The organism is Pseudomonas sp. GM33, from assembly GCF_000282295.1.
Taxonomy (GTDB): domain Bacteria; phylum Pseudomonadota; class Gammaproteobacteria; order Pseudomonadales; family Pseudomonadaceae; genus Aquipseudomonas; species Aquipseudomonas laurylsulfatiphila.
Genome location: NZ_AKJO01000119.1, coordinates 1 through 56,155, shown reverse-complemented (window position 1 = coordinate 56,155; position 56,155 = coordinate 1). Strand labels below are relative to the sequence as shown.

Below are 56,155 nucleotides of genomic sequence, written 5' to 3'. Positions count from 1 at the left end.
AGCAAGCCCAGGGCTTCGCGCGGATGGCTTTGCCAGAGGCTTTCGGCGCGGGCGGCAATGTCGGCGGGCAGGGACTCGGGCTTGAGGTCCAGGCCAAACGCCTGCTGCGGCAAGGGGCGCACGGCTTTGACGTCGAGGGTCGGTCGCCGGCTGACGAACGCCTGCACCCAGTCGCGATAGCGCCAGATCAACAGGCCGACAGCACCGATGACGATGCCCCACAGCGCGATTTCAATCAGGTTCGCCAAGGCTCTGAAGTGCTGTCCCTCAAACAGCTGCAACAGAGACTTCAACCATTGCGGTGTCTGCCCGTCGCCCGACGCTTGCGCGCCCGGCGGGTCTTCGCTGAAGCGATAGCGTGTCACCGCTTCCCGGTTCTTGAAGGGTGGCTGTTCGAGGATCGTCTTGATGCCGTCCCTGGCGACCTGAGTGTTCAGGGGCTGGTCCAGCAGGCGCGGGCTGTCGGGTGAAATGGCCGGTTCGGCGGCCCACACGCTGTGTGCAGGTGACATCAGCAACATCACGGCGATCAACAGCACGCCGCTTGCACTGATCAGACGCTGGCGCATCCGGCGGAACACCAGTTCGATATCCCAGGCCTCCAGCACGGTGCGTCGGTTCAAATAAAGGCTGAAACCGCAGGCGACATAGATCGGTTCCCAGACCACCAGCACCAGTGCATAAAACAGGTTGGTCAGGTGTTCCAGCCAGCGCCAGTCCTGGGTGGCCGCAGAGATCAGCGACTGCCAGCTCCAGTCCAGCGCGACCTGTTGTGGCAGCAGCAGATAGAACAACACCATCAAGCCGATCCACAGCGCGCCTTCCAGGTGCGCGCCGATGATCGTCAGCCAGCGTGCGGCACCGGCGTCCCGCTGCAACAGCACCTCTAAACGCTGCTGGCGCTGTTGTCCGTCGAGGCCTTCGAGTTGCGCCACCGGCATCACGAAACTGCGCTGCAGACTCAGGCGTCGCCAGGTCAGGCTGGCCAGCAATTGCCCTTTGAGCAGTCGCGGCCATTGCCGCAGGGCCTGCTTGAGCGTGGGGGGTTCGCCAAACATGGCTTTGGACAAGATGTACAAGGGCAGGCGGTCGAATGCCGGTTTCAACCACCAGAAAATCAACACGGCGAGAGACGGTGAGTCCCAGAGCCCCCAACTGAGCAACGCGAACAGCGGCAACGTGAGCAACGCCCAACTGGTCATCAGCAAGCGTCGGTGGCGTTGGCTCAGGAGCACGCCGAGGTCCATGGCTTCCCAGGTCGAGCGCGGGCGAATGACCACGCTGGCGTCATTCAGGCGCATGGCGGCGACGTCCGGCGAATACGAGATAAACCACCACCAGCAACCAGAGCGCCGCGCCGACCAGGTACTTGGTCTGGGGCGACGGGCGAGTCATCGATGACCAGTAGGCTTCGATAAACGCCGCGATCAACAGGAACAGCATGACTCCGCAGATCAGCAGCACGCTCTTGCGCGCTGCCAATCGCAAGGACTCGGCACGGGGCAGGCGCCCCGGGGCGACCAACGCCCAGCCCAGCTTCAGACCGGCGGCGCCTGCCAGGGCGATGGCGCTGAGTTCGAAAGCGCCATGGCCGATCACGAATGACCAGAAGGTCTGCCCGTAGCCGACGTAGGTCAGGTGCCCGGCCACCGCACCGATCATCAGACCGTTGTAAATCAGGAAGAACACACTGCCCAGGCCGAACAGCAAACCGCTGGCGAAGGTCTGAAAGGCAATGCCGATGTTGTGCATGATGTAGTAACCGAACATCACCCAGTCTTCACTGGCGGCCCGTTCCGCCGTGCGCCCGAGGTGACCGGCAACGGGGTCGTACATGCTTTGCATTTCGCTGACCTGTTCGGCGGGGATCAGGTTGTAGATCAGGTCCGGGGACAGGTACACCAGCACCGCGAAACCGGCCAGGCTGACAAAGAACATCAGGCTGGCGGCGAGCACGAAGCGCCACTGTTCGCGCACCAGGCGCGGGAAATCCGCGAGGATGAAAGCCAGCGCATTGGCCCCCAGGCGGCTGCGGTGACGGTAAAGCTGTTGATGCCCGCGCAGCACCTGTTGCTGCAACGAGTCGATCAGAAAACTGCTGTAGCCACGCTCCCGTGCCAGTGCCAGGTGTTGGCACAGGCGTCGGTAGTCCTTCGGGAAACTGCCGGCGTCGGTGATCTTGCCGTCCCGTTCCAATTGCTCGAGCAGCCCGCAGAAACGGTCCCACTCGGCTTTGTGCCGACGTTCGAAAAGGCTTTGTTTCATGTCGGCCCCAACAAGCCGCGGGCGATGCCGTTGAGCTCGGTCACCGCCTGCGCGGCCGGGACGTGCAAGGGTTGGGCGAGAATGGCGGCCAGTTCATCGGCCCGCGCCCGGGAGAGTTCGCCCTGGCGCTCGGCAAACCCGAGGATGGCCCGTTGCTCGCTGAGCGTCAGGGCAAATGTCGTGCGACGGGGTTGGGCTTCGGGGAGTTCGGGGCGGGTGTGCGAGTGTTCGCGGTAGATCACCAGGGTCCCGGCGGCGATATCGCCAAGGCGCTTGAAGTGGGGGTGTTGCAGGCAGCTGATGGCCCCGAGGAAGTAACCGAAGGGCAACAGGTCGACAACGCGCAGCAGGTTGCGCAGCAGCGAAGCGGACCAGCCGACCGGGGTGCCATCGTCGTGCACCACCCGCAGTCCCATCCATTGCTTGCCCGGCGAGCGCCCCTGGTTGAGCACCTCGAACAGCACCATGTACCACCAGCTCACCCCGAACAGCAGGATCGACCCGAGCCCGGCGCCCAATTTGCCGAGCATCGCCAGCGCAATGAACAGCACACCAAGGACCAGGCCGCGCAAAGCAAGATCGATGGCGAACGCCAGCGCACGAACCATCAACCCGGCCGGGCGCAGTGGCAGGTCGACGCCCTCCGGCGTTTCGACCTGGTACCGCGTATCCAGTGGCGGTGACAGCGGCGCATTCCCTGGCAGTGCTGTGGTCTCGAGCATGGGTAACCTGACGATGTGGTCTGGATCGGGATTCTCTGTCTATCCGATGCTAGCAGCCTATTCGAGGGGCGGGGGCGCCGGAAAACGACATAACCCTGTATTGCATGGCGAGCCGCGCAAGGTGCTTGAATGACAGACTGCTGGCCGTGGCGGGAGGTGAACGCCTAGACTTTGCCGATCTTCAGTTCAGGAATCGCCCGTGACCTCCATCTTCTGGTACGACTACGAAACCACTGGCATCAATCCCCGTTGCGACCGTCCGTTGCAAATGGCCGGCCTGCGCACCGACTTCGATCTCAATGAAATCGACGAGCCGGTCAATCTTTACTGCCAGCCCAGCGACGACATCCTGCCGCATCCGGCCGCTTGTGCGATCACGGGAATCACGCCCGGGCAACTGCAGGCGCAGGGCTTGAGCGAAGCCGATTTCATGACACGGGTGCATGCCCAGCTCGCGGCACCGGGCACCTGTGGCGCGGGGTACAACACGCTGCGTTTCGATGACGAGATGACGCGCTACAGCCTGTACCGAAACTTTTTCGATCCTTATGCGCGGGAATGGCAGGGTGGCAACAGCCGCTGGGACCTGATCGATGTGGTGCGCGCCGCTTATGCCTTGCGCCCCGATGGCCTGCAATGGCCAACGGACGACGAAGGGCGGGTCACGCTCAAACTCGAGCGCCTGACCGCGGCCAATGGCATCGATCATGGCAATGCCCACGAAGCGCTGTCGGACGTTCGCGCGACGATTGCCCTGGCGCGCCTCATTCGGGAAAAACAGCCAAAGCTCTACGCCTGGCTGTTTCAACTGCGCAGCAAGCAAAAAGTCATGGACCAGATACGCCTGTTGCAACCGCTGGTGCATGTTTCCGGGCGCTTTTCGGCGGCGCGCAGCTATGTGGGGGTGGTGTTGCCGCTGGCCTGGCACCCACGCAACAAGAACGCCCTGATCGTCTGTGACCTGCACCTCGATCCCCAGGGCCTGCTCGACCTGGATGCCGAAAGTTTGCGTCAGCGCTTGTATACCCGCCACGACGAACTGGCCGAGGGGGAGTTGCCGGTGCCGTTGAAGTTGATTCACATCAACAAGTGCCCGGTAGTGGCCCCGTTGTCGGTACTTCGCCAGGAGGATCAGCAGCGCCTGGGGCTGGATATGGCGCTGTATCAGCAGCGGGTGTTGCGGCTAAATGACGCGCGGAAAGTTTGGCTGGATAAAGTCCTGGCGATTTATGCCCGCGAAGATTTTTCCCAGAGCCAGGATCCGGAGCAACAGTTATACGATGGATTCATCGGTGATCGGGATCGGCGTTTGTGCGAACAAGTCAGAACCGTTGACCCGATGCAGTTGGCACAAGAGCAGTGGCCTTTCGATGACGAACGCTTGCCTGAATTATTGTTTCGATATCGCGCACGCAACTTTCCCGATACGTTGAATGCCGAGGAGCAAGAGCGCTGGCGAATATTCTGTCAGAAGCGTTTGTCAGACCCCGGATGGGGGGCGCCAAATACCCTCGAAAGTTTTGTAGAGGCCGCGGCCCAATTGAGCGTTAGTGCCTCTGCGTTTCAGCAGGGGGTGCTCGGTGAGTGGCAGGATTATGTCCAGGGACTGCGTCAGCGTTTGCATCTTTGAAATCGAACCTGCCGGTGCTTAAACACCGCGCATAAAAAAACGCCAGCATTTGCTGGCGTTCTTTTTTTGTCACGGATCCGTCTGCGACAAGCTCTGAGGCTTAGCCCAGCAGGGTCGCCCAGCCTTCTACCACGTCGCCGCCCCACTTGGCTTTCCACTCTTTCAGAGTCTTGTGGTTGCCACCTTTGGTTTCGATGACTTCGCCGTTGTGCGGGTTTTTGTATTGTTTAACTTTGCGAGCACGCTTGGTGCCGGTAGTTTTCACTGCGCCGCCGCGTGGTGCCTTGGTTTTCGACTCTGGATCCAACAGCGCGATGATGTCACGCAGGGACTTGGAGTATTCACCCATCAAGGTGCGCAGTTTGCCTTCGAATTCCAGCTCGGTTTGCAGTTTGTCGTCTTGGGACAGGTTCTTCAAACGGGCTTGCAGCTCTTTGATAGCTTCTTCGGTGGCGCGATATTCGTTGATCAAGGACATGGGAACTACCTTATGTTGTGCGCTGGATGGCAGGTGACAGTGCGGCAATAATAGTCACGGTGTTTCATCAAGTAAACATTTAAGCCCACTTTATTTAATTTAATTGCTGTGTCTTGGGCGCACATTGGTAATTCCGTTATTAGTGTGATCCACGTCCGTCGGATATACATAATTTAACAAAAGCCCGGCACCGCTAGAGCATCCGGACGAACCGGCACGGGTGTTGTCCCTCCAGCCGCACCGACCTTCCGGCAGGGTAAATCGTCAACAATACTGCAGTTTTGCTGCGCAATCGCTAGAATGGCGGCCTTTGCGAAGTTCTGGAGTTTCCCCCTCATGCGCACTTTTCGTCTGGTGATTTCTTGCCCGGACCGTGTTGGCATCGTTGCCAAAGTCAGTAACTTTCTGGCATCACACAACGGTTGGATCACTGAAGCGAGCCATCACTCGGACAATCTCAGTGGCTGGTTCTTCATGCGTCACGAAATCCGTGCCGACTCCCTGCCATTTGGTATCGAAGCGTTGCGCGAAGCCTTTGCCCCGATCGCCGAAGAGTTCTCGATGGACTGGCGCATCACCGATACCGAACAAAAGAAGCGTGTCGTGCTGATGGCCAGTCGCGAGTCGCACTGTCTGGCGGACTTGCTGCATCGCTGGCACAGCGATGAACTGGACTGCGAAATCTCCTGCGTGATTTCCAACCATGATGACTTGCGCAGCATGGTGGAGTGGCACGGCATTCCGTATTACCACGTCCCGGTCAATCCCCAGGACAAGCAGCCGGCTTTCGCCGAGGTATCGCGCCTGGTCAAACAGCACGACGCCGAAGTGGTGGTGCTGGCCCGCTACATGCAGATCCTGCCGCCCGAGTTGTGCAGCGAATATGCGCACAAGGTGATCAACATTCACCACAGCTTCCTGCCGTCGTTCGTCGGTGCCAAGCCGTATCACCAGGCCTCCCTGCGCGGTGTGAAGCTGATCGGCGCGACCTGCCACTATGTGACCGAAGAGCTGGATGCCGGCCCGATCATCGAGCAGGACGTGGTGCGTGTCAGCCACAGCGACAGCATTGAAGACATGGTGCGTTTCGGCCGCGATGTCGAGAAGATGGTACTGGCCCGTGGTCTGCGTTATCACCTGGAAGACCGGGTGCTGGTGCACGGCAACAAAACCGTCGTCTTCTGATAGACGCACGACGCGGTTGAAATTCGAAGGGCCTGGGCGTTCAATCGCTCCAGGCCCTTCGCCGTTTCTGCACCGAGGACATGACCATGGCCGATCCACTGGACAAAGCCACATCCAAGGCTCCCGCCACGCTGGGCGAGGGTTGCCTGAGCCGCTACGACCCGGATGACATGGGGCCTGAAGACGGTACGGAGTTTCCGGGGGCGGCTGAGTTGTGGGAGCAGCTGCAGCAGGAGTCTGACGGATTAAAAAGATCGCAGCCTGCGGCAGCTCCTACATGACACGCATTCTCCCTGTAGGCGCTGCCGCAGGCTGCGATCTTTTCAGGTCTGCCTGATTTTCATCAATTTCATCAACAGCGGCCGCCCCAGCATCAGCAAAAACACCGGCCCACCCACCAGCAAGTAGAAGTAATACGTCACCGCCCGCCAAATCAGAATCGCCGCGGCTGCCGTGGACTTCCCGACCATGGGTGCCAATAGCGCCGCCGACGTCAGTTCCGCCGCCCCGGCTCCACCTGGCAGAAGGCTGAATTGCCCGGCGCTGAGCGCCAGCATCTGGATCAGAAAACTCCAGGCCCACTGCAAGTCCGCGCCGAGCCCGCGCAATGCCAGATAGAGCACGCTGTAGCGCAGGAGCCAATGCACACAGGTCAGGACGAAAACCTTGATCAAGGTCTGCACGGGCAATTTCAGCGTGTCGGTAAACGCCGTCAGAAACTGCAGGAGTTTGCGCGCCCAACGCATTCGCGTGGCTGCCTTGACATTGACTCGGGCGAGCCATCGACCGCTCAGGCGAATCAACGAGCGGTGATAGCGGGCGACCATGGCGCAGGTGATCAAGCCGCCGAACAGCGAAACAGCGCTGACCATCAGCATCCATTCCATGCGCTGGCTGAGGTGCTGGAACAGGGCGTAAACAAGAATCCCGCTCAGGGCGCAGAGGAAAAACAGCAAGTCGCTCAGTTGGTCCATGGCAAATACGGCACTGCCCCTGGCCGGACGCACGCCGTGACGCGCCAGCAACGCCATGATCGTCAGCGGCCCGCCACTGCCGCCGGGCGTGGCGCAGTAGGCAAATTCGGCGGCCATCACCACGCCAAGGCTCCTGAGCCGGCCGACCTTGTGGCATTGATCCCCCAGTAACAGGCGCAAACGCAGGGTATTAACGCCCCAGCACAGCAGGATCATGCCGAACATGATCAACAGCCACGGCAGCGGAAAAGCGCTCAGCCGGGAACCGATTTCGCTGCCGCCCAACAGCAGTGGAATCAGCACTGCGGCGAGCAGGCCGACGAGCAACAGCAGGGCGCGGCTCATGCGGCGCAGCCCATTCGGTTGTTTTGCAGCCCCAGCCACTGGGACTTGGTCATCGCAACGCGTCCATTATCGAGCAGGCGCTCGAGGGTTCTCAGCCAGTATCGGTGCGAGAACTCGTGGCGCATGTCCACCGGGTGCAAGCCCAGGCGAATCACCGGCGCGTGCTGCCAGCGTTGTTCACGGCGATCGCTGACGAGCTTCGATACACCCCGGCGCCAGGCACTGCGCGCACTCCAGACCAGACCCGGCGCCTCGATCGCGGTGAAATCCGGTAAACGGTATAAATGCTGCGAGTCGCTGGTGTAACTCAACGGCAGTTGGCGCAATGCCTGGCGAGTACCCTGGCTCATCAACCAGGCCGGGGCGACGAACCCTTCCAGCGGCCAGTCATGCCGGTGGAACATCTCGATGCCCGAACGCAGGCGGGCGAGGGCGTCTTCCTGTGACAAACGATAAAACTCGCCTTCTTGGGTGTAGACCCGACGCATGAACCAGTCGCGGGGATTGAGGGGCATCGGCCCCTCGTCGCAATGGAAATAGCCATGCAGGGCCAGTTCGTCGCCCTGGGCGACCCTGGCACTGAGCTGGCGGCAAAACCGCGGATGGGCGTCCAGATTGTTGTGTTTGTGGTAATCCGGAATCACCAGCCAAGTGATCGGCACGCCCCCCAAGGCGTCGACGGCTTTGACGAACGGTTGGTAATCGGCCCAGGTGGGTGGTGCCACGTCGTGCAGTACCAGCAGTAAAGCGGGCCTGTTCATGGGCTCAACCATTGGCTGTCAGCGGCCATTGGCTGCCGAGCACGGCGTGGTAGTGGCACAGCAAACTGGTGACCACCGTGTCCCAGGCGTAATGTCGTTCGACGTGTAACCGCGCTTGGCGACCCAGCGCCACGCTGCCCGAGCCGAACAGTTCTCGAACAGCGCTGGCCATCGCGGCTGGATCGTTCGGCGCGCAGAGTCGGCCGCAGTCCTCGGTGACGATTTCCTCGAAAGCCCCGGCCGCCACGGCCACCACCGGAATACCGCTGGCCATGGCTTCGAGTATCACCAGACCGAAGGTTTCCTGATCGCCGGCGTGGAGCAATGCGTCGGCGCTGGCCATCAGGCGGGCCACCTGCGGCGCCGGGCAGAACTCGTCGATCACCGTCACATTGGACGGCACGGCCGTTGGCATCGATGAGCCAACCAGCAGCAGGTGATAGCGTCGGCCCAGGCGTTTCATGCAGTCGAGCAGCACTGGCAGGTTTTTTTCCTTGGAGCCGCGCCCGGCGAAGATCAGCAGCCGGGTGTTGTCGTCCAGACCCAACTCGGCCCGCAGCCCGGGATCTCTGGCATCGGGATTGAAGGTTTGCAGGTCGACGCCCAAGGGTTGTACGAACACATTTCTGACCCCGAGCCCGGTGAGTTTGTCGGCCATGACCCGACTGGGCGCCAGCACCCGGTCGAAGTTGCCGTACAGCTTGCTGACATAAGCCTCGACATTGTTGGTCACCCAGTTGCCCATACGGTTGCTGACCAGCAGCGGCAGGTCCGAGTGGTAGAAACCTATGACCGGTACATCGAGTTGCCGCCGTGCATCCAGCGCTGCCCAAGCGGTGAGGTAGGGATCGCCGACCTCGATCAGGTCAGGTTGCAAAACCTGCAGGACATTGCGCCAGGGCGCGAGACGCAGCGGGAAGCGATAGCCTTTGCCGAAAGGCAGGGCAGGGGCTGGAACGGTGAAGATGCCATCCTGCTCGCTCAAGGACGATCCGGGGATCAGCAAACTGTGGCGAATGCCCGGCTTGATGCCCAGGCGACGGTGCTTTGCATCCAGATAAGTGCGCACGCCACCACTGGCAGGGGCGTAGAACATGGTGATGTCAGCGATATGCACGATGAACGATCCTCCGGTCCCGGTACTCCCTTGGTTGACCTTTATGAAGGATAGATGTTCGGTTGGGGTTGTGCGGGTGGGGTGTCAGCGGGTTTTGTAGTGTTTGACAGGCCGCCTTCGCGGGCAAGCCCGCTCCCACAGGTATTTTGAGTGTTCACACAATTTGTGCTTCACCCGGACTCCTGTGGGAGCGGGCTTGCCCGCGAAGGGGCCCGCAAGAGCGCCTCAGATCCTGAAACTTCCCACCAGCTGCTTCAGTCGAGCCGCCTGCTGCTCAAGGTCCGAGCACGCGCGCAAGGTCGATTGCAGGTTTTCCACGCCTTCCTGGTTCAGCGTGTTGATCTCGGTGATGTCGACGTTGATCGACTCCACCACGGCGGTCTGTTCTTCGGTCGCGGTGGCCACCGACTGGTTCATGCCGTCGATTTCCCCGATACGCAAGGTCACGCTGTTCAGACGTTCACCGGCGAGGTTGGCGATTTCCACACTGTCCTGGCTGTGGCGCTGACTGTCGCTCATGGTGCTCACCGATTCCCGGGCACCGACTTGCAGCTCCTCGATCATGGTTTGCACCTGTTGCGCCGATTCCTGTGTGCGGTGTGCCAGGTTGCGCACCTCGTCCGCCACCACGGCAAAACCTCGACCGGCTTCACCGGCGCGGGCGGCTTCGATCGCGGCATTGAGTGCCAGCAAGTTGGTTTGCTGGGAAATGCTGGTGATCACTTCGAGAATCTGCCCGATGTTCACCGTTTTACTGTTCAGCGATTCGATGTTGGTGCTCGAGGTGCTGAGCATGCTCGACAGTTGATTCATCGCCACGATGCTGCGGTCCACCACTTGCTGGCCGTCTTCGGCCAGGCTGCGGGCATCGCTGGCCTGGCTCGAAGCCTGCGCCGCGTTGCGGGCGATTTCCTGGGCAGCGGCGCCGAGCTGGTTAATGGCAGCGGCGACACTGCTGGTGCGCGAGGCTTGCTGGTCGGAGTTGAACATCGACGAGTTGGAAGCCGCGACCACTCGCAAGGCCACTTCGTTGACTTGCCCGGTGGCCGAGGACACTTCGCGGATCGAGCCGTGAATGCGCTCGACGAAACGGTTGAACGCAGTGCCGAGGGTGCCGAATTCGTCATTGTTCTGGATGGTCAGGCGTTTGGTCAGATCACCTTCGCCGTCGGCGATGTCGGCCATGGCGCGGGTCATGACGTGCAACGGCTGGATCAGGATGCGAATCAACATGCCGAGCAGGGCGATGATGATGGCCACGGCAATGATGGTTGCAACCACAGCCGAGGTGCGGAACTCGCTGAGCATCGAGTAGGCTTTTTCCTTGTCGACCGACAGACCGATGTACCAGTTGACCGAAGGCAAGCCCTTGATCGGGGTAAAGTTGACAATGCGAGTCTTGCCGTCGACGTCCACTTCGCTGAAGCCGTTGCCGATGCGCGGGGTAACTTTCGGATACGCCTCGCTCAGGGATTTCATCACCAGCGCTTTGTCCGGGTGAACCAGGATCTTGCCGTCGGCGCTGACCAGAAACGCATAGCCCATGCCATCAAAGTCGCGGGCGCTGAGGGTCGCGATCAGGGTTTGCAGGCTCAGGTCGCCACCCACCACGCCGACGCTCTGTCCGGCTTTTTTCGAAGCCGTGGCCATCGAGATGATCAGTTGACCGGTTGCCGCATCGATGTAGGGTTCGGTCAGGGTCGGCGTGCTGCTGTTTTCGGCGCCTTTGTACCAGGGGCGAACACGCGGATCGAAACCGTCGGGCATCTTCGCGTCCGGACGAATGGTGAAGTGCCCGGTGGCATCACCCAGGTAGGACGCCATGAAAGTCGACGTCAGGGTTTTCTGCTCAAGCAGGCTGGCGACATTGGCTTGTTCGGGGTTGATGGCGATGTTTTGCGAGAGGTTCTCGATCAGCAAGATACGCCCGGCCAGCCAGGTCTGGATGTTGTTGGCGGTGACGTCACCCATCTCGTTGAGGTAGTTGTTGAGGTCCTCGCGGATGGCATTGCGCTGCAAATAGTCGTTGTACAGCGTGAATGAGGCGAAGGCGGCAATAACAATGAGGGCGGCGGCAAGCAGGATTTTATGGCTGAAACGCAGATTTTTGTTCATGGCTTGGGGTTCCGCTAAGGTCTTAATGTCCAGCGCGTGCTTTTATAAAGGGACGCACGACGGGCAAGGTTGAAAGCAATTGAATTTTCCGACTCTCCTTAGGGAAATTTCCTACCAGATCGTGTCTGACTGCTTTGTCGTTATCTCTATCGGCCGTGTAGGACCAAAGATTAATCATGGGTGACCAAATGCCTGACTCACTGCAACTCGTAATCGGCGCCGACCTCAAGGGGCAGCCGATTGCCCAGGCCATGCGCCTGGCCAATCGCCACGGTTTGATCGCGGGCGCGACCGGCACCGGAAAAACCGTGACGTTGCAACGAATGGCCGAAGCGTTCAGCGATGCCGGTGTGGCGGTGTTCGCCGCCGACATCAAGGGTGACCTGTGCGGCCTTGGCGCCGCGGGCAGCCCCCAGGGCAAGGTCGCCGAGCGGATTGCGGGGATGCCGTGGCTCAACCACAAGCCTCAGGCTTATCCGGTGACGTTGTGGGACGTACAGGGTCAGTCCGGTCATCCTTTACGCACAACCTTGAGTGAAATGGGGCCGCTGCTGCTGGGCAGCCTGCTGGAACTGACCGACAGTCAGCAGTCGGCGCTGTACGCGGCGTTCAAGGTGGCGGACCGCGAAGGCCTGTTGTTGCTCGATCTCAAGGATCTGAAGGCGTTGCTCAATCACCTGCGGGACCACCCCGAGTTACTGGGCGACGATGCGGCATTGATGACCACCGGCTCCAGCCAGGCGCTGCTGCGACGTCTTGCAACCCTGGAGCAACAGGGCGCCGAAGCCTTGTTCGGCGAGCCGGCGCTGCAACTCGAAGACATCCTCCAACCCACTGCCGATGGCCGCGGGCGCATCCATTTGCTGGATGCCAGCCGTCTGGTGCATGAAGCGCCGAAAGTCTACGCGACGTTCCTGCTGTGGCTGCTGGCCGAGCTGTTCGAGCAACTGCCGGAGCGTGGCGATGCCGACAAACCCTTGCTGGCGCTGTTCTTCGACGAGGCCCACTTGTTGTTCAACGGCACGCCGCAGGCATTGCGTGATCGCCTGGAACAAGTCGTGAGGCTGATTCGTTCAAAAGGCGTGGGCGTGTATTTCGTCACCCAGTCGCCGGGTGACCTGCCGGACGATGTGCTGGCTCAGCTGGGCTTGCGCATCCAGCACGGTCTGCGTGCGTTTACCGCCAAGGAGCAAAAGTCCCTGCGCGCAGTGGCCGAAGGTTTCCGGCCGAATCCGGCGTTCGATACGTTGTCGGTGTTGACCGAACTCGGGATCGGTGAAGCACTGGTCGGCACGCTGCAGGAAAAAGGCACCCCGGAAATGGTGCAGCGGGTGCTGGTCGCGCCGCCGCAATCGCGGATCGGGCCTTTGACCGGTGCCGAGCGTACGGCGCTGATTGCCGGTTCGCCGTTGCGGGGACGTTATGACAAGCCGATTGACCGCGAATCGGCCTATGAAGTGCTGATGGGGCGCAAGGGCCTGGCGCCCGAGCCCGAGGCGGAACAGGGCAAACAGGAACCGAGTTTCACCGAACAGGCCGGCGAATTCCTCGGTACGGCAGCAGGGAAGGCGCTGAAATCGGCGATGCAACAGGCGGCGAACCAGCTTGGCCGACAGTTGGTGCGCGGCTTGATGGGCTCATTGCTGGGCGGCAGCAAACGCCGCTAGCTTGAGCGAACACAGTCAATGTGGGAGCGGGCTTGCTCGCGAATGCGGTGTGTTATTCAACGAAAATGTCGATTGGTAAACCCATTCGCGAGCAAGCCCGCTCCCACATGGTTTCTGTGTCAGGTTCTGGTCTTGGCGTGCGCCGCCAGTCGCTCCAGCGCTGCCCGCAGATTCGGGTCGCTGATCCCGTCGGCCGTGGCCTGGATGGTCGCGGCCGCATCGTCCGACAGGTCCATGGTATGCCCGACCGCGCCGCGCTGGACGGTCGGTGGCTGCACCTTGAACAGGATTCGCGTCAGGTTGGCGAACTCGTCGAACAGTTGCAGTTGCCGCTGCAGGCGCTTCTGCTGGTAGCGCAGGCGGGTTGCCCAATGACCGTCGGTGACAATCAGCAACAAACTGCCTTCGCGCCAGGACGCCACGTGGCAATGCTCGCGAGCGGCGGGTTGCAATTGGCTTTCGAGCAAACGTTGCAAATGACCCAGGCGTTGAGCGTGGCCGAGAATGGCTTTCAGCGGCTTGGCTTCGCGTAATAGAACGGCGGGTACTTTGGCCGTAAGTGGGCGAAATGCCATGATCAGACACCTGAAGTAACAGAGGCGCCATGGTAGCAGAAAGCGCCGGATGCACCCGCCCATTGCTTTTGTGGGCGCTTTACCCATTAAATCAACAACTAACTTCTGCCTTGAACGGCTTGAAGTTGAGCAAAACGCCCCTATTTTAAGTGAGCCCCGTCAAAGCGCTGTGCCAGCATCGTGGAATATCGCCACTTTCCTCACCACCGTTTCCGGGTAGAATGCTCGTTCGCATGCGGCCATGAGGGCTGCACGGGCGACTCACGGGGCCGCCCTCCATCCCTTTAGTGTGGAAGATCCTGCCGATATGTTTGCGCCTTTGTTAAAGAAACTTTTTGGAAGCAAGAACGAGCGTGAAGTCAAACGCATGCTCAAGACGGTGCAACTCGTCAATGCCTTCGAAGAGCAAATGGTGGCCCTTTCGGACGATCAATTGCGTGCCAAGACCAGCGAGTTCAAGGCCCGCATCGCCAAAGGGGAATCCCTCGACAAGCTCCTGCCAGAAGCCTTTGCGGTCGCCCGCGAAGCCGGCAAGCGTGTCATGGGCATGCGCCACTTCGATGTCCAGCTGATCGGCGGCATGACCTTGCATGAAGGCATGATCGCGGAAATGCGTACCGGTGAAGGCAAGACCCTGGTGGCAACACTGGGCGTTTACCTCAACGCACTGTCCGGCAACGGCGTGCACGTTGTGACGGTGAACGACTACCTGGCCCGCCGTGACGCCAACTGGATGCGCCCGCTGTATGAATTCCTCGGCCTGACGGTCGGCGTTGTCACGCCGTTCCAGCCGCCGGAAGAGAAGCGTGCTGCCTACGCCGCCGACATCACCTACGGCACCAACAACGAATTCGGGTTCGATTACCTGCGCGACAACATGGCGTTCAGCATGGAAGAAAAATTCCAGCGCGAACTCAATTTCGCCGTGATCGACGAAGTCGACTCCATCCTCATCGACGAAGCCCGTACGCCGCTGATCATCTCCGGTCAGGCCGAGGACAGCTCCAAGCTGTACATCGAGGTCAACAAGCTGATCCCGCAGCTCAAGCTGCACGTTGAAGAAGTCGAAGGCGAAGTGACCCAGGCCGGTCACTACACCGTCGACGAGAAGACCCGTCAGGTCGAACTCAACGAAGCCGGTCACCAGTACGTCGAAGAAACGCTGACCCGCATCGGCCTGCTGGCTGAAGGCGAAAGCCTGTACTCGGCGCACAACCTGAGCCTGCTGACTCACGTCTACGCCGGCCTGCGTGCGCACAAGCTGTTCCATCGCAACGTCGAATACATCGTGCAGGACGGTCAGGTCGTACTGGTCGACGAACACACCGGCCGTACCATGCCGGGTCGCCGTTTGTCCGAAGGCCTGCACCAGGCCATCGAAGCCAAGGAAAACCTGAACATCCAGGCCGAAAGCCAGACGCTGGCGTCGACCACCTTCCAGAACTACTTCCGTCTGTACAACAAACTGTCCGGCATGACCGGTACGGCCGACACCGAAGCGTTCGAGTTCCACCAGATCTATGGCCTGCAGGTCATGGTGATTCCGCCGAACAAGCCGCTGGCCCGTAAAGACTACAACGACCTGGTGTTCCTGACCGCCGACGAGAAATACGCGGCAATCGTGGCCGACATCAAGGAAAGCATGGCCGCCGGTCGCCCGGTGCTGGTGGGTACCGCCACCATCGAAACCTCCGAGCACATGTCCAACCTGCTCGTGAAGGAAGGCATCGAACACAAGGTTCTGAACGCCAAGTTCCACGAAAAGGAAGCCGAGATCATTGCCCAGGCCGGTCGCCCGGGTGCGCTGACCATCGCCACCAACATGGCCGGTCGTGGTACCGACATCCTGTTGGGCGGTAACTGGGAAGTGGAAGTGGCTTCCCTGGAAAACCCGACCCCTGAGCAGATTGCCCAGATCAAGGCCGACTGGCAGAAGCGTCACCAGCAAGTGCTCGAATCGGGTGGTTTGCAGGTGATTGCGTCCGAGCGTCACGAATCGCGCCGTATCGACAACCAGCTGCGTGGTCGTGCCGGTCGTCAGGGCGACGCCGGTTCCAGCCGTTTCTACCTGTCGCTGGAAGACAGCCTGATGCGCATCTTCGCCTCTGACCGGGTGAAGAACTTCATGAAGGCCCTGGGCATGCAGCCTGGCGAGGCGATCGAGCACCGCATGGTGACCAACGCCATTGAAAAGGCCCAGCGCAAGGTTGAAGGCCGCAACTTCGACATCCGCAAGCAATTGCTCGAGTTCGACGACGTCAACAACGAACAGCGTAAAGTGATCTATCACATGCGTAACACGTTGCTGGCCGCTGACAACATCGGCGAGACCATCGCTGACTTCCGTCAGGACGTGCTCAACGCCACCGTCAGCGCACACATTCCTCCGCAATCGCTGCCTGAACAGTGGGACGTGGCCGGTCTGGAAGCTGCGTTGCAGAGCGACTTCGGTGTGACACTGCCGATCCAGCAATGGCTCGACGAAGACGATCACCTGTACGAAGAAACCCTGCGCGAGAAGCTCATGAACGAGCTCGTCGCGGCGTACAACGAGAAAGAAGACCAGGCGGGCGCCGAAGCGCTGCGCACCTTCGAGAAGCAAATCGTTCTGCGCGTTCTGGACGACCTGTGGAAAGACCACCTGTCGACCATGGACCACCTGCGTCACGGTATCCACTTGCGTGGTTATGCCCAGAAGAACCCGAAACAGGAATACAAGCGCGAGTCGTTCACCCTGTTCTCCGAGTTGCTGGACTCGATCAAGCGCGACTCGATCCGTGTGCTGTCCCACGTTCAGGTTCGCCGCGAAGATCCTATCGAGGAAGAGCAGCGCCTGCGCCAGGAAGCCGAGGCATTGGCCGCTCGCATGCAGTTCCTGCATGAAGAAGCGCCAGGCCTGGAGCAACCGGAAGTGCTGGGTGAAGAGGTCGATGTGGCGCTCGCCGCTGCCCCGGTTCGCAGCGAGCACAAGCTGGGTCGCAATGAGCTGTGCTACTGCGGTTCGGGCAAGAAGTTCAAGCATTGCCACGGGCAGATCCAGTAAAACCCGTTTCAATCGCTGAAATACCCGCGCCGCGACCGGCTTCTGCCGTCGCGGCGTTTTACCATTCGAACCACCGTCTTCCTGAAGCGGTGCTGACATCATTTATAAAGGAGCGCATTCATGGCTGTTGGTCTTGGTCCTTTGCCAACGTTGCACCCGGTTGCCGGTTTTGAACTCGGTATCGCCTCGGCTGGCATCAAGCGCCCGGGGCGCAAGGATGTTGTGGTCATGCGCTGTGTTGAAGGCTCCACGGTAGCCGGCGTGTTCACCCTGAACGCCTTTTGCGCCGCCCCGGTGATCCTGGCCAGGCAACGCGTGCAAGGCCCTGTGCGTTACCTGCTGACCAACACCGGCAATGCCAACGCCGGTACCGGCGAGCCAGGCCTGGCCGCCGCCGAGCGCACGTGCGCCAAACTGGCCGAGCTGACCGGTGTCGATGCCAGCCAGGTGCTGCCGTACTCCACCGGTGTGATCGGCGAACCGTTGCCTGTGGAGAAAATCGAGGGTGCGCTGCAAGCGGCTCTTGACGACCTGTCGATCCACAACTGGGAAGCTGCCGCCACCGGCATCATGACCACCGACACCCTGCCCAAAGGTGCCAGCCGTCAGTTCCAGCACGACGGCGTGACCGTCACCGTGACCGGCATCAGCAAAGGCGCCGGCATGATTCGCCCGAACATGGCGACCATGCTCGGTTACATCGCGACCGACGCCAAAGTCTCCCGCGATGTGTTGCAAAACCTGATGCTCGATGGTGCCAACAAGTCGTTCAACCGCATCACCATCGATGGCGATACGTCGACCAACGACTGCTGCATGCTGATCGCCACCGGTCAGGCTGCGCTGCCGGAAATCACCCGCGCCGAGGGCGAACTGTTCGCCAAGTTGAAGCAGGCGGTGTTCGAAGTGTGCATGGACGTGGCCCAGGCCATCGTTCGCGACGGCGAAGGCGCGACCAAGTTCGTGACCGTTGAAGTCAACGGCGGCGGCAATCACCAGGAGTGCCTGGATGTCGGCTACACCGTGGCTCACTCGCCGCTGATCAAAACGGCGCTGTTTGCTTCCGACCCGAACTGGGGCCGTATCCTGGCCGCCGTTGGCCGTGCCGGTGTGCCGGACCTGGACGTGAGCAAGATCGACGTGTTCCTCGGTGACGTGTGCATTGCCAGCCGTGGCGCGCGCGCCGCGACCTACACCGAAGCCCAGGGCGCGGCGGTGATGCAGCAGGAAGAAATCACCATTCGTATCGAGCTGGGTCGTGGCGATTGCAGCGAAACCATCTGGACCACCGACCTGTCCCACGAGTACGTGAAGATCAACGCCGAGTACCGTACGTAAGACCGAGTCGCTCCATTCGCGAGCAAGCCCGCTCCCACAGTGTTCAATGGTGACACTGTGGGAGCGGGCTTGCTCGCGAAGGCTGACGACCAGACGCTAGATATTCTGGCTTGTTACCCTGACGAGAAGGCACCCCGAACATGAGCCTGCACCTGATCATCGGCGACAAACTGCATTCCTCCTGGTCCCTGCGCGGCGCTCTGGCCCTCGATCTGGCTGGCGCGGCCTACACCGAAGAACTGATCAAGCTGAACCAGCCGGACACCCGCGAGCGTCTGCTCAAGCATTCGCCGACCGCCAAGGTCCCGCTGCTGAAGACCGAACACGGCACCATCGCCGACTCCCTGGCGATTGCCGAATACCTGGCAGAACGGTTCCCCGACGCGAACCTGTGGCCCAAAGACACCGCCGCCCGTGCCCAGGCGCGTTCAGCGTGCGCACAAATGCACAGCGGCTTTTTCGCCATGCGCGGCAACATGCCGTTCGACCTGAGCCATGACGCCCCTTTGTCGCCGGTTCCGGCTGACGTTCAGGGCGACATTGAACGCATGTCGGCGCTGTGGGCCGAGTGCCGTGCCGCCGCGACCGAGAGCGGTCCGTACCTGTTTGGCCGCCTCACGTTGGCCGACGCGTTCTTTGCACCCATCGCCGTGCGCCTGCGCACCTATCGGGTGAAGCTGTCCGCGGCTGACGAAGCCTATGTTGAAACCCTCTACCAATGGCCGGCGTTCAAGGCCTGGCAGAAGGCCGGACTGGAGGAGCTGGAAAAGTGAAGCGAGTTCATGTCGCCGCCGCCGTCATCCGCGATGGCAATGGCCAGATCCTGATCGCCCGCCGTGCCGATTCACAGCACCAGGGCGGCCTGTGGGAGTTTCCCGGGGGCAAGGTCGAGGCCGACGAGTCGGTCGAAACCGCACTGGCCCGCGAGCTCCATGAAGAGCTGGGCATCGTGGTCGACGCGGCGCGCCCGCTGATCAAGGTCCGGCACGATTACCCGGACAAGCAGGTGTTGCTGGATGTCTGGGAAGTCTCGGCGTTTAGCGGCGAGCCCCACGGCGCCGAAGGCCAACCCCTGGCCTGGGTGTCGCCCCGGGATCTATCGGGTTACGAGTTCCCGGCGGCCAATCGGCCGATCGTCGCGGCGGCCCGATTGTCATCGCAGTACCTGATTACCCCGGAAGACCTGGAAACCCCGGCGTTGCTGCGTGGCATCCAGAAGGCCATTGCCGGTGGCATCAAACTTATCCAGTTGCGCGCACCGAACGGTTACGATCCCAAGTATCGCGACCTGGCTGTCGATGCGGTGGGCCTGTGCGCCGGCAAGGCACAATTGATGATCAAGGGGCCGTTCGAATGGTTGGGGGATTTCCCGTCCGCGGGTTGGCACATCACTTCGGCGCAGTTGCGCAAATACGCAGCGGCTGGCCGACCGCTACCGGCTTCGCGCTGGCTGGCGGCCTCGTGCCATAACGCTGAAGAACTGGCGCTGGCCGAACAGATGGGGGTGGATTTCGTGACTCTGTCGCCGGTTCAACCCACTCTGACTCACCCGGGTGCCGAGCCGTTGGGTTGGGAACAGGCGTCGAGCTTGATCGAGGGCTTCAGCAAGCCGGTGTTCCTGCTGGGTGGCGTTGGCCCGGCCGAGGTCGAGAAAGCCTGGGCGGCGGGTGCGCAGGGTGTGGCGGGGATTCGGGCGTTCTGGCCTGAGGCCTGATTCTGTGCTGTAGCTTCTGACGCCTTCGCGAGCAGGCTCGCTCCCACAGTGGATTTGTGGCGCACACAAAACCTGTGGGAGCGGCGGTGCGACGATTCGACTTGCTCGCGAAGGGGCCCTGACAGACGCCGGCTAAACCTCAGGCTTCGCCGCCGGCTGCCATAGAATCTCCGCCACGCCCTGACGCTTGGCAATCAGCCGCGCCACCACAAACAACAAATCCGACAACCGATTGATGTACGCCAGGCCAACCCCGGCCAACGGCTCAATCGCATTCAATTGCTGACACCGTCGCTCGGCACTGCGCGCCAGGCTTCGGCAAACATGGGCCTGGGCAATCAACGCTGAACCGCCGGGCAAGATGAAGTTTTCCAGTGGTCCCAACTCTTCATTCCACACATCGATTGCCGCTTCCAGGCGCTCGATTTCCGCTGCATTCAAGGCCTGATACACCGGCATTGCCAACTCACCGCCCAGATCAAACAATCGATGCTGGCAAGGCGCCAAAACCTCGATCACTTCCTGCAAACCTGCAACAGTATCCGTTTGTGCCGCCAACCCGGCCAGCAACACGCCCATCTGACTGTTGAGCGTATCGACTTCGCCAATAGCCTCGATCCGCGGGTGATCCTTGGGGACGCGACGGCCATCGCCCAGCCCGGTCTCGCCTTTGTCGCCAGTGCGGGTGTAAATTTTCGACAAACGAAAGCCCATGGTTACCTCGATAGCAGATTGAGTTCTTGCGTGACAGGTGGCGTGCTCGCCAGGGGCAGGCGCAAGGTGAAGCAAGTGCCTTGGCCAAGGGTCGATTGCACTTCCATCTGCCCCTTGTGGTTATTGGTGATGATGAAGTACGACACCGACAGCCCAAGTCCGGTGCCCTGGCCGATTTCCTTGGTGGTGAAGAAGGGTTCGAAGGTGCGTTTGCGCACGCTTTCACTCATGCCGATGCCGTTGTCCTCGACCTGGATTTCCGCCCACGGCGGGTTCAGCCGGGTGCGCAGAATGATCCGCCCCGGCTCGCTGTCGTCCTCGCGCTGGTGAATGGCTTGCGCAGCGTTTTTCAGCAGGTTGAGCAGTACTTGCTCCAGTTCGTTGGCGGTGCCGGGGACCGGGCCCAGCGCCGGGTCGAACTGACGAATGATGGCCTGGCCCTTGAAGTCGAAGCCGATCGCCAGGTCGAAATCGTTGCCGGCGATTTCCACCGCTTGATCAATCAGGGCGGGCAGGTCGCACGGGGCCATCTGGCGGGTGCTGCGACGGCTGAAACTGAGCATGTGGGTGACGATTTTGGCGGCCCTGGCACCGGCCTGCTGGATGCCGTCGAGCAACTGTGGCACTTCGCGGATTTTCAGATACTGATTGACCGTATCCAGTTCGATGCCGGCCTGTTCGGCCACTTCAAGGTTCTTCGGCAGGTCGGGGGACAGGCGTCGGCGAATGTTTTGCACGTTGTGCAGGATCGCACCCAGCGGATTGTTGATCTCGTGAGCCATGCCGGCGGCAAGACCGCCTACCGACAGCATTTTCTCCGACTGCACCATCATTTCTTCCAGGGACAGGCGCTGGGTGATGTCGTCGATCCGGATCACTACGCCACGCCCGGCACCGCCCATCAGCGGATAGAAAGTCAGGGCATAGTGGCGGGGCTCGTCGTCCTTGAGCCAGGTGACACGTTCGATTTTGGCCACAGTATGCTGCTCGACCGTTTCCTTGAGTTGCGGCAAGAACGGCTTGAGCGGTTCGAAGGCGAGGAAGATGGGCTGGTTCAGGGCTTCATCGAGGCGTGTGCCGGACAGGGCACTCGCTTCCTGGTTCCATTGAGTCACGTAGAGCTGTTCATCGAGGGCGATCAGCGCCGACGGCATGGAGTCGATGATGCTGTTGAGGTAGTTCTGGAAGCCGGTGAGTTTTTTCTCGATCTTGCTGCGCACCTGGACTTCGAGCTCCAGTTTGCGGTTGGTATGACGGGTTTCTTCCGCCAGGCCCTGGGCCTGGTCGTAAGCGGCCTGGGAGTCGTCCCGAGCCCGCTTGAGTTGCTGCTCCCTGGCCTCGATCCGCGAGAGCATGGTGTTGAACGCCTCGGCGAGGCTGCCGATTTCATCGTGGTTTCCTCGTGAAGCGCGCAGTGCGTAGTTTTCTTCACGGGTGACCTGCCGCGACAACTCTTCGAGCTGGTGGATCGGCCGGGTGATCAGGCGCTTGATCTGGCGGGCAATGATCAGCCACAGCAGTACGCTGAAGATCAGAATCCCCAGGCTGGCCGTCAGGGTCCCGGTGTAGAACGCCACTGGCAGTTCACTGCTGGCGACCAACAGCAAATGTCCCGGTGCCGAGCCGGGGCGGGGCAGGGTGATGACTTGATTGGTGCGAAACTCGGTGGCCTGCCAGTCTTCGATATGCCGGAAACGCTTGGGCAGCTCCAGATTGTCGCCATGCTGCAGTTGCGCCAATCGCTCACCCTGTCCGTCATACAGGGCTGCCGCGCGCAATGGCGAATAGCTGTTGAGTTCATTCAGCAGGCGCTCGGCGCTTTGCGGTGACGCCAGGGCTTCGGAGGCCAGGCTCGGGTTGGATACCAGTCGGCCGATGGTCTGCAGGGCCTGGGGCGCCATGCTTTCCTGGGAGATGTAGTACGCGGCGCTGATAAAGGTCAGGTTGGCAACCAGCAGGACGGTGACCATCAGTACCAGCAGGGCGGCCAGCAGTTTCTGGCCGACGGGCAGGTTTTCAAGGCGCTGGCGCAATGGCATCGGATTCATCGCAAACAAGGAACAAGTGGCCAGCGTAGCCGCTGCTCAGTCGCTGGGCAATCCAAGGCTTTGCAGGCGAGCGATCAACCTTGCCTGAAGTTGATTGAGGTGAGGCAGGTTCAGTTGATGCCGCCCGGCCACTTTGCAGGCGTAGCCCAGCAGGTAGCTGATTTCCGTGCGGCGCTGGCTCGTGACGTCCTGATGCATCGACGAGTAGTTGGCCGCGGTGGCGTGAATCACCCGTTCAACTTCCTGCTGCAGGTTTTCAGCCGCCGCGGGCTGACCGCAACGTTCGAGCAACTCCACCAGTTCACCGCACAGGGTGGCCACTTCGCACTGATGTTGCTGCAAGCCGCCGTTGCGGCAATCGTGCAGCACCGTCAGCGGGTTGATCGCACAGTTGAGGGCCAGCTTACGCCACAGCCTGGTCAGAATATCGGTGCTCCACTCGTGAGGGATGCCGGCAGCGCTCAAGTCATCGAGCCAGATCGGCGCGACCGGATGGCTCGCATCTCCCAGCCAGGTGAAGCCATGGCCAGCAAACACCACGCGCCAATCGCCATCGCGGAAGGCGCCTTCGGTGCTCGAGGCATAGATGCATCGTGCCTGGGGAACCTGTGCGGCCACCGCGTCCTGACTACCCAGGCCATTTTGCAGCAGGATCAGCTCGGCGCCGGGGGCCAGGCGTGACGCCAGTCGGGCCACCGCGCTTTCGGTATCGTAGGCTTTGCACGCCACCAACAGGCGGTTGATCGGCTGACGGCTGTCCGCTGTTTCGGCGGGCACGGCGTAGTGTTGCGCCTGGCCGTGTTCCACCAGTGTCAATCCGCCTGCAGCCTCATAGGCCTGCAGTCTCGCGGTGTCCCGCAGGATAAGCCTGACCGGTACGCCAGCCCGTGCCAGGCGTGTGGCCCATAAAGTGCCGAGGCTGCCGGCGCCGAGTACATGCCAGGTGGTGGACATCAGCTTTTTGCTCTGTTTAAGGCGTGCATCGGCAGCTCACAGTGAATGATGGGAAAGACCCGTTATAATCAGCGCGGATTTTAACCGCAAGCCAGGCGTGCTCCATCGGTGCGCCTTTAAATTTGGAGAGATTACATGCCGTCGTTCGACGTGGTATCCGAACTGGACAAACACGAAGTCACCAACGCGGTCGAGAACGCCGTCAAGGAACTCGATCGTCGTTATGACCTGAAAGGCAAAGGCAGCTTCGAGTTCAAGGAAAAAGACCTGACCGTCAACCTGACCGCGGAAGCGGATTTCCAGCTCGAAGCGATGATTGAGATCCTCAAGCTGGCTCTGGTCAAGCGCAAAATCGACGTGCAGTGCCTCGAAGTCAAGGATGCCTTCGCGTCGGGCAAGCTGATGAAACAGGAAGCTGTCCTCAAGGAAGGCATCGACAAGGAACTGGCGAAGAAAATCGTCGCTCACGTCAAAGATGCCAAGCTCAAGGTCCAGGCCGCCATTCAGGGCGAGCAGGTTCGTATTACCGGCAAGAAGCGTGATGACCTGCAAGAAGCCATTGCTGTGCTGCGGGCCAAGGAGTTCGGTATGCCGCTGCAGTTCAACAACTTCCGCGACTGACCTTGAAAGCGGGAACCTCCTGGCGTTTGTGACGTCGGAGGCCCAAGCAACGGCAGAAACGATTGAACCCGTCGCGGTTCGATCTTTCTGCCGCTTTTTTTTACGCAAGCCGCATAGCCGGAAAACAGGAGAAAGTAGATGGACTTAAGCGCTGAGGTAGACAACCTGGTCAAGGTATCCCAAACCTGGATCCCGATGATCATGGAATACGGCAGTCGCGTACTGCTGGCGGTCATCACCCTGGCCATCGGCTGGTGGCTGATCAACAAGGTCACGAAAAAGCTCGGCGGTCTGATTGCATTGCGCAATGCCGACCTGGCGCTGCAGGGCTTTATCAGCAGCCTGGCGAACATCATCCTCAAGATCCTGCTGGTCGTCAGCGTGGCCTCGATGATCGGTGTGGAAACCACTTCGTTTGTGGCAGCGATTGGTGCGGCGGGCCTGGCCATTGGCCTGGCTTTGCAGGGCAGCCTGGCGAACTTCGCCGGCGGCGTGTTGATTTTGCTGTTCCGCCCGTTTCGTATCGGCGACTGGATCGAGGCTCAGGGGGTTGCCGGTACCGTCGACAGCATCCAGATTTTCCATACCGTACTGCGCACCGGTGACAACAAGACCATCATCGTGCCCAACGGAAATCTGTCGAACGGCATTATCACCAACACCAATCGCCAGCCGACCCGCAAAGTGGTGTTTGATGTAGGCGTCGATTATGAAGCGGACTTGCAGAAAGCCCGGCAAGTGTTGCTGGAGTTGGCCAAGGATCCGCGTGTATTGACTGACCCGGAACCTCAGGCAGTCATTTCGACATTGGGTGACAGTTCTATCACTGTTTCCCTGCGTGTCTGGGTGAAGACAGCGGATTATTGGGATGTGATGTTCATGTTCAACGAACTGTCCCGTGATCGCCTGAGAGAGGCCGGCATCGATATTCCATTTCCACAACGGGTTATTCGCGTGGTTCAGGAGTCCGCAGTGCAGTGATTGACCTTGTCATACATGCCTGACTTTTCGGTCAGGCATGTAGGGCGATTGTTCAATAATTGAACAATTTGCATGGACAACAAAAAAGGCCCATCCGAAGATGGGCCTTTTGTTTTGTTACCGCAAACTAACTGGATGCGATTACAAAACCGACAGCGGGTAGTCGACGATGAAACGGAACTCTTTCACGTCGCCTTCACCTTCGTCAGCGTTAGCGAAGTGCCATGCTTGACGAATACGGAAGGAGAGGTCTTTTGCCGGGCCAGTCTGAACAACGTACTTGGCTTCGAAGTTGGTTTCGTTGTGCTTGCCGTCTTCGCCATACAGGCCAGCGTAAGGGCTGCCAACTGGAGTTTTGGTGCCGTCGATGTCCCAGCCTTTAACGTAACGGGTCATGAAGCTCAGACCTGGAACGCCGTACTCAGCCATTTTCAGGTCATAACGAACCTGGGCAGACTTCTCGCCTGGGGCGTTGAAGTCAGAGTACTGGATGGAGTTGGCGAGGAAGATCGAGTCGCCGCCGCGGTTGTTCTTGCCCACACCGATGTAGTCGAACGGAGTGTCACCGTTAACCTTCTGGAAGGCGAGGGTGATGGTGTGTGCTTTCATGAACGAGAAAGCGGCTGCCAGGGAGTAAGCAGTGTTGCTGATCTCGCCGGCTTTGGCATCACCAGTGTCTTTGGTGTTGTAGATGTTACCGTCCAGGTTCAGCGACTCGTCGCCGCCCAGCGGGATGGTGTAGTTCAGGTTGGCGTAGTACTGGTTCCAGATGTCTTCCAGCTTGGCGCCGTACAGCGATGCCGACAGGTTGTCGGTGATGCCGTATTTGCCACCGAAGTAGTCGATGGAGTTGGCTTCTACGCCAGCGTAGGTTGCAAACAGGCCGCCGTCACGAGCGTTGCGGTCCTGGCTGGTCGCCGAGTAGAAGTGACCGGCTTCGAGGTCAAGGTCTTTGACTTCGCTGCTTTGCAGTTGGATACCGCTGGCAGTTTGAGGAAGGATACGGGAACCGCCAACAGCAAACACTGGAGCAGTGCTTGGCTGCATGTCGCCGACTTTCAGCTCGGTTTTCGATACGCGGAACTTAACAGCGCCGCCGGCTTTGCCCTGGCTGTCGTTAACTTCGCCATCGGCGTCGCGGCTCATGTTACCGGTGCCGCCGGTGCCATCACCGCCGTCCAGTTTGATTGCCAGGTAACCGAAAGCGTCAACGCCAACACCGATCAGGCCTTGGGTGTAACCGGAGCTGAAGTTGCCCCAGATACCTTGGGTCCAGTCTTTCTGGTCGGTTGCGCCATCTTTGCGGTCACGGTTGAAGTAGTAGTTGCGAACCAGCAAGTTCAGGGAGCTGTCTTCAACAATACCTTTGGCTTCAGCCTGGTCACTTACGAAAGGGGCGGCCGTAGCCAATTGGGTACTGGCTGCTGCTGCAACTGCCAGTGCGATCATGCTCCACTTCATCACGCGCATCGTGATTTGCTCCTTTGGTTTTAGAAGAGTACTGCCGTCCCACCTGTTTTATTATCTGGGCGGCTCTTTCTTTTTGTGTCGGCGCAAACTTATATCACGCCGACAATGTTGGCGATACTTGCGTATCTAACCTTTCGCCTTCTTTACGACCATGTCGCAAACAGCGAGGTAGATGTCGCAAATTTCGAGCTCCGACGCAACCGGGCTGACAACTTTAATGCTGTTTTCTGAGCCTGGGTGTCGGTAAAAAGAGTCCTGGTGAAACGTTTGAATCTCCATCGGGCTACCTTGCCACTGTCTTTTTTGCCTGAATGCCCCCCACTTCCAGCGGGTGTCACTCAGGTGATGTTGGGTATGTATGCAACAAACGTGCACAAAGCCATATTTTTTTGCGGTTTTTTCCAATTGACGCTCTGGCGCTGTAAAAACCTCATGAAATCGGGGGGTTCAAGCGCCTTTGGTTTGGGCTTGACGCTTTGCTTCGCATCATGTTGCACCCTTTTGGTCGACTGCCTGACAACCAAAAATGTTACCGGTTCACCCCGTCAGTGAGTAAATGGCGGATGTCGAAGCGTTCAGCGTAGACCCACTGTGCGGTTTTGGTGCAAAAAAATTTTAATCCTGTGCTGAATTCACTCCTGTTGATCGGGTGTCTGGCGCGAACTCTTCGTTGTTAATCAGTCATTTCGGCGCTTTTTTCGGCTGGCCGGTTCTGTAGTGGTGCGCGGTGTCGAAAATTGTCTCATTCGGGGGCGGGCTGTCAGCATTTCGCTGGCCTCTTGGCGTCTGTGCAAGGTTCGCCGTGAAGCGTGCGCCGTTCACAGGTATGCTGCCGTCCGGTCGCTTGGTGCGCCGCTCCTCTGGATGGACGCTAAGCTGAAAATGATGACCCGGCGGGAGTACGCGCAGTGTTTGCTTTAGATCCACGACTTCAACAAGACACGTTACCGATCGGGGACTTTCCGCTCTGCCGGTTGCTGTTGTCCAACGACTCGAACTATCCCTGGTTCATCCTGGTACCTCGTCGTGAGGCTATCAGCGAGATATTTCAGTTGGATGTCGCAGACCAGCGACAGCTTTGGCAGGAGACGACGACGCTTTCGCAAGTGCTCAAGGACTCGTTCGATGCGGACAAGTTGAATGTTGCGGCGCTGGGCAATGTCGTCAGCCAGTTGCACATGCATGTAATTGTGCGCAAGCACGAAGATGCCGCCTGGCCAGCACCCGTTTGGGGTAGGCATCCGGCAAAGCCCTACAGTTCGGAGCAGATTGCCGCCATTCGCGAGCGTTTGCGCCTGATATTGACCGATGACTTTACGTTTCTGGAGGGCTGAATCATGAGCCTGGAAGAACGCGTTACCGATCTTGAAAGCCGCCTGGCCTTTCAGGATGACACCATCCAGGCATTGAATGATGTGCTGGTCGCGCAGCAGCGGGTGGTCGAGCGTCTTCAACTGCAAATGGCTGCGTTGCTCAAGCGGCAGGAGGAAATGGTCGGCCAGTTCGAATCGTTCGAAGAGGAAGCGCCGCCACCGCACTACTAATCGATGTGCAGTAAGCAACGTGCAGGCATGAAAAAACCGCGGACAGCCAGGCTGTGCGCGGTTTTTTTCAGCCTTGAATCAGCGACGCGGCAGCGCGGCGATCACATCTTCGGCTTGCAGGCCCTTGTCACGATTCATGACGGAGAACTCCACGCGCTGGCCTTCTACCAGGACGCGGTGGCCTTCACCGCGAATGGCCCGGAAGTGGACGAAGATATCGTCGCCGGAATCGCGGGAGATGAAGCCGAAGCCTTTGGACGTGTTGAACCACTTGACGGTGCCGGTATCGCGGTTGCTCATGTCGTAGCTTGGCGAGGCAGCGACCGGTGACGATTTGTAGAAGCTGATGCCCAGGTGCAGGGCAACAGCGATCAGGGCTGCAACCAGGCTGAACAGAACGGCAGGTTGACCGGCGATGACAGGCATCGGCGCGATCAGCGTCAGAGTCTGCAGGACTACCGCCAGAGCCAGCAGTACGCTGACCAGGTTTTGCAGTTGGTGGCGCGGACCTTTGTTCCAGTAAGGGATGACAGGTGCAAGCGTAAGATTGAGCAGGCCGAAAAAGGCCAGGTACAGCGCGTCAGGTTGTTGCAGGTAAGGCAAGGCTTCAGGGTGCAGGCTAGGGATGAAGGACAGCAGCAAGGCTGCTGCGCCTATCACCAGATGGACGATTTTCAACATTTTGATTAACTCACGTTAAGACAGCTCACAAGGAAGAGCTGATGGCGCACGGTTCGCTTCAAGACAATAAAGAGGCGTTGGACACGTACCCGGTATCAGCCTATGCGCCATGCCCGGAAAAATAGGCACTGGCGACACGCCGTCTATTTAACAGCAAAGCCGCAGGCTACTCAAATCAGGGCGTCCGGCGGCTCTTTGGCGGTGATTTGCCGCAGGTTGTCCGAAGTTGTGGGGCTGCGGTAAGGCGGGTGATCTGCTGATCCGCGTATGCGGGTGCATGAAAAAAAGTGGCGCGGCTGGTTGGCGCTCTACTTTCCTACGTCATTCCATGGGGTGTTTCTGACGGGGGCTTCGTTTCGCTACGTGGGAAAACGTCTGGAGTAGGACGATCTCCGGGGTCTGCCAAAAGTTGTTGGCTTATCCTACGTCGAGGGTCATAAAGTCGGCTGGAAAATACCTTCGCACCTGCGTTTTTATAAGTCGACACACAGTTGCGCTTTAAGAAACCAGGATGGCAAAGGAGTGTCAGCGTTATGGTTTATCAAAGGCAAGAAGAGGGGCGATACGGTTCGCACAGGGATGTAAGGGTCGATCCGTTTGTTCGCGAATTCGATATGGGGTTGGCCCAGCCCTTCTCCCGTTCCGTGCGACTGAATGGCTTCGCAACCTGTTTGCGGCTTGAGCAGGTTTATTGGGATATTTTGGGAGCAATGGCACGGGCCAACGGTTGTTCGGTCAATAGCCTGTTATCCCATGTGGATCGCGAAGTTCACTTGCGTCATGGCGGAGTGAGGAATTTCAGTGGATTGGTGCGGGTCGTCTGTGTCGTACACAGCCTCAAGGAAGGGGGGTGCATCGTCACTGCCTAGTCTGGGCGGTGAAAGCGGCAGAGTGTCGGTCTGTGCAGTCTTACGGCTGCACAGGCCGCATTTAATGGATATAATCCCGCTCTTTGCCGCGAAACCCCAGCGTGTGCGGTAGCAATCTGATCGCCGAGACAACCTCCATGCCGATGTACGATTATCAATGTGCTTCCTGTGGTCATCAGTTGGAAGCCATTCAAAAGATCAGCGATGCACCGCTGGTCGACTGCCCTGCCTGTCAGGCGCCAGAGCTTAAAAAAATGCTGTCCATGCCGGGCTTTCGCCTTAGCGGCACGGGTTGGTACGAAACCGACTTCAAGACCGGTTCCAAGAAGAACCTGGCCGGCGGCGACAAAGCTGACTAAGGTCCTGAACCTGAATTGAACGACACACGCGAGTTCTTGCATCACCCGGCGACTTTTCAAAGGCGGGGCTGCTGTAGGATCTCCAACCGAATTTCGAATTACGAGAAGTGAAACCACGACCATGATGCGCAGCCATTATTGCGGCCAACTGAACGAAAGCCTGGACGGCCAGGAAATTACCCTTTGCGGATGGGTTCACCGTCGCCGTGACCACGGTGGGGTGATTTTCCTCGATATCCGTGATCGTGATGGTCTGGCCCAGGTCGTGTTCGATCCGGACCGCGCTGAAACCTTCGCCGCCGCCGATCGCGTGCGCAGCGAGTATGTCGTGAAGATCACCGGCAAGGTTCGCCTGCGTCCGGCCGGTGCGACCAACGCCAACATGGCGTCGGGCATGATCGAAGTCCTCGGCTACGAGCTGGAAGTGCTGAACGAATCGGAAACCCCGCCGTTCCCGCTGAACGAGTTCTCCGACGTCGGTGAAGAAACCCGCCTGCGCTATCGCTTCCTCGACCTGCGTCGCCCGGAAATGGCCGAGAAGCTGCGTCTGCGTTCGCGCATGACCACCAGCATCCGTCGCTTCCTGGACGAGAACGGCTTCCTCGACGTAGAAACGCCGATCCTGACCCGTGCCACCCCGGAAGGCGCACGCGACTACCTGGTGCCGAGCCGTACTCATGCCGGTTCGTTCTTCGCCTTGCCGCAATCGCCGCAGCTGTTCAAGCAGCTGCTGATGGTGGCCGGCTTCGACCGTTACTACCAGATCGCCAAGTGCTTCCGCGACGAAGACCTGCGGGCCGACCGCCAGCCGGAATTCACCCAGATCGACATCGAGACCAGTTTCCTCGATGAAAAAGAGATCATGGGCCTGACCGAGCAAATGATCCGCAACCTGTTCAAGGAAGTGCTGGGCCTGGAATTCGGCGAGTTCCCGCACATGACCTTCGAAGAAGCCATGCGTCGCTACGGTTCCGACAAGCCAGACCTGCGTAACCCGCTGGAACTGGTTGACGTGGCCGACCAGCTCAAGGAAGTCGACTTCAAGGTGTTCAGCGGCCCGGCCAACGACCCGAAATGCCGCATTGCCGCCCTGCGCGTGCCTGGCGGCGCGAGCATGCCGCGCAAGCAGATCGACGACTACACCAAGTTTGTCGGCATCTACGGTGCCAAGGGCCTGGCGTACATCAAGGTCAACGAGCGCGCGAATGGCGTTGACGGTCTGCAATCGCCGATCGTGAAGAACATCCCTGAAGCCAACCTCAACGTGATCCTGGATCGTGTTGGTGCAGTCGACGGCGACATCGTGTTTTTCGGTGCCGACAAGGCCAAGATCGTCAGCGAAGCGTTGGGCGCACTGCGCATCAAGCTCGGTCACGACCTGAGCCTGCTGACCTGCGAATGGGCTCCGATGTGGGTCGTTGACTTCCCGATGTTCGAAGAGAACGACGACGGCAGCTTCAGCGCCTTGCACCACCCGTTCACCGCGCCGAAGTGCTCCCCGGCGGAGTTGGAAGCCAACCCGGCGGGCGCTCTGTCCCGTGCCTATGACATGGTGTTGAACGGCACCGAGCTGGGTGGCGGTTCGATCCGTATCCACCGCAAAGAGATGCAACAAGCGGTCTTCCGTCTGCTGGGCATCAACGAAGTGGAACAGGAAGAGAAATTCGGCTTCCTGCTCGACGCCCTGAAATATGGCGCACCGCCGCACGGTGGCCTGGCCTTCGGTCTGGACCGTCTGGTGATGCTGATGACCGGCGCCCAGTCGATCCGTGAAGTGATCGCCTTCCCGAAAACCCAGAGCGCGGCCGATGTCATGACCCAGGCGCCGGGCCAGGTGGATGCCAAGGCATTGCGCGAGTTGCACATTCGTCTGCGTGAAACGCCTAAGGCCGAGTAAGGCTGACCCGAAGGGCGCATCTGCGGATGCGCCCTTTCTTTATAGGCAGAGCTGTTCAAGATTTTTGTTTGCCGGCCGGCGCAATACAGCGCAGCGGGCAATGTTTCAAAGAGAATTCGGAGCGAGTTATGGCAGGTCATTCCAAGTGGGCGAACATCAAGCACCGCAAAGAACGTCAGGATGCCAAGAGGGGCAAGATCTTCACCAAGTGGATTCGTGAGCTGACCGTCGCTGCCCGTCAGGGTGGTGGTGATCCAGGCTCCAATCCGCGTCTGCGCCTGGCCCTGGACAAGGCCCTGGGTGCCAACATGAGCCGTGACATCATCGATCGTGCCATCGCCCGGGGTACCGGCGCTGCCGATACCGACGACGTGGTCGAGCTGACCTACGAAGGTTACGGTCCGGGCGGCGTGGCGGTGATGGTCGAATGCATGACCGACAACCGTAATCGCACCGCCGCCGCTGTTCGTCACGCGTTCAGCAAGTGCGGCGGCAACCTCGGGACTGACGGTTCGGTGGCCTATCTGTTCGAACGCAAGGGGCAGATATCCTTCGCTGCCGGCGTTGACGAAGATGCGCTGATGGAAGCGGCCATGGAAGCCGACGCCGATGACGTGGTGACCAACGAAGACGGTTCGATCGACGTGTTCACCTCGTTTGCCGGCTTCTATTCCGTGCGTAACGCACTGGAAGCGGCGGGTTTCAAGGGTGACGACGCGGAAATCGTCATGCTGCCGACCACCAGCGCCGAACTCGATCTGGAAGGCGCCGAGAAGGTCCTCAAGCTGATCGACATGCTCGAAGACCTGGATGACGTGCAAAACGTCTACTCCAACGCGGAAATTCCGGAATCGGTGGCCGCGCAGCTCGGTTAAAGGGTGGCCACGATCCATGTGGGAGCGGGCTTGCTCGCGAAAGCGGTTTAATATTCAGCAACGATGTTGTCTGATAGTCCGCATTCGCGAGCAAGCCCGCTCCCACATTTATTATTCGCTGAGTTGAAGATCGTGTTTTTTCTTATCCCGCAGGCGTTATGACTTTAATTCTTGGTATCGACCCCGGTTCGCGCATCACCGGTTACGGTGTGGTGCGTGATACCGGCCGTGGCTGCGAGTACGTCGCCTCCGGCTGTATCCGCACTGGTGCCGGCGAGCTGGCTAAGCGATTGCAGATTGTCTATCGCGGGGTGCGGGAGATCATTCAGACTTACCATCCGGTGACCATGGGGATCGAAAAGGTGTTCATGGCCCGTAACGCCGATTCCGCCCTGAAACTGGGGCAGGCCCGTGGTGCAGCGATCGTGGCAGGTGCCGAGGAAAGTCTGGAAATTGCCGAATACAGCGCAACCCAGGTCAAGCAGGCAGTGGTCGGTACCGGCTCGGCCAACAAGGAGCAGGTGCAGATGATGGTCATGCACATGCTCAAGCTGACCAGCAAGCCGCAGATCGATGCTTCGGACGCCCTGGCCATTGCCATCTGTCATGCTCATACCCGCTCCAGTCTGCTGCCCCATGGTCTCGGGGCGGCACGCAGTCGTGGCGGGCGCCTGCGTCTCTGATAGCATCAGCAATCATTTTCATGGGGTGAGGGCGTTTCGCCTGGGTTGTCGGCGCTACTCCCTTGCTCCATCAGTCGCTGGCCCAGAGCTGGCCAACGCTCAAGGATTTGTAACGTGATTGGACGTTTGCGCGGCACCCTGGCTGAGAAGCAGCCTCCACACCTGATTCTGGATGTAAACGGCCTGGGTTATGAACTCGAAGTGCCGATGACGACCCTCTATCGATTGCCGTCGGTCGGTGAGCCGCTGACGTTGCACACTCATCTGGTCGTGCGCGAAGACGCACAGTTACTCTATGGTTTCGTCGGCAAGCGTGAGCGCGACTTTTTCCGCGAGTTGATCCGCCTCAATGGTGTCGGGCCGAAACTGGCGCTGGCCTTGATGTCGAGCCTGGAAGTCGACGAACTGGTTCGTTGCGTACAGTCCCAGGACACTTCGGCGCTGACCAAGGTGCCAGGTGTGGGCAAGAAAACCGCCGAGCGATTGCTGGTGGAACTCAAGGATCGCTTCAAGGCCTGGGAGACCGTACCGGCCATGTTCGCCCTGGTGCCGAACCAGCCGGATGGACCGGCCCCGGTGAGCACTGCCGAGACTGACGCGGTCAGCGCCTTGATTTCCCTGGGCTACAAGCCACAGGAAGCGAGCAAGGCGGTGTCTGCGATCAAGGAGAAAGGTTTGAGCAGTGAAGACATGATCCGTCGCGCCTTGAAGGGAATGATCTAAGTGATTGAAGCTGATCGTCTGATCGCTGCCACGCACAGTCCGCGTGAGCGCGAAGAAGTCCAGGACCGTGCCATTCGCCCGGTCAGCCTGGCGGAATACATTGGCCAGCCGACCGTTCGCGAGCAGATGGAGTTGTTCATTCAGGCGGCTCGCGGTCGTAACGAGTCCCTGGACCACACGCTGATCTTCGGGCCGCCGGGCCTGGGCAAGACCACCCTCGCCAACATCATCGCCCAGGAAATGGGGGTGTCGATCAAGAGCACTTCAGGTCCGGTGCTGGAGCGTCCAGGTGATCTCGCCGCGCTGTTGACCAACCTTGAGCCTCACGATGTGCTGTTCATCGACGAAATCCATCGCCTGTCGCCCATCGTTGAAGAAGTGCTGTACCCGGCCATGGAGGACTTCCAGCTCGACATCATGATTGGCGAAGGCCCGGCTGCGCGTTCGATCAAGCTCGATCTGCCGCCGTTCACCCTGGTCGGCGCAACGACACGGGCCGGGATGCTGACGAACCCGTTGCGCGACCGTTTCGGCATCGTTCAGCGTCTTGAGTTCTACAATAACGCCGACCTGTCGACGATTGTCAGTCGTTCGGCGAGCATCCTCGGTTTGCCGCTGGATCCGGAAGGCGCCTTTGAGATCGCCCGCCGTGCCCGTGGCACGCCCCGGATTGCCAACCGACTGTTGCGCCGGGTGCGTGATTTCGCCGAAGTTCGCGCCAAGGGGCATATCACCAAGCCGATTGCCGACCTGGCGCTGAACCTGCTGGACGTCGACGAACGCGGCTTCGATCACCAGGACCGGCGTCTGTTGCTGACCATGATCGAGAAGTTCGACGGCGGGCCGGTCGGAGTCGACAGTCTGGCCGCCGCCATCAGCGAAGAGCGTCACACCATTGAAGACGTACTCGAGCCTTACCTGATCCAGCAGGGTTACATCATGCGCACGCCAAGGGGGCGAGTGGTGACGCGGCATGCCTATCTGCATTTCGGTTTAAACATTCCGTCACGATTGGGCGAAATGCCCGTGGCAGACGAGTTCCTCGGTGCCTGTGACGATTAATTAACATTGCGTGCTGATTTTTTCGGGCAATGTAGGGTCCCAGCACCGTACTTTCGCAAGAAAGCCGCAGATCAATGAAAAACAGTTGCCTGGCCGGATTGGCAACCTGAGGAGTAAGCACTAGAGTATGCGCGCGCAAAACGGGCTTGAGCCATTCGCACATCGTTGTCGCGTTTATTACGAGGACACCGATGCGGGCGGCATCGTGTATTACGTCAATTACCTCAAGTTTATGGAACGGGCTCGAACCGAGCGGCTGCGAGACCTGGGCTTTGCCCAATCGCAACTGGCAGGGGAGGACCTGTTGTTCGTCGTGCATTCCAGCGAAGCGCGCTACCACGCGCCGGCGCGACTGGACGACGAACTGCTGGTAAGCGCTGAAGTAAGCGAATTGAACCGTGCCAGCCTGCGCTTCAAGCAGCAGGTCAGGCGGGCAACGGATAATGTGCTGCTCTGCGAAGGGCAGTTTCTGGTGGCCTGTGTGCGCACTGAAAGTTTGAAACCCCGGGCCATTCCCGAAGCTCTACGAGCGGCCTTTGCCGACGTGAGCGGCGCGGGTACACACTCAAAGCAGGAGATAAAGCGTGGAAGCTAACGTCGTCGACCATTCCTCCATGTGGAGCCTGGTCAGCAATGCCAGTATCGTGGTGCAACTGGTAATGCTGACCCTGGTAGCCGCATCGGTGACCTCGTGGATCATGATCTTTCAGCGCAGCAACTTGCTGCGCGCCGGTCGACGTGCCCTGGAGAGCTTTGAAGAGCGCTTCTGGTCGGGTATCGACCTGTCCAAGCTGTACCGCCAGGCCGGCAGCAACCCGGACCCTGATTCGGGTGTCGAGCAAATCTTCCGTGCCGGTTTCAAGGAATTCTCCCGCCTGCGCCAGCAGTCAGGCGTTGACCCGGAAGCGGTCATGGAAGGCGTGGCCCGTGCCATGCGCGTTGCGATTTCCCGCGAGGAAGAAAAGCTCGAACAGAGCCTGCCCTTCCTCGCCACTGTCGGTTCCGTCAGCCCCTACATCGGCCTGTTCGGTACCGTCTGGGGGATCATGAACTCCTTCCGTGGCCTGGCCACCGCCCAGCAAGCGACCCTGGCCACTGTGGCCCCGGGTATCGCCGAAGCACTGATCGCCACGGCTATCGGTCTGTTCGCGGCCATTCCAGCCGTTATCGCTTACAACCGTTTTGCTGCTCGCAGCGAAACCCTGCTGGGCCGCTACTACACCTTCGCCGACGAGTTCCAGGCGATCCTGCACCGCAAAGTGCACACCAGCGAAGAATAAGCAGGTAATTTCCAATGGCTTTAATCGCTCGAGCTCGCAAAAAGCGCAAGCCGGTCGCCGAGATGAACGTGGTGCCCTACATCGACGTGATGTTGGTGCTGCTGGTCATCTTCATGGTGACCGCGCCGATGCTCAATCAGGGCGTGAAAGTTGATCTGCCCAAGGTTTCCAGCGAAGCCTTGCCGCAGGACAACAACACCCAGGTCCTGACCATTTCCATCAAATCCGACAAGACCTACTACTGGAACCTTGGCAGCGAAGTCGACACGGACAAGCAGCAGGACCGGGCCATGACGTTGCCGCAGATGACTGACGCCGTGACCAAGATCATTCGCGTCGGCAATGAAAACGGCAAGCACACCCAGGTCTTCATTCGCGGCGACAAATCCGTCGATTACGGTTCCGTCATGGGGGCCATGGGCGGGTTGCAGAAAGCCGGGGTCGGTAATGTTGGCTTGATTACCGAGGCGCCCTGATGCAGCAACAGCGAGAGCCGTCCGCCTCGGAAAGCTACTTCTGGCCTAGTGTCTGGGCGATTGGCTTGCACGTGCTGGTGTTCGGCATGTTGTTCGTCAGTTTTGCCTTTACCCCGGAGCTGCCGCCGGCCAAGCCGATTGTCCAGGCGACCTTGTACCAGCTGAAATCGAAAAGTCGGGCGACCACCCAGACCAATCAGAAGATTGCCGGTGAGGCGCAGAAATCTGCTGCGCGTCAGACCGAAGTCGAGCAGATGGAGCAGAAAAAGGTCGAGCAGGAAGCGGTCAAGGCTGCGGAACAAAAGAAAGAAGAGGCGGCTCAAAAGGCCGAGGAAGCCAAGAAGGCCGACGAGGCGAAGAAAGCGGACGAGGCGAAAAAGGCTGATGAAGCCAAGAAAGCCGACGACGCGAAGAAAGCCGCGGAAGCCAAGAAGGCAGAAGAGAAACAATTGGCTGATATAGCCAAGAAGAAAGCTGAAGAAGAAGCCAAGAAGGCTGCTGAAGAAGAGGCCAAGAAAGCGGCCGCTGAAGAAGCCAAGAAAAAGATCGTCGAAGACGCGAAGAAGAAAGCCGCGGAAGACGCCAAGAAGAAAGCCGAGGCTGAAGAGGCGAAGAAGAAAGTCGCCGAGGAAGCGAAGAAGAAAGCTGCTGCCGATGCTGCGAAGAAGAAATCGCAGGACGCGGCGCGTAAATCCGCCGAAGACAAAAAGGCTCAGGCCCTGGCAGATTTGCTTTCCGACACGCCGCAGCGTCAGCAGGCCTTGGCCGATGAGCAGGGTGACGAAGTCGCCGGCAGTTTCGATGACCTGATTCGTGCGCGTGCAGCGGAAGGCTGGGCTCGTCCACCTTCGGCACGCAAAGGCATGACGGTCGTGTTGCAAATCGGCATGTTGCCGGACGGTACGGTGACTTCGGTCAGCGTGTCCAAGTCCAGTGGCGACGGTCCGTTTGACGCCTCGGCTGTTGCAGCAGTGAAGAATATTGGACGTTTGACAGAAATGCAGGGAATGAAGCCGAGTGATTTCGCTCCGTATCGTTCATTCAAGATGACATTCACACCTGAGGATCTAGCCTTGTGAGAAACCTTCTTCGAGGAATGCTGGTCGTTATCTGCTGCATGGCAGGGATGGCGATGGCAGATGAGAAAAACATTCTGGTTACCAGCGGCAGCGATCGGGCGACCCCGATCGCCGTTGTACCGTTCGGCTTCCAGGGCGGTAGCGTGCTGCCGGACGACATGGCGGAAATCATCGGTAACGACCTGCGCAACTCGGGTTACTACTCGCCGATTCCAAAGCAGAACATGATCAGCCAGCCGAGCCAGGCCGGCGAAATTATCTTCCGTGACTTCAAGGCACTGGGTGCCCAGTACGTCATGGTCGGCAGCATTGTTCCGGCGGGCGGTCGCCTGCAGGTGCAATATGCACTGTTCAACGTAGCCACCGAGCAGCAAGTGCTGACCGGCAGCGTGTCGGGCGGTGTCGATCAGTTGCGGGACATGGCGCACTACATCTCTGACCAGTCGTTCGAAAAACTCACGGGTATCAAGGGTGCCTTCTCGACTCGCCTGCTGTACGTAACGGCCGAGCGTTTCTCCGAGAACAACACTCGCTACACCCTGCAGCGTTCGGACTACGACGGTGCCCGCGCCGTGACCCTGTTGCAATCGCGTGAGCCGATCCTGTCGCCGCGTTTCGCACCGGATGGCAAGCGCATCGCTTATGTCTCCTTCGAGCAGAAGCGTCCGCGTATCTTCATGCAGAACATCGACACCGGTCGCCGTGAGCAGATCACCAACTTCGAAGGCCTGAATGGTGCACCTGCCTGGTCGCCGGATGGCAATCGCCTGGCGTTCGTGCTGTCCAAGGACGGCAACCCGGACATCTATGTGATGAACCTCGGCTCGCGTCAGATCAGCCGTGTCACCAACGGTCCTGGCATCAACACCGAACCGTTCTGGGGCAAGGATGGCTCGACCATCTACTTCACTTCCGACCGTGGCGGCAAACCGCAGATCTACAAGACCAGCGCCGGTGGCGGCGGTGCCGAACGCGTGACTTTCGTCGGCAACTACAACGCCAACCCTAAATTGTCGGCTGATGAAAAGACGCTTGTCATGATTCACCGTCAGGATGGTTTCACCAATTTCAAGGTGGCGGCCCAGGATTTGCAACGCGGTAGTGTAAAAATCCTCACTGATAGCACTCTGGACGAGTCGCCTACTGTCGCGCCCAACGGCACCATGGTAATCTACGCCACCCGCCAGCAGGGCCGGGGAGTCTTGATGCTCGTGTCCATCAATGGACGCGTAAGGCTCCCGCTTCCTACCGCACAAGGCGAAGTCAGAGAACCTTCCTGGTCCCCTTACCTGAACTGACGCGGCGCTATACGTTTTACTTAACACACTGGGGTTCATTAGGAGTTTCACGATGGAAATGCTGAAGTTTGGTAAATTTGCTGCGCTGGCACTGGCCATGGCTGTAGCTGTAGGTTGCTCGTCCAAAGGCGGCGACAATGCCGGTGAAGGCGCGGTAGATCCAAACGCTGGTTACGGCGCAAACACTGGTGCAGTTGACGGCTCCCTGAGCGAAGAAGCTGCACTGCGCGCTATCACCACTTTCTACTTCGAATACGACAGCTCGGACCTGAAGCCAGAAGCCATGCGCGCTCTGGACGTTCACGCCAAAGACCTGAAAGCAAACGGCGCTCGCGTTGTTCTGGAAGGCAACACCGACGAACGTGGTACTCGTGAGTACAACATGGCACTGGGCGAGCGTCGTGCGAAAGCCGTTCAGCGTTACCTGGTACTGCAAGGTGTTTCCCCAGCTCAGCTGGAACTGGTTTCCTACGGCGAAGAGCGTCCAGTTGCTACCGGCAACGACGAGCAGTCCTGGGCTCAAAACCGTCGCGTCGAACTGCGTAAGTAATTCGTCATGCGAACGTGCCGTCGTGCTGTAACTGTTCTGGCTCTCAGCCTCGCGCCGCTTGCGGCGTGGGCTGCGGTTCCTGTGGTCGATAATGACTCCGGCTATAACAATAGCGGGAGCAGTTATCCGCCTGCAGGTTACGGTACGAACGGCGCCTATGCCGGGGGAGGGGTTTCGACCCCTGTCTCGGCACAGGGTCAGCTGTTCAACCAACTGCAACAAATGCAGGAACAGATCTCGCGCCAACAGGGTGTGATCGAAGAACTGCAAAATGATGTAGCGCGCATGAAGCAGGAAAACCTGGAGCGATACCAGGATCTTGATCGGCGCATAGGAACCGGCGTTGCACCAGCCGCGACTCCTGAAAATTCTTCAACCGGTGGTGAATCGAACGCCCCCGGTGCAGCCGCAGGTGCAGCAGCTGGCGCAGCCGCCGCTCAAGCACCTGCCGCGGGTAGCGAGCCGGCAGATCCGGCGAAGGAAAAGCTCTATTACGATGCTGCCTTCGACTTGATCAAGGCCAAGGATTTCGACAAGGCCAGCCAGGCTTTCGCCGCATTCCTGCGCAAATACCCGAACAGTCAGTACGCGGGCAATGCCCAGTACTGGCTGGGCGAAGTGAACCTGGCCAAAGGCGATCTGCAAGGTGCAGGTCAGGCATTTGCCAAGGTTTCGCAGCTGTATCCCAAGCACGCCAAGGTGCCTGATTCGCTGTACAAGCTCGCTGATGTAGAGCGCCGTCTCGGTCATACCGACCGGGTCAAGGGCATTCTGCAGCAGGTCGTGTCCCAGTATCCGGGCACTTCCGCTGCTCAGCTGGCGCAGCGTGATCTGCAGAAAATGTAAGGCGGCTTGAGCCGTTTCAAAGAAACCCGCGCTTGTCGCGGGTTTTTTCGTTAGAATTCACCCCCTTTTTCTGAAACACGCTTTTTGGGATCTGCGCATTGCCGGGGTTCCTTGAAGTGCCTGACGGAGGCGGACAGCCTGTTTAGCTGTTACGCCCGTGGCGACTATGCAAGACACATTGAGAATCACCGAAGTTTTCTACTCGTTGCAGGGTGAAACTCGGACTGCCGGCCTGCCCACGGTTTTTGTGCGCCTGACCGGTTGTCCGTTGCGTTGCCAATACTGCGACAGCGCCTACGCGTTCACCGGCGGAACCATTCGCACCCTCGACGACATCCTCGAGCAGGTCGCCGGTTTCCGCCCGCGTTATGTCTGTGTCACGGGGGGCGAGCCCCTGGCGCAACCCAACGCCATTCCCTTGCTCAAGCGCTTGTGCGACGCCGGTTACGAAGTGTCACTGGAAACCAGTGGTTCTATCGATATCTCGCCGGTAGATTCCCGGGTCAGTCGCGTTGTCGACCTGAAAACCCCGGGTTCGAAGGAAGCGCACCGCAATCGCTACGAAAACATCGAGCTGCTCACGCCCAACGATCAGGTGAAATTTGTCATCTGTTCGCGGGAGGACTATGACTGGTCCGTTTCCAAACTGATCCAGTACGGTCTGGACCAGCGCGCCGGCGAAGTCCTGTTCTCGCCAAGCCACCATGATCTCAATGCCCGGGACCTGGCGGACTGGGTGGTGGCGGATAACCTGCCAGTGCGTTTGCAATTGCAGCTGCATAAATATCTATGGAATGACGAGCCGGGGCGCTGAAATGACTGAACAACTCAACACTGCTGAAAAACGTGCGGTCATCCTGCTGTCCGGTGGCCTGGACTCGGCGACCGTGGTAGCCATGGCGCGCGCCGAAGGCTACAGCTGCTACACCATGAGCTTCGACTACGGTCAGCGCTCTCACGCCGAATTGCACGCCGCCGAGCGCGTGGCGCGGGATCTGGGTGTGGTCGAGCACAAGGTGATCGGCCTGAACCTGAACGGCATGGGCGGCTCGGCGCTGACCGACAGCAGCATCGATATTCCGCAAGAGCTGGGTGAGGGCATTCCTGTCACTTACGTGCCTGCGCGTAACACGGTGTTCCTGTCCCTGGCCCTGGGCTGGGCTGAAGTGCTCGGTGCGTGGGACATCTTCATCGGCGTCAATGCGGTGGATTACTCTGGTTACCCGGACTGCCGCCCCGAGTTCATCGAGTCGTTCGAGCGCATGGCCAACCTGGCAACCAAAGCCGGCGTGGAAGGCAATGGCTTCCGCATTCAGGCGCCGCTGCAAAACCTCAGCAAGGCGCAGATCGTCCAGGCGGGCGTGAAGCTTGGCGTGAACTACGGGCTGACCGTTTCCTGCTACCAGGCCGACGATGATGGTCGTGCGTGCGGCAAATGCGACAGCTGCCGACTGCGCGCAGAAGGCTTTGCGGCGGCCGGAATCAGCGATCCAACACCTTATTTTTGATTTTTTTCAAAATAGGTGTTGAATAGTCCTTAAAAATCAGTATTATACGCGCCACCACACAGCGGGTCGTTAGCTCAGTTGGTAGAGCAGTTGGCTTTTAACCAATTGGTCGTAGGTTCGAATCCCACACGACCCACCATTTTTGGCGGTTTAGAAAATCCGGAAGGCCCACGAAAGTGAGGATTTCCGGGTTTTTTTTTGCCCGCGATTAAAGTCCGCCTCGCTCCGGGCTGCTGCGCAAGGCGCAGATCAGAATCATCTTTTGCATCTGTCGGATATTCTGTAGCCTTGCGCAGCTTCAACGCTGTCCGTGCCTGATGAATACCCACTTTCCCGGCGGTACCCTGAAGGGTCCGGAGCCGGGTGTATACTCGACTTTCGCGCGAATGCGCCTGCAGGTCTTGCGAACATGACGCAGATATCCGAACGCCTTCTGGTTCAAGCCCACCTCGACGCCAAACAGCCCAAACCGCTGACCGCCGATGAAGAGGCTTACTACCGTGCCGCCATCGCTGCCGAGCTCAAGGCTCAGGACGCGGTGCTGGTGGCCCACTTCTATTGTGATCCGGTCATTCAGGCGCTGGCCGAAGAGACGGGTGGCTGTGTCTCCGACTCGCTGGAGATGGCCCGATTCGGCAATGCCCATCCGGCCAAGACCGTGGTCGTCGCCGGCGTGAAGTTCATGGGGGAGACTGCCAAGATCCTCAATCCGGAAAAACGCGTGCTGATGCCGACCCTCGAAGCGACCTGTTCGCTCGACCTGGGGTGCCCGGTGGACGAGTTTTCCGCGTTCTGCGATCAACACCCGGAGCGCACGGTCGTGGTGTATGCCAACACTTCCGCAGCGGTAAAGGCCCGCGCGGATTGGGTGGTGACTTCAAGCTGTGCGCTGGAAATCGTCGAAAGCCTGATGGACAACGGCGAGACCATCATCTGGGGGCCGGACAAGCACCTGGGGACCTACATCCAGCGTCAGACCGGTGCCGACATGCTGCTGTGGGACGGTGCCTGCATCGTTCACGAAGAGTTCAAGTCCAAGCAGCTTGAAGACATGAAGGCGCTGTACCCGGATGCGGCGATCCTGGTGCACCCGGAGTCGCCGACGTCGGTGATCGAGCTTGCGGATGCCGTCGGCTCCACCAGTCAGCTGATCGCGGCGGCACAGAGCCTGCCGAACAAGACCCTGATTGTCGCTACCGACCGCGGCATCTTCTACAAAATGCAGCAGTTGTGCCCGGACAAGGTCTTTATCGAGGCGCCAACGGCCGGTAACGGCGCTGCATGCCGCAGTTGCGCGCACTGTCCGTGGATGGCGATGAATACCCTTGAGCGTACGCTGAAGAGCCTGCGAGAGGGTGCCAACGAGATCTTCGTCGACCCGGCATTGATTTCCCAGGCTATTCGGCCGCTCAAGCGGATGCTCGACTTTACTCAGGCTGCACGTATGAAGCTGGCGGGTAATGCCTGATCTGCTGGCAGGTCGTCTTAACAGGCGACCTGTCTCTTGCGGATGTACTGCGACCCACTGTAGGAGTGGCCGCCGCGTCTTCGGCGCTGCGCTGTCGCGCAGGGAGCCAGGGCGACGTCCACGAGATAGCCGGTTTCAATAGATGTTTTTTATCCTTAAAAATCAGCTAGTTGAAACTTATTGCATGAGAGATGCATAGGAAAGATCGGCTACACGGCATTAGCGACTCATTGCTGGTTTGCAATACAGTCCGCTGGTAGGGCTGCGTTGAACAGCTCGGCAGTGGCCCAATCCGGTTGGTCGATAAATGGGTTTCTGTTGCCCTGGAAGCTCTGTATAACATCGTTGCGTCGGCGTTCTGCAGCGTCGGGTGGGTCTTCGCGATGCCATTGAATAAGCGTCGACAGTAGTCCCATGTAAGCAGGTGATTTAGATGTGGCAACAATCTTGCTGCGATCATCTGTCAGTTGCAGGTCCGGCTCATCCTGGCCGGTATTGATATCTTGTCCGCCTTCGTAACGGATCGCCATATACATCACGGCGCGAGCCATGTCGCCTTGGCGCTTGGTCCAGACTTCGAAGGTACCGTTATTGCCTTCCGGACCTCGCAACCAGTTAGATTGTCCTGGGTACACGCCGCTGCCACCGCCGCTGCCGTTGTTGAACTCGGTCACTCGTTCGCTGCAGCCGCTGTCGCAGATGCCATAGGGTTTGTTACCCCGGTCGGCATTCCAGCGGGTGTCGCTCAGATACAGCATGTGACTGTCAGTGTGGGGCGCATTAGGTAGCCCCAGGTTGCCATAGGCGCTACTGAAACCATAGGTCTTGGGCCAAGTATGTTCACGATTGTAGGTAATGGGCTGGCCCTGGCCTTCGCGGTCGGTCAGCTTGCTGTAGCTGCGGTTTTTATAAACGTCGAGCACCCGTTGCGGATTGTTGGGATCTTCATCGGCCAATTCCAGCAGATCCCAGCTATTGGGCGAGACCCCGCTGTATGGATATACCCTGTGGCCTCGAATCTTCTTGTGCAGCGAGCAGCGCAGTTCGCCGGGGGAGCTGATGTCGATATTGACGTAGTAAGCGTCGATCTCGGCTTGGCCGAGGATCCGAATGTTTTCTTTGTTTATGGTGTCTTGATTATGGTCGCTTTCACGCAGCAACGCTGACCCGGTGCTGGGGATCAACAACAAGAGCACCATGACGAATGATGTTTCACGCATAAGGTTTGAGCCTGTTCAATCATTAGGGATTTGGACAGGGGGAAAATATTCATTTCTTCGCTCGCGCTCAAAGCAAAATGTGTGTGAGCTCTTATGAGTCGCCCGTGGATTTGATAGAACGCCACCGCTTCAGGCTGACGCGGGTCAGGCCCGCTGGCTGCCTCGCTTTGATCTTGATGCAGCGGCCTCACAAAGCAGGACCGGAGCGAGAGCGCCCTGAGTCTGGGCGAAGGACCGAGGTATCCAAAAAACCGGACAGGATCAAAAGATCGCAGTCCGCGACAGCTACGGCTTTTGTGTACACCTGAAGCTACTTCGTCTTCTTCGGAATCCGCACCAACTGGCTGTTTGAGTAGATGTCGTGCCAGCTGCGTTTCTGTTTGTCGAACAACGACCAGATAAACCCCAAACCTACACAAAGCAGCGAAGCAATCGACACCACAAAGCGCAACAGCGCCTGCCACAGGCTGATGGACGAGCCGTCGGCGTTCTGTACGCGAATGCACCAGACCTGCATGCCCAGGGTCTGACCCGACCAGGTCCAGAATTTGGCGAAGAAGCCGAACAGTACGAACAGCAGGACGGTAGAGAGCAGGGGATCGCCGTCCAGCGCGCCGGCTTCGGTCAGGGTGCGCATCCTTTCTTCGCCGATGATCGCCATCTGGATCATCTTGTAGAGGCCGCTGGTGACGATCAGCAGGGCGGTGCACAGCAGGAAATCATAGAACATGGCTGCCAGACGACGACCCAGACCAGCGGCAGGAAAGTCGCCCTGGGGAGTAAGCAGGTGTTTCGACATGGCAGGCTCTCGGCGGAAAAAGAAGCCATTTTACGGATTTACGCGCACAAAAAAGCCCCTGATGTCAGCATCAGGGGCTTTTTCGTTACAGAAGATTAGGCTTCTGCTTGTACTTCGTCAGCCTGCATGCCTTTCTGGCCCTGCACGGCGATGAAAGTCACTTTCTGGCCTTCTTTCAGGCTCTTGAAGCCGTTGCCCTGGATGGCGCGGAAATGCACGAACAGATCCGGACCGCTTTCAGGAGTGATAAAACCAAAACCTTTCTCGTCGTTAAACCACTTGACGGTACCGCTCTGACGTTGGGACATTTCTTATTTCCTTTGACGCAAAAAATTAATGACAGTCTCCTTCTCATGAAAGAGTACTGGGGCTGGTTGCAGGAGAGTAAGAAGACGTCGAACGGGATGTAGCTAACTTGTAGGCTACTGCCCAGGTCACGATTCCAAGCGACCCATGCAAACACAGTGAACAAACTCTACGCCAACTACGGGAGAAAAAACAAGCCCTGTGAAGGCCCCGTATTTCCTCAGGTTGATGGCAAAGTCAGTCCACTAGTGGGGCCTTATACGCTTGCGCTGTTCAAATGTTTTCGATCGTTATAAGCAAAGTTCATAATCGAAGCTTAGAGCCAAACAATGCACTATTTTATGGCGGTTGCGTTACACATTAGTGCACAGTTAACGCAACCGCGTTACTTATAGGAACATTCAATCAGCCACGATAGTAGCGTTGTGGAACAAATGGCATTTTGCTTACAAGCAAAGGCACCTTTTTCCCACGCACAATCGCCCAGACGGGGGTGTCCAGTGCGATATAGGCGCTGTCGACATAACCCATGGCCAGCGGGCCGCCCAGGGTCGGCCCGAAACCGCCGCTGCAGACGCTACCGATAATGTCGCCGGCTTCGTTGACGATCTCGGCACCCTCGCGCACCGGTGTGCGTTCCTGCGGTAACAGGCCGACGCGTTTGCGGCTGACACCTGCCTGTTGCTGGGCGAACACGGTTTCGGCGCCTGGGAAGCCGCCGGCCCGAGCGCCATCGGCGCGACGCGGCTTGGAGATCGCCCACAGCAGGCTCGCTTCGATCGGGCTGGTCTCGGTGTTCATGTCATGCCCGTACAGGCACAAGCCCGCCTCAAGGCGCAGGGAGTCGCGGGCGCCAAGGCCGATGGCGGCCACTTCCGGTTCGGCCAGCAGGGCGCGAGCCAGGGCTTCGGCGTTGGCGGCGGGGACGGAAATTTCGAAACCGTCTTCGCCGGTGTAACCCGAGCGGCTGACAAAACAGTCCACGCCCAGCAGCTTCACGCGGGCGAACTGCATGAAGGTCATCTTCGCAACTTCCGGGGCCAGGCGTGCCAGCACGGTCACTGCAGCCGGGCCTTGCAGGGCAAGCAGTGCACGTTCTTCGAACAGCGGCTCGATCGTGCACTGCTCACCGATGTGCTTGCGCAGGTGGGCCAGGTCCTGATCCTTGCAAGCGGCGTTGACCACCAGGAACAGTTCGTCGTTGCCCAGGTTGGCGACCATCAGGTCATCGAGGATGCCGCCCGTCGCATTGGTGAACATCGCGTAACGCTGCATGCCCACCGGCAGGTCGATGATGTCCACCGGCACCAGGGTTTCCAGGGCCTTGGCGGCATCGACGCCGGTCAGGCGGATCTGGCCCATGTGCGAGACATCGAACAGCCCGGCCTGGTCGCGGGTGTGCTGGTGTTCTTTCATCACGCCCAGCGGGTATTGAACCGGCATGTCATAGCCGGCGAACGGCACCATGCGCGCGCCGAGTTCGATGTGCAGTGCGTGCAACGGGGTTTTCAACAGTTGTTCGGTGGACATATTCAGCTCCTGAAGAAGGGTGCAGATGAGCGCGCATCAGCACTCGATAATGTTGACCGCCAAACCGCCACGGGCGGTTTCCTTGTATTTGCTTTTCATGTCGGCGCCGGTCTGGCGCATGGTGCGGATGACCTTGTCGAGGGAGACGAAGTGTTGCCCGTCGCCGCGCATGGCCATGCGCACGGCATTGATGGCCTTGACCGAACCCATGGCGTTGCGCTCGATGCAAGGTACCTGTACCAGCCCGCCAATCGGGTCGCAGGTCAGCCCGAGGTTGTGTTCCATGCCGATTTCCGCGGCGTTTTCCACTTGCTGCACGCTGCCACCGAGTACTTCGCACAAGGCGCCGGCGGCCATCGAGCAGGCGACGCCGACTTCACCCTGGCAGCCAACTTCGGCGCCGGAAATCGAGGCGTTTTCCTTGTACAGAATGCCGATGGCGGCGGCAGTGAGCAGAAAGCGCACCACCCCGTCATCATTCGCGCCGGGGATAAAACGCATGTAGTAATGCAGCACAGCCGGAATGATCCCGGCCGCACCATTGGTGGGTGCCGTGACCACGCGTCCGCCGTTGGCGTTTTCTTCGTTGACGGCCAGGGCGTACAGGTTGACCCAGTCCAGCACCGACAGCGGATCGCGCAAGGACGATTCAGGGTTGCTGCACAATTGCCGATGCAGCGCTGCCGCCCGGCGTTTGACCTTCAAGCCACCGGGCAGGATGCCTTCATTACGGCAACCGGCGGCGACGCAGTCCTGCATGACCTGCCAGATCTTCAGCAGGCCGGCGCGGGTTTCCGCTTCCGGGCGCCAGGCGCTTTCGTTGGTCAGCATCACCTGGCTGATCGACAGGCCGTATTTGGCGCAATGAGCGAGCAGGTCCTTGGCGCTTTTGAAAGGAAAGGTCAGGGGCGTGGCGTCTTCGACGATGCGATCGGCGCCGGCGGCGTCCTCATCGACCACGAAACCGCCGCCGACCGAGTAGTACTCGCGGCTGCGGATCTGCAGACCCGCCGCATCGAAGGCGCGAAAAATCATGCCGTTGGGGTGATAGGGCAAGGGTTTGCGAATCATCGCCAGGTGTTCTTTCTCGTTGAACGCAATGCTGTGTTCGCCGAGCAGGTTCAAGCGTGCGTTGCTGCGAATCTCTTGCAGGCGCGCAGCGACGGTTTCGGTATCCACGGTGTCCGGGTGTTCGCCTTCCAGGCCCAGCAGCACAGCCTTGTCACTGCCGTGGCCTTTGCCGGTGGCGCCGAGCGAGCCGTACAGCTCGACCTTGACGCAGGTGGTGGCCGTCAGCAGCCCTTCACGGCGCAGGCCTTCGACGAAACGCGCAGCGGCGCGCATCGGGCCAACGGTGTGGGAGCTGGAGGGGCCGATGCCAATCTTGAACAGGTCGAACACGCTTAACGACATGGTGGTTCTCCGGTTTCTTGTTATAGGAATTCACGGAACATAAGACTTGGCACAGATCCCTGTGGGAGCGAGCTTGCTCGCGATAGCGGTCGTTCAGTCGACATTGATGGTGGTTGTCAGTCCGTCATCGCGAGCAAGCTCGCTCCCACAGGGTTGTGGGGTGTTCTGGAAATCGGGGGCGGGATCAACCGCCCCCTGATTGCTTTAAGCGTAGCTTTCGATCGACGGGCAGGCGCAGACCAGGTTGCGGTCGCCGAACACGTTGTCGACGCGACCGACCGGCGGCCAGTACTTGCCTTCGATCAGCGACGCAACCGGGTAAACCGCTTGTTCGCGGCTGTACGGGTGCGACCACTCGCCGACCAGTTCCTTGGCGGTGTGTGGAGCGTTTTTCAGCGGGTTGTCGTCCTTGTCCAGGGTGCCGTTTTCCACCGCGCGGATTTCTTCGCGGATGCGGATCATGGCGTCGCAGAAGCGGTCCAGTTCTTCCTTGGATTCGCTTTCGGTCGGCTCGATCATCAGCGTGCCGGCTACCGGGAACGACATGGTCGGCGCGTGGAAACCGAAGTCGATCAGGCGCTTGGCCACGTCATCGACGCTGATGCCGCTGCTGTCTTTCAATGGACGCAGGTCGAGGATGCATTCGTGCGCCACCAGGCCGTTGCTGCCGGTGTACAGCACGGGATAGTGCTCTTCGAGGCGACGGGAGATGTAGTTGGCATTGAGGATCGCCAGCTGCGAAGCGCGCTTGAGGCCCGCGCCACCCATCATGCGAATGTACATCCAGGTGATCGGCAGAATGCTTGCGCTGCCGAACGGTGCCGCGCAAACGGCGCCTTCCTTGCGCTCCATCTGCGCGTGCCCCGGCAGGAACGGCGCCAGGTGTGATTTCACACCGATCGGGCCGACGCCCGGGCCGCCGCCACCGTGGGGGATGCAGAAGGTCTTGTGCAGGTTCAGGTGCGACACGTCGCCGCCGAACTTGCCCGGCGCGCAGAGGCCGACCATGGCGTTCATGTTGGCGCCGTCGATGTACACCTGGCCGCCGTTGTCATGAACGATGCCGCAGATTTCACGGATGCCTTCTTCGAACACGCCGTGGGTCGACGGGTAGGTGATCATCAGCGCGGCGAGGTGCTCGCGGTGCTCGATGGCCTTGGCGCGCAGGTCTTCGATGTCGACGTTGCCACGGGCATCGCACGCGGTCACGACCACACGCATACCGGCCATCTGAGCGGTGGCCGGGTTGGTGCCGTGGGCCGACGACGGGATCAGGCAGATGTCGCGGCGGTCTTCGCCACGGCTCTGGTGGTAGGCGCGGATCGCCAGCAGACCTGCGTATTCACCCTGGGAGCCGGCGTTCGGTTGCAGCGAAACCGAGTCGTAGCCGGTCGCAGCGCACAGCATGGCTTCCAGTTCGTCGGTCAATTGCTGATAACCGGCGCTTTGCTCGGCCGGGGCGAACGGGTGCAGGGCACCGAATTCGGCCCAGGTCACCGGGATCATTTCGCTGGCGGCGTTGAGCTTCATGGTGCACGAACCCAGCGGGATCATGGTGCGGTCCAGCGCCAGGTCCTTGTCCGCCAGTTTGCGCAGGTAGCGCATCAGCTCGGTTTCCGAGTGATAGCGGTTGAACACCGGGTGGCTGAGGATTGGCGACTGACGTACCAGCGCGGCCGGGATGGCGCTCTGCACCGAGGCGGCGAGGGCGGCGAAGTCCGGCAGGGCCTTGCCGTCGGACAGCAGGCTCCACAGGGTTTCAACGTCGGCCTGAGTGGTGGTTTCGTCCAGGGACAGGCCCAGGCGCTCACCATCGACCACGCGCAGGTTGATGCGCTGGGCGTGCGCCTTGTCGTGCAGGGCGGCGGTTTGAGCGCCGGTCTTCACGGTCAGGGTGTCGAAGAAGTTCGCTTGCTCGACGTTCAGACCCAATGCGCTCAAGCCTTTGGCCAGGATCGCAGTCAGGTGGTGCACGCGATTGGCGATCTGCGTCAGGCCTTTCGGACCGTGGTACACGGCGTACATGCTGGCGATGTTGGCCAGCAGCACTTGCGCGGTGCAGATGTTCGACGTGGCTTTCTCGCGACGGATGTGTTGTTCGCGGGTCTGCATGGCCAGGCGCAGGGCCGGGTTGCCGAAACGGTCTACGGAAACACCGACCAGGCGGCCCGGCATGTCACGCTTGAAGGCGTCCTTGGTGGAGAAATAAGCGGCGTGCGGGCCACCGAAGCCCAGCGGTACGCCGAAGCGCTGTGCGCTGCCGATGGCCACGTCGGCACCGAATTCGCCCGGTGCGGTCAGCACGGTCAGGGCCAGCAGGTCTGCCGCCACGGCGACGAGGGCGTTGGCGGCGTGGAAACGTTCGGTCAGCTCGCGGTAATCGAACACGTCACCGTTGCTTGCCGGGTATTGCAGCAGGGCGCCAAAGAACGGCGTCACGTCGGTCAGTTCACGCTCGTCGCCAACCACCACGTCGATGCCCAGAGGCTCGGCACGGGTGCGCAGTACGTCGAGGGTCTGCGGGTGGCAATGCACGGAGGCGAAGAATTGGTGGCTGCCCTTGTTCTTGCTCAGGCGTTTGCAGAAGGTCATGGCTTCGGCAGCGGCGGTGGCTTCGTCGAGCAGCGAGGCGTTGGCGATCGGCAGGCCGGTGAGGTCGCTGATCAGGGTCTGGAAGTTCAGCAGCGCTTCGAGACGGCCCTGGGAAATTTCTGGCTGGTACGGGGTGTAGGCGGTGTACCAGGCCGGGTTTTCCAGCAGGTTGCGCAGGATCGGCGACGGCGTGTGGGTGCCGTAGTAACCCTGGCCGATGAAGGTCTTGAACAGCTGGTTTTTGCTCGCGATGGACTTGATCAAGGCCAGGGCATCGGCTTCGCTCAGGCCGTCTTCCAGGCCGAGGACGCTGGTGCCCTTGATGCTCTCGGGAATCACGCTGGCGCTCAGGGCTTCCAGGGAGTCGAAACCGAGGCTGTTGAGCATGGCTTGCTCGTCGCCGGCACGCGGGCCGATGTGACGGGCGATGAATTCGTTGGCAGTGGTCAGATTGATCTGGGTCATGTCAGTGCTCCTCAGGCTTCGGCTTGGGCTTTGATCAGGCGGTCGTAGGCGTCCTGGTCCAGCAGTTGGCCGACAGCGGAGGCATCGGCAGGTTTGAAACGGAAGAACCAGCCTTCGCCCAGCGGATCTTCGTTGACCAGCTCAGGGCTGCTGTCCAGCGCCGGGTTCACTTCCAGCACTTCGCCGTCCAGCGGCATGTACACGCCGCTGGCAGCCTTTACCGATTCCACGGTGGCGGCTTCGGCGCCTTTGTCGTAGGACTGCAGCTCAGGCAGTTGAACGAAAACCACGTCGCCCAGGGCGTTCTGTGCGAAAGCGGTGATGCCGACCGTGACGCTGCCGTCAGCTTCGGTGCGCAGCCATTCGTGATCTTCAGTAAAACGCAACTCGCTCATGGAAACTCCTAAGGGGCCAGACTCGTCTGGTGGACGCGATTGAATGCTTGGGCGATGCCCTGTGATGGAGAACTACATAGCAAGAACGCGGCCAATGTTGTTTTTATTGTTATTGATCAATGATTTAGGTGGTTTCGATAAAGCTTGAAATTCATTCGCTGTAGCGAAATCGATACGGCGTATGTCGGTGATAAAAGCCGAGGTGGATCAAAGCCTTGCACAGCCGTGATCGGAGAGGGGTGTAGCGATATCGTTCCGCTGTAGCGCTTTCAGTACAGATGGAGGTCGTTTTTGGCGCGATTTCTTGTCGAACACAAAAAAACTGTGGGAGCGAGCTTGCTCGCGATGAGGGCGTGTCAGTCGACATTTTTGTTGAATGTGACTTCGCAATCGCGAGCAAGCTCGCTCCCACAGTTGTTCTGTGTCAGGCCTCAGGCCTTGCCTGGAATGCCGTACTTGCGTAACCGATGGGCAATCGCGGTGTGGGAGGTTTGCAGTCGGGTCGCCAGTTGCCGGGTCGAGGGATAGCTGACGTAGAGTTTTTCCAGCAGGGTCTTCTCGAATTCGTCCATGGCCTGCTCCAGGCTGTCGACGTCATGGTCGCCCTGGCGGGCCACTGAGGTGCCGGCGATGTCGAGGTCGCCAATGTCCACCAGGCTGCTTTCACAAATCGCCGCGGCGCGGAAGATCACGTTCTGCAATTGCCGTACGTTGCCCGGCCAGCGGTTGCCCAGCAGCGCCGGGTAAGTGCCCGGTGCCAGGCGACAGATCGGGCGCTGGATCTGCGCACAGGCCTGCTGCATGAAGTAGCGGGCCAGCAGCAGGATGTCCTGGCCGCGCTCGCGCAACGGCGGCACTTCAACATTCAGGACGTTGAGGCGATAAAACAGGTCTTCGCGGAACAGGCCTTCGCTGACCATTTTTTCCAGGTCGCGGTGGGTGGCGCTGAGGATCCGCACGTTGACCTTGACCTCACGGTCACCGCCGACCCGGCGAAAACTGCCGTCGTTGAGGAAACGCAACAGCTTGGCTTGCAAATACGGCGACATCTCGCCGATTTCATCGAGAAACACCGTGCCCTGGTTGGCCAGCTCCATCAGCCCTGGCTTGCCGCCGCGTTGCGCGCCGGTGAAAGCGCCGGGGGCATAGCCGAACAGTTCACTTTCGGCGAGGTTCTCGGGCAATGCCGCGCAGTTCAACGCCAGAAAGGGTGAACTGTGCCGGGCGCTGATGGCGTGACAGGCACGGGCCACCAGTTCCTTGCCGGTGCCGGTTTCGCCCTGGATCAGCAGCGGTGCATCGAGGGCTGCCACCCGCTGGGCGCGTGCCTTGAGGGTGCGGATCACCGGGGACTCGCCCAGCAGTGCATCGAAACCTTCGGCGTGGTCATGGTGCAGTGCGGACAGACGTTCGCCGATGCGGTTCGGCTGGTACAGGGTCAGCAGGGCACCGGCGTCGGTGATCGGTGTGGCGTCGAGCAGGAAGGTCTGGCCGTTGACGATGATTTCCCGCAGCGGCAGGCGAAAGCCGTGTTCGAGCAGGGCGTCGAGCAAGGCCGGGTCGGCAAACAGTTCGGCCACGCTTTCACCATTCGGTTCGCGGCCGTACAGGGCGATCAATGCCGGATTGGCCAGCAGCACCTTGCCGTCGCTGTCCAGTGCCAGCACCGGGTCGGTCATGGCGGCCAGCAATGCGTCGAGCTGCAAGTGCCGACGCTGGCCGGGCAGGATGTCGACCACTGTCACCGCTTGCACGCCACGCACGCTGAACAGGGCATCGCGAAGTTCTTCGAGGACTTGCGGGCTCAGGGTCGGGGCGTCGATGTAAACATTGGGCGGGACCATTTCCACCGCATCCAGGTTCAGATTGCGCCCGCCAAGCAGGGCCAGGACTTCCTGGGTGATACCGACGCGGTCGATGAAGCTGACGTGGATACGCATGGGGCGGTTTCGGGTTCTGCAGTGCGGAGGGTGGCAAGTATGCCTTGGAGCGGGCTAATGGTGAAATCCTGCGCGGACTTCGATAGGTCGATGATCTCCCCTGTGGGAGCGGGCTTGCTCGCGAAAGCGGTGTATCAGTCGCCAACGATGGTGCCTGACACGACGCTTTCGCGAGCAAGCCCGCTCCCACAGGAAATGTGGGCTACTCGAATTTCTCGAGATCTATCGGGTCGCCGGATTTCATATTCAGTTGCGTGCGGATGTCTTCGAACATCAGGTCGTAATGCTTGTGCACCGAGCCGATCTGGCTATGTGTTTTTGGGATACCGTACTTCTCTGCGATTTTCGTCACGTTGTTGGCAAAGTTGTAGGCCTCTTCCTTTGGCAGGAAAAAGGTCTCTGTCATCTCCTTTCCCTGCATGCTGCCATGCATGGTGAACTCGATCCCTTTGCCCTTCTTGGGATCCTGCGCGACCTTATAGTCGAGGTGCACGTTGTAGCTGACATCATCCTTGGTCAGCGCGTGACGCTCGATGTGCAAGTGGCCTGGCTCAAACATTGCCATAGACGTCTCTCCTTACAAGTAAATAATGCCCGGTGTCGCTGTACTGATGCGCGTACCGGCCTTGCCCTGGACGATCGCTTCGATGTCCGCGAGCGAGCCGATCACCGCCACTTTTCCAGTATGGCGCGCGAATTCGCAGGCTGCCTGCACCTTCGGTCCCATCGAGCCGGCGGCGAAGCCGAGTTTTTCCATTTCGTCGGGGTGTGCCTGGGCGATGGCTTTTTGCGTGGGTTTGCCAAAGTCGATGAAAGCGGCGTTGACGTCGGTGGCGATCACCAGCAGATCGGCTTCAAGCTGTTCGGCCAGCAGTGCCGAGCACAGGTCCTTGTCGATGACCGCTTCGACGCCCTCGAGTTTGCCGGGCGAGGTATACATGGTCGGAATGCCGCCGCCACCGGCGCAGATCACGATGCTGCTTTTTTCCAGCAGCCATTTGATCGGACGGATTTCGAAGATGCGCTTGGGTTTCGGGCTGGCGACCACGCGGCGGTACTTGTCGCCGTCCGGGGCAATGGCCCAGCCTTTTTCGGCGGCGAGTTGTTCCGCCTCGGCCTTGCTGTAGACCGGGCCGATGGGCTTGGTCGGGTTCTTGAAGGCCGGGTCATTGGCATCGACTTCGACCTGGGTCAGCAGGGTCGCGAAGGGCACTTCGAAGTCCAGCAGGTTGCCCAGTTCCTGTTCGATGATATAGCCGATCATGCCTTCGGTTTCGGCGCCGAGCACGTCCAGCGGGTAGGGCGAAACCGAGGTGTAGGCCGCTGCCTGCAATGACAGCAGGCCGACCTGGGGGCCATTGCCGTGGGCGATGACCAGTTGGTTGCCGGGATGGATCTTGGCGATCTGTTCGGTGGCGATCCGGATGTTGGCGCGCTGGTTGTCAGCGGTCATCGGTTCGCCGCGGCGGAGCAGGGCATTACCGCCCAGAGCAACGACGATACGCATGGTGTCAGTCCTTCTAAGCAAAGAGGTTGCAAGCAACGCGGTCTTTCTGTGGAACCCGGACCAGTGTGGGAGC

Annotated in this window: 53 protein-coding genes, 1 tRNA gene and 2 pseudogenes (1 of these 56 cut by a window edge); 30 read left to right on the top strand and 26 right to left on the bottom strand. The window is 59.6% G+C overall.

Annotated features, from left to right (window positions below; translation table 11 throughout):
- The 3 genes in view from PMI26_RS07760 to PMI26_RS07770 are tightly spaced (each overlapping or abutting the next) and all read right to left on the bottom strand, a layout consistent with a single transcriptional unit that may run on beyond the window.
- On the bottom strand, nt 1-1,301 hold the 5' portion of the coding sequence (locus tag PMI26_RS07760; RefSeq protein ID WP_007977371.1) for a DUF4129 domain-containing protein. It extends 244 nt beyond the left edge of the window; only the first 1,301 of its 1,545 coding nucleotides appear in the window; the start codon lies at nt 1,299-1,301; its stop codon lies beyond the left edge, outside the window.
- Nucleotides 1,288-2,265: a stage II sporulation protein M gene (locus PMI26_RS07765; RefSeq protein WP_007977370.1), complete on the bottom strand. Its 978-nt coding sequence runs from the start codon at nt 2,263-2,265 to the stop codon at nt 1,288-1,290. Before PMI26_RS07765 ends, PMI26_RS07760 begins: the two co-directional genes overlap by 14 nt.
- A complete protein-coding gene (locus PMI26_RS07770; protein ID WP_007977369.1) occupies nt 2,262-2,987 on the bottom strand; it encodes an RDD family protein in 726 nt (241 codons plus the stop codon). The genes PMI26_RS07765 and PMI26_RS07770 overlap by 4 nt, the downstream gene beginning before the upstream one ends.
- A gap of 199 nt (nt 2,988-3,186) precedes the next feature.
- Here PMI26_RS07770 and sbcB point away from each other — a divergent pair, with 199 nt between their 5' ends.
- Nucleotides 3,187-4,617 (top strand): exodeoxyribonuclease I, encoded by a 1,431-nt coding sequence (sbcB, locus tag PMI26_RS07775; RefSeq protein ID WP_007977368.1) that lies wholly within the window; start codon nt 3,187-3,189, stop codon nt 4,615-4,617.
- Nucleotides 4,618-4,717: 100 nt separating this feature from the next.
- Here sbcB and mvaT read toward each other — a convergent pair whose 3' ends face one another.
- Nucleotides 4,718-5,095: a histone-like nucleoid-structuring protein MvaT gene (gene mvaT, locus PMI26_RS07780; protein ID WP_007933316.1), complete on the bottom strand. Its 378-nt coding sequence runs from the start codon at nt 5,093-5,095 to the stop codon at nt 4,718-4,720.
- 336 nt (nt 5,096-5,431) lie between these two features.
- On the opposite strand from mvaT, the gene purU reads away from it, so the two are divergent.
- Together purU and PMI26_RS07790 are read left to right on the top strand one after the other, a co-directional pair.
- Nucleotides 5,432-6,280 (top strand): formyltetrahydrofolate deformylase, encoded by an 849-nt coding sequence (purU, locus tag PMI26_RS07785; RefSeq protein ID WP_007977367.1) that lies wholly within the window; start codon nt 5,432-5,434, stop codon nt 6,278-6,280.
- A gap of 86 nt (nt 6,281-6,366) precedes the next feature.
- Nucleotides 6,367-6,561, top strand: coding sequence for a hypothetical protein (locus PMI26_RS07790; RefSeq protein ID WP_007977366.1), 195 nt, complete (start codon nt 6,367-6,369; stop codon nt 6,559-6,561).
- A 42-nt stretch (nt 6,562-6,603) separates the two neighbouring features.
- On the opposite strand, the gene PMI26_RS07795 is transcribed toward PMI26_RS07790, so the two are convergent.
- The 5 genes and pseudogenes from PMI26_RS07795 to PMI26_RS32395 all read right to left on the bottom strand — a co-directional run.
- On the bottom strand, nt 6,604-7,599 hold the full coding sequence (locus PMI26_RS07795; protein WP_007977364.1) for a lysylphosphatidylglycerol synthase transmembrane domain-containing protein: 996 nt from the start codon (nt 7,597-7,599) through the stop codon (nt 6,604-6,606).
- Nucleotides 7,596-8,372, bottom strand: coding sequence for a DUF2334 domain-containing protein (locus PMI26_RS07800; RefSeq protein WP_033048118.1), 777 nt, complete (start codon nt 8,370-8,372; stop codon nt 7,596-7,598). Before PMI26_RS07800 ends, PMI26_RS07795 begins: the two co-directional genes overlap by 4 nt.
- Nucleotides 8,365-9,477 (bottom strand): glycosyltransferase family 4 protein, encoded by a 1,113-nt coding sequence (locus PMI26_RS07805; RefSeq protein WP_007977362.1) that lies wholly within the window; start codon nt 9,475-9,477, stop codon nt 8,365-8,367. The genes PMI26_RS07800 and PMI26_RS07805 overlap by 8 nt, the downstream gene beginning before the upstream one ends.
- A 225-nt stretch (nt 9,478-9,702) precedes the next feature.
- Entirely contained in the window at nt 9,703-10,467 is a 765-nt protein-coding gene (locus PMI26_RS32400; RefSeq protein ID WP_443200852.1) for a methyl-accepting chemotaxis protein, read from the bottom strand.
- Nucleotides 10,468-10,560: 93 nt separating this feature from the next.
- Nucleotides 10,561-11,592 (bottom strand): annotated as a pseudogene (locus PMI26_RS32395) (HAMP domain-containing protein); the annotation flags it as partial.
- A gap of 188 nt (nt 11,593-11,780) precedes the next feature.
- On the opposite strand from PMI26_RS32395, the gene PMI26_RS07815 reads away from it, so the two are divergent.
- Nucleotides 11,781-13,259: a helicase HerA-like domain-containing protein gene (locus tag PMI26_RS07815; RefSeq protein ID WP_033048123.1), complete on the top strand. Its 1,479-nt coding sequence runs from the start codon at nt 11,781-11,783 to the stop codon at nt 13,257-13,259.
- 119 nt (nt 13,260-13,378) lie between these two features.
- Here the strand turns inward: PMI26_RS07815 and PMI26_RS07820 are convergent, their stop codons facing one another.
- Complete coding sequence (locus PMI26_RS07820; RefSeq protein WP_007977359.1) at nt 13,379-13,834, bottom strand: DUF721 domain-containing protein; 456 nt, start codon at nt 13,832-13,834, stop codon at nt 13,379-13,381.
- A 307-nt stretch (nt 13,835-14,141) separates the two neighbouring features.
- Between PMI26_RS07820 and secA the strand changes: the two genes are divergently transcribed.
- The 4 genes from secA to PMI26_RS07840 all read left to right on the top strand — a co-directional run bounded on the left by secA (nt 14,142) and on the right by PMI26_RS07840 (nt 19,929).
- The gene (secA, locus tag PMI26_RS07825) at nt 14,142-16,877 is read left to right on the top strand and encodes a preprotein translocase subunit SecA (RefSeq protein WP_033048115.1); all 2,736 of its coding nucleotides are present in this window, start codon (nt 14,142-14,144) and stop codon (nt 16,875-16,877) included.
- Nucleotides 16,878-16,997: 120 nt separating this feature from the next.
- Nucleotides 16,998-18,215, top strand: coding sequence for a bifunctional glutamate N-acetyltransferase/amino-acid acetyltransferase ArgJ (argJ, locus tag PMI26_RS07830; RefSeq protein ID WP_007977356.1), 1,218 nt, complete (start codon nt 16,998-17,000; stop codon nt 18,213-18,215).
- A gap of 140 nt (nt 18,216-18,355) precedes the next feature.
- Complete coding sequence (locus PMI26_RS07835) at nt 18,356-18,988, top strand: glutathione S-transferase (RefSeq protein ID WP_007977354.1); 633 nt, start codon at nt 18,356-18,358, stop codon at nt 18,986-18,988.
- Nucleotides 18,985-19,929 carry a Nudix family hydrolase gene (locus tag PMI26_RS07840; protein WP_007977352.1) on the top strand — a complete coding sequence of 315 codons (945 nt, stop codon included), beginning with the start codon at nt 18,985-18,987 and terminating at the stop codon, nt 19,927-19,929. Before PMI26_RS07835 ends, PMI26_RS07840 begins: the two co-directional genes overlap by 4 nt.
- A gap of 132 nt (nt 19,930-20,061) precedes the next feature.
- Here PMI26_RS07840 and PMI26_RS07845 read toward each other — a convergent pair whose 3' ends face one another.
- The 3 genes from PMI26_RS07845 to PMI26_RS07855 are packed head-to-tail and all read right to left on the bottom strand — an operon-like array spanning nt 20,062 to nt 23,645.
- Nucleotides 20,062-20,643 carry a cob(I)yrinic acid a,c-diamide adenosyltransferase gene (locus PMI26_RS07845; RefSeq protein ID WP_007977350.1) on the bottom strand — a complete coding sequence of 194 codons (582 nt, stop codon included), beginning with the start codon at nt 20,641-20,643 and terminating at the stop codon, nt 20,062-20,064.
- 2 nt (nt 20,644-20,645) lie between these two features.
- Nucleotides 20,646-22,682, bottom strand: coding sequence for a sensor histidine kinase (locus PMI26_RS07850; protein WP_033048113.1), 2,037 nt, complete (start codon nt 22,680-22,682; stop codon nt 20,646-20,648).
- A 45-nt stretch (nt 22,683-22,727) separates the two neighbouring features.
- Nucleotides 22,728-23,645: a putative 2-dehydropantoate 2-reductase gene (locus PMI26_RS07855; RefSeq protein WP_007977345.1), complete on the bottom strand. Its 918-nt coding sequence runs from the start codon at nt 23,643-23,645 to the stop codon at nt 22,728-22,730.
- Between the two features lie 135 nt (nt 23,646-23,780).
- Here PMI26_RS07855 and PMI26_RS07860 point away from each other — a divergent pair, with 135 nt between their 5' ends.
- Together PMI26_RS07860 and PMI26_RS07865 are read left to right on the top strand one after the other, a co-directional pair.
- Nucleotides 23,781-24,266, top strand: a complete 486-nt coding sequence (locus tag PMI26_RS07860; protein WP_007977344.1) for a YajQ family cyclic di-GMP-binding protein — start codon at nt 23,781-23,783, stop codon at nt 24,264-24,266.
- A 138-nt stretch (nt 24,267-24,404) separates the two neighbouring features.
- Nucleotides 24,405-25,247 carry a mechanosensitive ion channel family protein gene (locus PMI26_RS07865; RefSeq protein ID WP_007977343.1) on the top strand — a complete coding sequence of 281 codons (843 nt, stop codon included), beginning with the start codon at nt 24,405-24,407 and terminating at the stop codon, nt 25,245-25,247.
- A 141-nt stretch (nt 25,248-25,388) separates the two neighbouring features.
- On the opposite strand, the gene PMI26_RS07870 is transcribed toward PMI26_RS07865, so the two are convergent.
- On the bottom strand, nt 25,389-26,717 hold the full coding sequence (locus PMI26_RS07870; protein ID WP_007977342.1) for an OprD family porin: 1,329 nt from the start codon (nt 26,715-26,717) through the stop codon (nt 25,389-25,391).
- Between the two features lie 908 nt (nt 26,718-27,625).
- Here PMI26_RS07870 and PMI26_RS07875 point away from each other — a divergent pair.
- Both PMI26_RS07875 and PMI26_RS07880 read left to right on the top strand, forming a co-directional pair.
- A complete protein-coding gene (locus tag PMI26_RS07875) occupies nt 27,626-28,051 on the top strand; it encodes an HIT domain-containing protein (RefSeq protein WP_007977340.1) in 426 nt (141 codons plus the stop codon).
- Between the two features lie 3 nt (nt 28,052-28,054).
- Nucleotides 28,055-28,261, top strand: coding sequence for a SlyX family protein (locus tag PMI26_RS07880; RefSeq protein WP_007977339.1), 207 nt, complete (start codon nt 28,055-28,057; stop codon nt 28,259-28,261).
- A 78-nt stretch (nt 28,262-28,339) separates the two neighbouring features.
- Here PMI26_RS07880 and PMI26_RS32125 read toward each other — a convergent pair whose 3' ends face one another.
- Nucleotides 28,340-28,942 (bottom strand): cold-shock protein, encoded by a 603-nt coding sequence (locus tag PMI26_RS32125; protein ID WP_007977337.1) that lies wholly within the window; start codon nt 28,940-28,942, stop codon nt 28,340-28,342.
- 533 nt (nt 28,943-29,475) lie between these two features.
- Between PMI26_RS32125 and PMI26_RS07890 the strand changes: the two genes are divergently transcribed.
- The 18 genes from PMI26_RS07890 to nadA all read left to right on the top strand — a co-directional run bounded on the left by PMI26_RS07890 (nt 29,476) and on the right by nadA (nt 43,915).
- The gene (locus tag PMI26_RS07890; protein WP_007977335.1) at nt 29,476-29,811 is read left to right on the top strand and encodes a ribbon-helix-helix domain-containing protein; all 336 of its coding nucleotides are present in this window, start codon (nt 29,476-29,478) and stop codon (nt 29,809-29,811) included.
- Between the two features lie 137 nt (nt 29,812-29,948).
- Nucleotides 29,949-30,170, top strand: a complete 222-nt coding sequence (locus tag PMI26_RS07895; RefSeq protein ID WP_007977333.1) for an FmdB family zinc ribbon protein — start codon at nt 29,949-29,951, stop codon at nt 30,168-30,170.
- Between the two features lie 121 nt (nt 30,171-30,291).
- Nucleotides 30,292-32,067, top strand: a complete 1,776-nt coding sequence (gene aspS / locus PMI26_RS07900; protein WP_007977331.1) for an aspartate--tRNA ligase — start codon at nt 30,292-30,294, stop codon at nt 32,065-32,067.
- 128 nt (nt 32,068-32,195) lie between these two features.
- Nucleotides 32,196-32,942 (top strand): YebC/PmpR family DNA-binding transcriptional regulator, encoded by a 747-nt coding sequence (locus PMI26_RS07905; protein WP_007977329.1) that lies wholly within the window; start codon nt 32,196-32,198, stop codon nt 32,940-32,942.
- A gap of 158 nt (nt 32,943-33,100) precedes the next feature.
- Nucleotides 33,101-33,625, top strand: coding sequence for a crossover junction endodeoxyribonuclease RuvC (gene ruvC, locus PMI26_RS07910; RefSeq protein ID WP_007977327.1), 525 nt, complete (start codon nt 33,101-33,103; stop codon nt 33,623-33,625).
- Between the two features lie 114 nt (nt 33,626-33,739).
- Nucleotides 33,740-34,348, top strand: a complete 609-nt coding sequence (ruvA, locus tag PMI26_RS07915; RefSeq protein WP_007977326.1) for a Holliday junction branch migration protein RuvA — start codon at nt 33,740-33,742, stop codon at nt 34,346-34,348.
- Nucleotides 34,349-35,410 (top strand): Holliday junction branch migration DNA helicase RuvB, encoded by a 1,062-nt coding sequence (gene ruvB / locus PMI26_RS07920; RefSeq protein ID WP_007977324.1) that lies wholly within the window; start codon nt 34,349-34,351, stop codon nt 35,408-35,410.
- A gap of 127 nt (nt 35,411-35,537) precedes the next feature.
- The gene (ybgC, locus tag PMI26_RS07925) at nt 35,538-36,005 is read left to right on the top strand and encodes a tol-pal system-associated acyl-CoA thioesterase (RefSeq protein WP_007977322.1); all 468 of its coding nucleotides are present in this window, start codon (nt 35,538-35,540) and stop codon (nt 36,003-36,005) included.
- A complete protein-coding gene (gene tolQ, locus PMI26_RS07930; protein ID WP_007977321.1) occupies nt 35,995-36,690 on the top strand; it encodes a protein TolQ in 696 nt (231 codons plus the stop codon). The genes ybgC and tolQ overlap by 11 nt, the downstream gene beginning before the upstream one ends.
- A 23-nt stretch (nt 36,691-36,713) precedes the next feature.
- Nucleotides 36,714-37,166, top strand: coding sequence for a protein TolR (gene tolR / locus PMI26_RS07935; RefSeq protein ID WP_162130292.1), 453 nt, complete (start codon nt 36,714-36,716; stop codon nt 37,164-37,166).
- Nucleotides 37,166-38,245, top strand: a complete 1,080-nt coding sequence (tolA, locus tag PMI26_RS07940) for a cell envelope integrity protein TolA (protein WP_007977318.1) — start codon at nt 37,166-37,168, stop codon at nt 38,243-38,245. Before tolR ends, tolA begins: the two co-directional genes overlap by 1 nt.
- Before the next feature lie 17 nt (nt 38,246-38,262).
- A complete protein-coding gene (gene tolB, locus PMI26_RS07945; RefSeq protein WP_162831820.1) occupies nt 38,263-39,543 on the top strand; it encodes a Tol-Pal system beta propeller repeat protein TolB in 1,281 nt (426 codons plus the stop codon).
- Between the two features lie 52 nt (nt 39,544-39,595).
- Nucleotides 39,596-40,093, top strand: coding sequence for a peptidoglycan-associated lipoprotein Pal (gene pal, locus PMI26_RS07950; RefSeq protein WP_003178634.1), 498 nt, complete (start codon nt 39,596-39,598; stop codon nt 40,091-40,093).
- Between the two features lie 6 nt (nt 40,094-40,099).
- A complete protein-coding gene (ybgF, locus tag PMI26_RS07955) occupies nt 40,100-40,939 on the top strand; it encodes a tol-pal system protein YbgF (protein WP_007977313.1) in 840 nt (279 codons plus the stop codon).
- A 166-nt stretch (nt 40,940-41,105) separates the two neighbouring features.
- Nucleotides 41,106-41,753, top strand: a complete 648-nt coding sequence (gene queE, locus PMI26_RS07960) for a 7-carboxy-7-deazaguanine synthase QueE (protein WP_007977310.1) — start codon at nt 41,106-41,108, stop codon at nt 41,751-41,753.
- 1 nt (nt 41,754) lies between these two features.
- Complete coding sequence (gene queC / locus PMI26_RS07965; protein WP_007977308.1) at nt 41,755-42,447, top strand: 7-cyano-7-deazaguanine synthase QueC; 693 nt, start codon at nt 41,755-41,757, stop codon at nt 42,445-42,447.
- 63 nt (nt 42,448-42,510) lie between these two features.
- Nucleotides 42,511-42,586, top strand: a tRNA-Lys gene (locus tag PMI26_RS07970).
- Nucleotides 42,587-42,856: 270 nt separating this feature from the next.
- Nucleotides 42,857-43,915, top strand: coding sequence for a quinolinate synthase NadA (gene nadA / locus PMI26_RS07975; RefSeq protein WP_007977306.1), 1,059 nt, complete (start codon nt 42,857-42,859; stop codon nt 43,913-43,915).
- A gap of 227 nt (nt 43,916-44,142) precedes the next feature.
- Here the strand turns inward: nadA and PMI26_RS07980 are convergent, their stop codons facing one another.
- The 11 genes and pseudogenes from PMI26_RS07980 to arcC all read right to left on the bottom strand — a co-directional run bounded on the left by PMI26_RS07980 (nt 44,143) and on the right by arcC (nt 56,082).
- Entirely contained in the window at nt 44,143-45,135 is a 993-nt protein-coding gene (locus PMI26_RS07980; RefSeq protein WP_007977304.1) for an endonuclease I family protein, read from the bottom strand.
- Nucleotides 45,136-45,445: 310 nt separating this feature from the next.
- A complete protein-coding gene (locus tag PMI26_RS07985) occupies nt 45,446-45,934 on the bottom strand; it encodes an RDD family protein (RefSeq protein WP_007977302.1) in 489 nt (162 codons plus the stop codon).
- A gap of 95 nt (nt 45,935-46,029) precedes the next feature.
- Nucleotides 46,030-46,242: a cold-shock protein gene (locus tag PMI26_RS07990; protein ID WP_007977299.1), complete on the bottom strand. Its 213-nt coding sequence runs from the start codon at nt 46,240-46,242 to the stop codon at nt 46,030-46,032.
- A 403-nt stretch (nt 46,243-46,645) separates the two neighbouring features.
- Nucleotides 46,646-47,770, bottom strand: a complete 1,125-nt coding sequence (gene gcvT, locus PMI26_RS07995; protein ID WP_007977294.1) for a glycine cleavage system aminomethyltransferase GcvT — start codon at nt 47,768-47,770, stop codon at nt 46,646-46,648.
- A 36-nt stretch (nt 47,771-47,806) separates the two neighbouring features.
- The gene (locus PMI26_RS08000) at nt 47,807-49,183 is read right to left on the bottom strand and encodes an L-serine ammonia-lyase (RefSeq protein ID WP_007977293.1); all 1,377 of its coding nucleotides are present in this window, start codon (nt 49,181-49,183) and stop codon (nt 47,807-47,809) included.
- A gap of 204 nt (nt 49,184-49,387) precedes the next feature.
- Nucleotides 49,388-52,240 carry an aminomethyl-transferring glycine dehydrogenase gene (gcvP, locus tag PMI26_RS08005; protein WP_007977292.1) on the bottom strand — a complete coding sequence of 951 codons (2,853 nt, stop codon included), beginning with the start codon at nt 52,238-52,240 and terminating at the stop codon, nt 49,388-49,390.
- A gap of 11 nt (nt 52,241-52,251) precedes the next feature.
- The gene (gcvH, locus tag PMI26_RS08010) at nt 52,252-52,635 is read right to left on the bottom strand and encodes a glycine cleavage system protein GcvH (RefSeq protein WP_007977291.1); all 384 of its coding nucleotides are present in this window, start codon (nt 52,633-52,635) and stop codon (nt 52,252-52,254) included.
- 431 nt (nt 52,636-53,066) lie between these two features.
- Nucleotides 53,067-54,575, bottom strand: coding sequence for a sigma-54-dependent transcriptional regulator (locus tag PMI26_RS08015; RefSeq protein ID WP_007977290.1), 1,509 nt, complete (start codon nt 54,573-54,575; stop codon nt 53,067-53,069).
- A 100-nt stretch (nt 54,576-54,675) separates the two neighbouring features.
- Nucleotides 54,676-54,765, bottom strand: a pseudogene (locus tag PMI26_RS31940) (metal ABC transporter ATP-binding protein); the annotation flags it as partial.
- A 12-nt stretch (nt 54,766-54,777) separates the two neighbouring features.
- Nucleotides 54,778-55,140: a DUF5064 family protein gene (locus PMI26_RS08020; RefSeq protein ID WP_007977289.1), complete on the bottom strand. Its 363-nt coding sequence runs from the start codon at nt 55,138-55,140 to the stop codon at nt 54,778-54,780.
- 12 nt (nt 55,141-55,152) lie between these two features.
- Nucleotides 55,153-56,082: a carbamate kinase gene (gene arcC / locus PMI26_RS08025; protein WP_007977288.1), complete on the bottom strand. Its 930-nt coding sequence runs from the start codon at nt 56,080-56,082 to the stop codon at nt 55,153-55,155.
- Nucleotides 56,083-56,155: the final 73 nt, after the last annotated feature.

Excerpts from the sequence above, each read along its gene's own strand:
- PMI26_RS07765 (WP_007977370.1), bottom strand. The coding sequence starts at position 2,265 with ATGAAACAAAGCCTTTTCGAACGTCGGCACAAAGCCGAGTGGGACCGT.
- PMI26_RS07770 (WP_007977369.1), bottom strand. The coding sequence starts at position 2,987 with ATGCTCGAGACCACAGCACTGCCAGGGAATGCGCCGCTGTCACCGCCA.
- mvaT (WP_007933316.1), bottom strand. The coding sequence starts at position 5,095 with ATGTCCTTGATCAACGAATATCGCGCCACCGAAGAAGCTATCAAAGAG.
- purU (WP_007977367.1), top strand. The coding sequence starts at position 5,432 with ATGCGCACTTTTCGTCTGGTGATTTCTTGCCCGGACCGTGTTGGCATC.
- PMI26_RS07790 (WP_007977366.1), top strand. The coding sequence starts at position 6,367 with ATGGCCGATCCACTGGACAAAGCCACATCCAAGGCTCCCGCCACGCTG.
- PMI26_RS07795 (WP_007977364.1), bottom strand. The coding sequence starts at position 7,599 with ATGAGCCGCGCCCTGCTGTTGCTCGTCGGCCTGCTCGCCGCAGTGCTG.
- PMI26_RS07800 (WP_033048118.1), bottom strand. The coding sequence starts at position 8,372 with ATGGTTGAGCCCATGAACAGGCCCGCTTTACTGCTGGTACTGCACGAC.
- PMI26_RS32400 (WP_443200852.1), bottom strand. The coding sequence starts at position 10,467 with ATGTTCAACTCCGACCAGCAAGCCTCGCGCACCAGCAGTGTCGCCGCT.
- PMI26_RS07815 (WP_033048123.1), top strand. The coding sequence starts at position 11,781 with ATGCCTGACTCACTGCAACTCGTAATCGGCGCCGACCTCAAGGGGCAG.
- PMI26_RS07820 (WP_007977359.1), bottom strand. The coding sequence starts at position 13,834 with ATGGCATTTCGCCCACTTACGGCCAAAGTACCCGCCGTTCTATTACGC.
- secA (WP_033048115.1), top strand. The coding sequence starts at position 14,142 with ATGTTTGCGCCTTTGTTAAAGAAACTTTTTGGAAGCAAGAACGAGCGT.
- argJ (WP_007977356.1), top strand. The coding sequence starts at position 16,998 with ATGGCTGTTGGTCTTGGTCCTTTGCCAACGTTGCACCCGGTTGCCGGT.
- PMI26_RS07835 (WP_007977354.1), top strand. The coding sequence starts at position 18,356 with ATGAGCCTGCACCTGATCATCGGCGACAAACTGCATTCCTCCTGGTCC.
- PMI26_RS07845 (WP_007977350.1), bottom strand. The coding sequence starts at position 20,643 with ATGGGCTTTCGTTTGTCGAAAATTTACACCCGCACTGGCGACAAAGGC.
- PMI26_RS07850 (WP_033048113.1), bottom strand. The coding sequence starts at position 22,682 with ATGCCATTGCGCCAGCGCCTTGAAAACCTGCCCGTCGGCCAGAAACTG.
- PMI26_RS07855 (WP_007977345.1), bottom strand. The coding sequence starts at position 23,645 with ATGTCCACCACCTGGCATGTACTCGGCGCCGGCAGCCTCGGCACTTTA.
- PMI26_RS07860 (WP_007977344.1), top strand. The coding sequence starts at position 23,781 with ATGCCGTCGTTCGACGTGGTATCCGAACTGGACAAACACGAAGTCACC.
- PMI26_RS07865 (WP_007977343.1), top strand. The coding sequence starts at position 24,405 with ATGGACTTAAGCGCTGAGGTAGACAACCTGGTCAAGGTATCCCAAACC.
- PMI26_RS07870 (WP_007977342.1), bottom strand. The coding sequence starts at position 26,717 with ATGCGCGTGATGAAGTGGAGCATGATCGCACTGGCAGTTGCAGCAGCA.
- PMI26_RS07880 (WP_007977339.1), top strand. The coding sequence starts at position 28,055 with ATGAGCCTGGAAGAACGCGTTACCGATCTTGAAAGCCGCCTGGCCTTT.
- PMI26_RS32125 (WP_007977337.1), bottom strand. The coding sequence starts at position 28,942 with ATGTTGAAAATCGTCCATCTGGTGATAGGCGCAGCAGCCTTGCTGCTG.
- PMI26_RS07890 (WP_007977335.1), top strand. The coding sequence starts at position 29,476 with ATGGTTTATCAAAGGCAAGAAGAGGGGCGATACGGTTCGCACAGGGAT.
- PMI26_RS07895 (WP_007977333.1), top strand. The coding sequence starts at position 29,949 with ATGCCGATGTACGATTATCAATGTGCTTCCTGTGGTCATCAGTTGGAA.
- aspS (WP_007977331.1), top strand. The coding sequence starts at position 30,292 with ATGATGCGCAGCCATTATTGCGGCCAACTGAACGAAAGCCTGGACGGC.
- PMI26_RS07905 (WP_007977329.1), top strand. The coding sequence starts at position 32,196 with ATGGCAGGTCATTCCAAGTGGGCGAACATCAAGCACCGCAAAGAACGT.
- ruvC (WP_007977327.1), top strand. The coding sequence starts at position 33,101 with ATGACTTTAATTCTTGGTATCGACCCCGGTTCGCGCATCACCGGTTAC.
- ybgC (WP_007977322.1), top strand. The coding sequence starts at position 35,538 with ATGCGCGCGCAAAACGGGCTTGAGCCATTCGCACATCGTTGTCGCGTT.
- tolA (WP_007977318.1), top strand. The coding sequence starts at position 37,166 with ATGCAGCAACAGCGAGAGCCGTCCGCCTCGGAAAGCTACTTCTGGCCT.
- tolB (WP_162831820.1), top strand. The coding sequence starts at position 38,263 with ATGCTGGTCGTTATCTGCTGCATGGCAGGGATGGCGATGGCAGATGAG.
- pal (WP_003178634.1), top strand. The coding sequence starts at position 39,596 with ATGGAAATGCTGAAGTTTGGTAAATTTGCTGCGCTGGCACTGGCCATG.
- ybgF (WP_007977313.1), top strand. The coding sequence starts at position 40,100 with ATGCGAACGTGCCGTCGTGCTGTAACTGTTCTGGCTCTCAGCCTCGCG.
- queE (WP_007977310.1), top strand. The coding sequence starts at position 41,106 with ATGCAAGACACATTGAGAATCACCGAAGTTTTCTACTCGTTGCAGGGT.
- queC (WP_007977308.1), top strand. The coding sequence starts at position 41,755 with ATGACTGAACAACTCAACACTGCTGAAAAACGTGCGGTCATCCTGCTG.
- nadA (WP_007977306.1), top strand. The coding sequence starts at position 42,857 with ATGACGCAGATATCCGAACGCCTTCTGGTTCAAGCCCACCTCGACGCC.
- PMI26_RS07980 (WP_007977304.1), bottom strand. The coding sequence starts at position 45,135 with ATGCGTGAAACATCATTCGTCATGGTGCTCTTGTTGTTGATCCCCAGC.
- PMI26_RS07985 (WP_007977302.1), bottom strand. The coding sequence starts at position 45,934 with ATGTCGAAACACCTGCTTACTCCCCAGGGCGACTTTCCTGCCGCTGGT.
- PMI26_RS07990 (WP_007977299.1), bottom strand. The coding sequence starts at position 46,242 with ATGTCCCAACGTCAGAGCGGTACCGTCAAGTGGTTTAACGACGAGAAA.
- gcvT (WP_007977294.1), bottom strand. The coding sequence starts at position 47,770 with ATGTCCACCGAACAACTGTTGAAAACCCCGTTGCACGCACTGCACATC.
- PMI26_RS08000 (WP_007977293.1), bottom strand. The coding sequence starts at position 49,183 with ATGTCGTTAAGCGTGTTCGACCTGTTCAAGATTGGCATCGGCCCCTCC.
- gcvP (WP_007977292.1), bottom strand. The coding sequence starts at position 52,240 with ATGACCCAGATCAATCTGACCACTGCCAACGAATTCATCGCCCGTCAC.
- gcvH (WP_007977291.1), bottom strand. The coding sequence starts at position 52,635 with ATGAGCGAGTTGCGTTTTACTGAAGATCACGAATGGCTGCGCACCGAA.
- PMI26_RS08015 (WP_007977290.1), bottom strand. The coding sequence starts at position 54,575 with ATGCGTATCCACGTCAGCTTCATCGACCGCGTCGGTATCACCCAGGAA.
- PMI26_RS08020 (WP_007977289.1), bottom strand. The coding sequence starts at position 55,140 with ATGGCAATGTTTGAGCCAGGCCACTTGCACATCGAGCGTCACGCGCTG.
- arcC (WP_007977288.1), bottom strand. The coding sequence starts at position 56,082 with ATGCGTATCGTCGTTGCTCTGGGCGGTAATGCCCTGCTCCGCCGCGGC.